Annotated in this window: 54 protein-coding genes (1 of these 54 running past the window's edge); 41 read left to right on the forward strand and 13 right to left on the reverse strand. The window is 68.3% G+C overall.

The annotated features are described in order from the left end of the window. Window positions 1-227 precede the first annotated feature (227 nt). Window positions 228-710, reverse strand: coding sequence for a molybdenum cofactor biosynthesis protein MoaE (locus ACPZVR_RS15355; protein ID WP_436700475.1), 483 nt, complete (start codon window positions 708-710; stop codon window positions 228-230). Between the two features lie 4 nt (window positions 711-714). Then, window positions 715-1,050 (reverse strand): MoaD/ThiS family protein, encoded by a 336-nt coding sequence (locus tag ACPZVR_RS15360; RefSeq protein WP_436700476.1) that lies wholly within the window; start codon window positions 1,048-1,050, stop codon window positions 715-717. 65 nt (window positions 1,051-1,115) lie between these two features. On the opposite strand from ACPZVR_RS15360, the gene ACPZVR_RS15365 reads away from it, so the two are divergent. The 3 genes from ACPZVR_RS15365 (at window position 1,116) to ACPZVR_RS15375 (ending at window position 2,927) form a co-directional block, all read left to right on the forward strand. After that, a complete protein-coding gene (locus tag ACPZVR_RS15365) occupies window positions 1,116-1,586 on the forward strand; it encodes a lipocalin-like domain-containing protein (RefSeq protein ID WP_436700477.1) in 471 nt (156 codons plus the stop codon). 26 nt (window positions 1,587-1,612) lie between these two features. Next, complete coding sequence (locus ACPZVR_RS15370) at window positions 1,613-2,068, forward strand: hypothetical protein (protein ID WP_436700478.1); 456 nt, start codon at window positions 1,613-1,615, stop codon at window positions 2,066-2,068. Between the two features lie 196 nt (window positions 2,069-2,264). Then, entirely contained in the window at window positions 2,265-2,927 is a 663-nt protein-coding gene (locus tag ACPZVR_RS15375) for a GntR family transcriptional regulator (protein ID WP_436700479.1), read from the forward strand. On the opposite strand, the gene ACPZVR_RS15380 is transcribed toward ACPZVR_RS15375, so the two are convergent. Both ACPZVR_RS15380 and ACPZVR_RS15385 read right to left on the reverse strand, forming a co-directional pair. Beyond that, window positions 2,924-3,667 (reverse strand): HpcH/HpaI aldolase family protein, encoded by a 744-nt coding sequence (locus ACPZVR_RS15380; protein ID WP_436700480.1) that lies wholly within the window; start codon window positions 3,665-3,667, stop codon window positions 2,924-2,926. The genes ACPZVR_RS15375 and ACPZVR_RS15380 overlap by 4 nt on opposite strands. Beyond that, complete coding sequence (locus ACPZVR_RS15385; protein ID WP_436700481.1) at window positions 3,664-4,884, reverse strand: M24 family metallopeptidase; 1,221 nt, start codon at window positions 4,882-4,884, stop codon at window positions 3,664-3,666. Before ACPZVR_RS15385 ends, ACPZVR_RS15380 begins: the two co-directional genes overlap by 4 nt. Before the next feature lie 123 nt (window positions 4,885-5,007). Here ACPZVR_RS15385 and ACPZVR_RS15390 point away from each other — a divergent pair, with 123 nt between their 5' ends. From ACPZVR_RS15390 to ACPZVR_RS15460, 15 genes are all read left to right on the forward strand, one after another. Then, window positions 5,008-5,931 (forward strand): FAD binding domain-containing protein, encoded by a 924-nt coding sequence (locus ACPZVR_RS15390; RefSeq protein WP_436700482.1) that lies wholly within the window; start codon window positions 5,008-5,010, stop codon window positions 5,929-5,931. Then, window positions 5,928-6,473, forward strand: coding sequence for a (2Fe-2S)-binding protein (locus tag ACPZVR_RS15395; protein WP_436700483.1), 546 nt, complete (start codon window positions 5,928-5,930; stop codon window positions 6,471-6,473). The genes ACPZVR_RS15390 and ACPZVR_RS15395 overlap by 4 nt, the downstream gene beginning before the upstream one ends. Beyond that, window positions 6,470-8,917 carry a xanthine dehydrogenase family protein molybdopterin-binding subunit gene (locus ACPZVR_RS15400; protein ID WP_436700484.1) on the forward strand — a complete coding sequence of 816 codons (2,448 nt, stop codon included), beginning with the start codon at window positions 6,470-6,472 and terminating at the stop codon, window positions 8,915-8,917. The genes ACPZVR_RS15395 and ACPZVR_RS15400 overlap by 4 nt, the downstream gene beginning before the upstream one ends. Further along, entirely contained in the window at window positions 8,914-9,747 is an 834-nt protein-coding gene (locus ACPZVR_RS15405) for a mycofactocin-coupled SDR family oxidoreductase (RefSeq protein WP_436700485.1), read from the forward strand. Before ACPZVR_RS15400 ends, ACPZVR_RS15405 begins: the two co-directional genes overlap by 4 nt. Beyond that, a complete protein-coding gene (locus ACPZVR_RS15410) occupies window positions 9,744-10,907 on the forward strand; it encodes an epoxide hydrolase family protein (RefSeq protein ID WP_436700486.1) in 1,164 nt (387 codons plus the stop codon). The genes ACPZVR_RS15405 and ACPZVR_RS15410 overlap by 4 nt, the downstream gene beginning before the upstream one ends. Window positions 10,908-11,321: 414 nt before the next feature. Beyond that, window positions 11,322-12,341: a sugar ABC transporter substrate-binding protein gene (locus tag ACPZVR_RS15415; RefSeq protein ID WP_436700487.1), complete on the forward strand. Its 1,020-nt coding sequence runs from the start codon at window positions 11,322-11,324 to the stop codon at window positions 12,339-12,341. 8 nt (window positions 12,342-12,349) lie between these two features. Further along, window positions 12,350-13,378, forward strand: coding sequence for an ABC transporter permease (locus tag ACPZVR_RS15420; RefSeq protein WP_436700488.1), 1,029 nt, complete (start codon window positions 12,350-12,352; stop codon window positions 13,376-13,378). Window position 13,379: 1 nt separating this feature from the next. Next, complete coding sequence (locus tag ACPZVR_RS15425; protein ID WP_436700489.1) at window positions 13,380-14,918, forward strand: sugar ABC transporter ATP-binding protein; 1,539 nt, start codon at window positions 13,380-13,382, stop codon at window positions 14,916-14,918. Window positions 14,919-15,054: 136 nt separating this feature from the next. Continuing rightward, on the forward strand, window positions 15,055-16,815 hold the full coding sequence (locus tag ACPZVR_RS15430) for a helix-turn-helix domain-containing protein (protein ID WP_436700490.1): 1,761 nt from the start codon (window positions 15,055-15,057) through the stop codon (window positions 16,813-16,815). Window positions 16,816-16,832: 17 nt separating this feature from the next. Then, window positions 16,833-17,867, forward strand: a complete 1,035-nt coding sequence (locus ACPZVR_RS15435; RefSeq protein ID WP_436700491.1) for an NADPH:quinone reductase — start codon at window positions 16,833-16,835, stop codon at window positions 17,865-17,867. Between the two features lie 58 nt (window positions 17,868-17,925). Beyond that, window positions 17,926-18,837: a sugar phosphate isomerase/epimerase family protein gene (locus tag ACPZVR_RS15440; protein ID WP_436700492.1), complete on the forward strand. Its 912-nt coding sequence runs from the start codon at window positions 17,926-17,928 to the stop codon at window positions 18,835-18,837. An 81-nt stretch (window positions 18,838-18,918) separates the two neighbouring features. Next, a complete protein-coding gene (locus ACPZVR_RS15445) occupies window positions 18,919-19,749 on the forward strand; it encodes an LLM class F420-dependent oxidoreductase (RefSeq protein WP_436700493.1) in 831 nt (276 codons plus the stop codon). 245 nt (window positions 19,750-19,994) lie between these two features. Continuing rightward, entirely contained in the window at window positions 19,995-20,396 is a 402-nt protein-coding gene (locus ACPZVR_RS15450; protein ID WP_436700494.1) for a nuclear transport factor 2 family protein, read from the forward strand. Between the two features lie 5 nt (window positions 20,397-20,401). Further along, window positions 20,402-21,235, forward strand: coding sequence for a mycofactocin-coupled SDR family oxidoreductase (locus ACPZVR_RS15455; RefSeq protein ID WP_436700495.1), 834 nt, complete (start codon window positions 20,402-20,404; stop codon window positions 21,233-21,235). A gap of 62 nt (window positions 21,236-21,297) precedes the next feature. Then, window positions 21,298-21,681: a hypothetical protein gene (locus tag ACPZVR_RS15460; RefSeq protein WP_436700496.1), complete on the forward strand. Its 384-nt coding sequence runs from the start codon at window positions 21,298-21,300 to the stop codon at window positions 21,679-21,681. A gap of 256 nt (window positions 21,682-21,937) precedes the next feature. On the opposite strand, the gene ACPZVR_RS15465 is transcribed toward ACPZVR_RS15460, so the two are convergent. Together ACPZVR_RS15465 and ACPZVR_RS15470 are read right to left on the reverse strand one after the other, a co-directional pair. Beyond that, window positions 21,938-22,777, reverse strand: a complete 840-nt coding sequence (locus ACPZVR_RS15465; protein WP_436700497.1) for a mycofactocin-coupled SDR family oxidoreductase — start codon at window positions 22,775-22,777, stop codon at window positions 21,938-21,940. Between the two features lie 131 nt (window positions 22,778-22,908). Beyond that, window positions 22,909-23,451 (reverse strand): VOC family protein, encoded by a 543-nt coding sequence (locus tag ACPZVR_RS15470; RefSeq protein ID WP_436700498.1) that lies wholly within the window; start codon window positions 23,449-23,451, stop codon window positions 22,909-22,911. A gap of 86 nt (window positions 23,452-23,537) precedes the next feature. On the opposite strand from ACPZVR_RS15470, the gene ACPZVR_RS15475 reads away from it, so the two are divergent. Further along, window positions 23,538-24,692 (forward strand): XdhC family protein, encoded by a 1,155-nt coding sequence (locus ACPZVR_RS15475; RefSeq protein ID WP_436700499.1) that lies wholly within the window; start codon window positions 23,538-23,540, stop codon window positions 24,690-24,692. A 16-nt stretch (window positions 24,693-24,708) separates the two neighbouring features. Here ACPZVR_RS15475 and ACPZVR_RS15480 read toward each other — a convergent pair whose 3' ends face one another. Next, window positions 24,709-25,341, reverse strand: coding sequence for a 3-oxoacid CoA-transferase subunit B (locus ACPZVR_RS15480; protein ID WP_436700500.1), 633 nt, complete (start codon window positions 25,339-25,341; stop codon window positions 24,709-24,711). Continuing rightward, window positions 25,341-26,045 (reverse strand): CoA transferase subunit A, encoded by a 705-nt coding sequence (locus ACPZVR_RS15485; RefSeq protein ID WP_436700501.1) that lies wholly within the window; start codon window positions 26,043-26,045, stop codon window positions 25,341-25,343. Before ACPZVR_RS15485 ends, ACPZVR_RS15480 begins: the two co-directional genes overlap by 1 nt. Window positions 26,046-26,205: 160 nt before the next feature. On the opposite strand from ACPZVR_RS15485, the gene ACPZVR_RS15490 reads away from it, so the two are divergent. The 14 genes from ACPZVR_RS15490 (at window position 26,206) to mftF (ending at window position 40,566) form a co-directional block, all read left to right on the forward strand. Beyond that, window positions 26,206-27,321: a substrate-binding domain-containing protein gene (locus tag ACPZVR_RS15490; RefSeq protein ID WP_436700502.1), complete on the forward strand. Its 1,116-nt coding sequence runs from the start codon at window positions 26,206-26,208 to the stop codon at window positions 27,319-27,321. A 35-nt stretch (window positions 27,322-27,356) separates the two neighbouring features. Next, on the forward strand, window positions 27,357-29,834 hold the full coding sequence (locus tag ACPZVR_RS15495) for an ATP-binding cassette domain-containing protein (protein WP_436700503.1): 2,478 nt from the start codon (window positions 27,357-27,359) through the stop codon (window positions 29,832-29,834). 13 nt (window positions 29,835-29,847) lie between these two features. Further along, on the forward strand, window positions 29,848-30,903 hold the full coding sequence (locus ACPZVR_RS15500; protein ID WP_436700504.1) for an ABC transporter permease: 1,056 nt from the start codon (window positions 29,848-29,850) through the stop codon (window positions 30,901-30,903). Further along, window positions 30,900-31,874 carry an AAA family ATPase gene (locus ACPZVR_RS15505; protein WP_436700505.1) on the forward strand — a complete coding sequence of 325 codons (975 nt, stop codon included), beginning with the start codon at window positions 30,900-30,902 and terminating at the stop codon, window positions 31,872-31,874. Before ACPZVR_RS15500 ends, ACPZVR_RS15505 begins: the two co-directional genes overlap by 4 nt. A gap of 228 nt (window positions 31,875-32,102) precedes the next feature. After that, window positions 32,103-32,879 (forward strand): vWA domain-containing protein, encoded by a 777-nt coding sequence (locus tag ACPZVR_RS15510; protein WP_436700506.1) that lies wholly within the window; start codon window positions 32,103-32,105, stop codon window positions 32,877-32,879. A gap of 82 nt (window positions 32,880-32,961) precedes the next feature. Next, complete coding sequence (gene mftA / locus ACPZVR_RS15515; RefSeq protein WP_436700507.1) at window positions 32,962-33,057, forward strand: mycofactocin precursor MftA; 96 nt, start codon at window positions 32,962-32,964, stop codon at window positions 33,055-33,057. A 1-nt stretch (window position 33,058) separates the two neighbouring features. Further along, window positions 33,059-33,340 (forward strand): mycofactocin biosynthesis chaperone MftB, encoded by a 282-nt coding sequence (gene mftB / locus ACPZVR_RS15520; protein ID WP_436700508.1) that lies wholly within the window; start codon window positions 33,059-33,061, stop codon window positions 33,338-33,340. Next, window positions 33,337-34,617, forward strand: a complete 1,281-nt coding sequence (gene mftC / locus ACPZVR_RS15525; protein WP_436700509.1) for a mycofactocin radical SAM maturase — start codon at window positions 33,337-33,339, stop codon at window positions 34,615-34,617. The genes mftB and mftC overlap by 4 nt, the downstream gene beginning before the upstream one ends. Window positions 34,618-34,682: 65 nt before the next feature. Next, the gene (mftD, locus tag ACPZVR_RS15530) at window positions 34,683-35,930 is read left to right on the forward strand and encodes a pre-mycofactocin synthase MftD (RefSeq protein ID WP_436700510.1); all 1,248 of its coding nucleotides are present in this window, start codon (window positions 34,683-34,685) and stop codon (window positions 35,928-35,930) included. A 9-nt stretch (window positions 35,931-35,939) separates the two neighbouring features. Beyond that, on the forward strand, window positions 35,940-36,635 hold the full coding sequence (mftE, locus tag ACPZVR_RS15535) for a mycofactocin biosynthesis peptidyl-dipeptidase MftE (protein WP_436700511.1): 696 nt from the start codon (window positions 35,940-35,942) through the stop codon (window positions 36,633-36,635). A 68-nt stretch (window positions 36,636-36,703) separates the two neighbouring features. Continuing rightward, entirely contained in the window at window positions 36,704-37,408 is a 705-nt protein-coding gene (gene npdG, locus ACPZVR_RS15540; RefSeq protein ID WP_436700512.1) for an NADPH-dependent F420 reductase, read from the forward strand. 160 nt (window positions 37,409-37,568) lie between these two features. Next, window positions 37,569-38,393 carry an NAD(P)-binding domain-containing protein gene (locus ACPZVR_RS15545; RefSeq protein WP_436700513.1) on the forward strand — a complete coding sequence of 275 codons (825 nt, stop codon included), beginning with the start codon at window positions 37,569-37,571 and terminating at the stop codon, window positions 38,391-38,393. Window positions 38,394-38,440: 47 nt separating this feature from the next. Beyond that, complete coding sequence (locus ACPZVR_RS15550) at window positions 38,441-39,175, forward strand: mycofactocin-coupled SDR family oxidoreductase (RefSeq protein WP_436700514.1); 735 nt, start codon at window positions 38,441-38,443, stop codon at window positions 39,173-39,175. Further along, window positions 39,172-40,566 carry a mycofactocin biosynthesis glycosyltransferase MftF gene (gene mftF, locus ACPZVR_RS15555; RefSeq protein ID WP_436700515.1) on the forward strand — a complete coding sequence of 465 codons (1,395 nt, stop codon included), beginning with the start codon at window positions 39,172-39,174 and terminating at the stop codon, window positions 40,564-40,566. Before ACPZVR_RS15550 ends, mftF begins: the two co-directional genes overlap by 4 nt. A 126-nt stretch (window positions 40,567-40,692) precedes the next feature. Here mftF and ACPZVR_RS15560 read toward each other — a convergent pair whose 3' ends face one another. Continuing rightward, window positions 40,693-41,553: a sugar phosphate isomerase/epimerase family protein gene (locus ACPZVR_RS15560; RefSeq protein ID WP_436700516.1), complete on the reverse strand. Its 861-nt coding sequence runs from the start codon at window positions 41,551-41,553 to the stop codon at window positions 40,693-40,695. Window positions 41,554-42,023: 470 nt separating this feature from the next. Between ACPZVR_RS15560 and ACPZVR_RS15565 the strand changes: the two genes are divergently transcribed. The 5 genes from ACPZVR_RS15565 to ACPZVR_RS15585 all read left to right on the forward strand — a co-directional run bounded on the left by ACPZVR_RS15565 (window position 42,024) and on the right by ACPZVR_RS15585 (window position 49,392). Next, entirely contained in the window at window positions 42,024-42,878 is an 855-nt protein-coding gene (locus ACPZVR_RS15565; RefSeq protein WP_436700517.1) for a mycofactocin-coupled SDR family oxidoreductase, read from the forward strand. A gap of 168 nt (window positions 42,879-43,046) precedes the next feature. After that, entirely contained in the window at window positions 43,047-44,156 is a 1,110-nt protein-coding gene (locus tag ACPZVR_RS15570) for a substrate-binding domain-containing protein (RefSeq protein WP_436700518.1), read from the forward strand. Further along, entirely contained in the window at window positions 44,146-46,665 is a 2,520-nt protein-coding gene (locus ACPZVR_RS15575) for an ATP-binding cassette domain-containing protein (RefSeq protein WP_436700519.1), read from the forward strand. The genes ACPZVR_RS15570 and ACPZVR_RS15575 overlap by 11 nt, the downstream gene beginning before the upstream one ends. Window positions 46,666-46,748: 83 nt before the next feature. After that, window positions 46,749-47,663, forward strand: a complete 915-nt coding sequence (locus tag ACPZVR_RS15580; protein WP_436700520.1) for an ABC transporter permease — start codon at window positions 46,749-46,751, stop codon at window positions 47,661-47,663. A gap of 1,096 nt (window positions 47,664-48,759) precedes the next feature. Next, window positions 48,760-49,392 (forward strand): PAS and ANTAR domain-containing protein, encoded by a 633-nt coding sequence (locus ACPZVR_RS15585; protein ID WP_436700521.1) that lies wholly within the window; start codon window positions 48,760-48,762, stop codon window positions 49,390-49,392. A 321-nt stretch (window positions 49,393-49,713) separates the two neighbouring features. Here the strand turns inward: ACPZVR_RS15585 and ACPZVR_RS15590 are convergent, their stop codons facing one another. From ACPZVR_RS15590 to ACPZVR_RS15605, 4 genes are read right to left on the reverse strand one after another with little or no spacing between them, the layout of a single operon-like run. Then, a complete protein-coding gene (locus tag ACPZVR_RS15590) occupies window positions 49,714-50,535 on the reverse strand; it encodes a FadR/GntR family transcriptional regulator (protein ID WP_436700522.1) in 822 nt (273 codons plus the stop codon). 29 nt (window positions 50,536-50,564) lie between these two features. After that, window positions 50,565-51,374: an SDR family NAD(P)-dependent oxidoreductase gene (locus ACPZVR_RS15595; RefSeq protein ID WP_436700523.1), complete on the reverse strand. Its 810-nt coding sequence runs from the start codon at window positions 51,372-51,374 to the stop codon at window positions 50,565-50,567. Further along, entirely contained in the window at window positions 51,371-52,993 is a 1,623-nt protein-coding gene (locus tag ACPZVR_RS15600; RefSeq protein ID WP_436700524.1) for a class I adenylate-forming enzyme family protein, read from the reverse strand. The genes ACPZVR_RS15595 and ACPZVR_RS15600 overlap by 4 nt, the downstream gene beginning before the upstream one ends. Beyond that, entirely contained in the window at window positions 52,990-53,799 is an 810-nt protein-coding gene (locus ACPZVR_RS15605; protein WP_436700525.1) for an enoyl-CoA hydratase/isomerase family protein, read from the reverse strand. Before ACPZVR_RS15605 ends, ACPZVR_RS15600 begins: the two co-directional genes overlap by 4 nt. Before the next feature lie 87 nt (window positions 53,800-53,886). Between ACPZVR_RS15605 and ACPZVR_RS15610 the strand changes: the two genes are divergently transcribed. The 3 genes in view from ACPZVR_RS15610 to ACPZVR_RS15620 are tightly spaced (at most 2 nt apart) and all read left to right on the forward strand, a layout consistent with a single transcriptional unit that may run on beyond the window. After that, the gene (locus tag ACPZVR_RS15610) at window positions 53,887-54,765 is read left to right on the forward strand and encodes a branched-chain amino acid ABC transporter permease (RefSeq protein WP_436700526.1); all 879 of its coding nucleotides are present in this window, start codon (window positions 53,887-53,889) and stop codon (window positions 54,763-54,765) included. 2 nt (window positions 54,766-54,767) lie between these two features. Then, window positions 54,768-56,564: a branched-chain amino acid ABC transporter ATP-binding protein/permease gene (locus ACPZVR_RS15615; RefSeq protein WP_436700527.1), complete on the forward strand. Its 1,797-nt coding sequence runs from the start codon at window positions 54,768-54,770 to the stop codon at window positions 56,562-56,564. Then, window positions 56,561-57,104, forward strand: partial view of an ABC transporter ATP-binding protein gene (locus ACPZVR_RS15620; RefSeq protein WP_436700528.1) — the 5' portion only. It continues 149 nt past the right edge of the window; the window shows 544 of its 693 coding nt (coding positions 1-544); its start codon is at window positions 56,561-56,563; its stop codon lies beyond the right edge, outside the window. The genes ACPZVR_RS15615 and ACPZVR_RS15620 overlap by 4 nt, the downstream gene beginning before the upstream one ends.

Here is a 57,104-nt window from a genome sequence, read left to right on the forward strand (position 1 = left end):
TTCGGCACAGTGCACATCCTTCCAGCGGCACCTCTCGGCACCACAGATCAGATGTCACCTATCCGTGCAGCAGTCCCGGCATGCAGTAGGTGCACCGCAGATTGCACTTGTCGGTGAGCGAAACGCGCAGGTCAGTGGCCGTCCGACCGTATTTGTCCGTCAGCATGTTCGTTCTCCTCGAAGTGGGTGAAGGTCGTCACGGGCCGTGTGACACCGGCGGGGATGGTTCAGGGACTTCCGACCCACTCGCCACGGCCATCGACGAACGCTTGGTGCTTCCAGATCGGCACCGTCTCCTTCAGGCGGTCGATCAGCGCGCGAGTTGCCTCGAACGCATCCCCGCGGTGCGGCGCAGTGCTCGCGACGATCACCGCGGCCTCACCGACCTGGAGGTGTCCGACCCGGTGCACCGCGGCGACGCCGGTGATCTCGAACTCGTCGACCACGCGTGCGCACACCTCGCGTAGGCGCTGGAGGGCGCTGGGATGCGCGACGTACTCCAGGCCGACGACCTGGCGCCCGAGATCGTGGTTGCGGACGCGACCCACGAAGACCGCAAGACCGCCCGAGGTGGAGTCGTCGAGCTGGTCGACAACGCTTTGTAGGTCGAGCGCGGTCGCGGACAGTTCGCAATGTCTCACCGCCCCGGTCCGCGGAACACTCATCCCGGTTGCCGAGCAGTATGCAGGTACCTCCCACTTCGATGTCACCGGCTCACCCTCCTGCGAAGGGGGGAAGGAACTCCACGTGCGCGCCCGATGCGACAAGGACGGTTGCCGGGTCGCTCGACGCGACGGGCAGGCCGTCGATGATCACGGAACAGATCGGCAGGATCTGCGCGAGGTCGGCTCGGTCTCGCCAGAGAAGAGATGTCAGGGCCGCCAGCGTGATCGGTTGATCGGCAAGCACTCGCTCGCCTGCTACACCAGCGGCCGACTTCGCGGCCGCCCAGTAACTGATGACGACACAGTCGTTGCCGTCGCTGATTCGCTCAATGAGCGCAGAAGACTCCATGTCGGGTGCGTCCGACAGTTGAGAGAGCATCTTCATGAGACTAGTCTGTCGACAGTCGACCAATACTGCAAGACTGGGCACTCGAGAGGACTGGAGGACGCATGAGTGGAGCCCTGAGGCGGTTGGTAGGCGCGTGGACCCTCGTCGACTATTCGACGACGGATCTCGACGGTTGCCATGTCGAGCACCCTCTGGGGGAGGGGGCCCGGGGAGTTCTCGTCTATGCCGCTGATGGATACATGTCGGTTCAGATCGCGTCCGCCGACCGACCGCACTTCGCAGCCGAGGAGCTTCATGGTGGATCGGAGCCGGAGCGCGCCGCGGCAGCGGCCGGCTATCTCGCCTACGCGGGTCGGTACGACGTCGGTGCGGACGGGATCGTGACCCACGTCGCCGATGTCTCCCTCTTCCCCAACTGGTCAGGTCGTCCGATCCTGCGACGCATGAGCTTCCGTGGAGACGGCCTGCTCGTGTTGGGGATCGTGGATCCGATCACGGTCCACGGGGTGATGCGGACAGGGCGCCTGACCTGGAGGCGAGCCGCCCCTCAGCCGGGGTCGGACTCGGTGTGATCCCCGGCGGAACAGTGCGGGCGTCGGTGGCCGTCGCATCGGTCGCCTGCATCCCGATACTCGCCCTGAGTACCGTGCTGCCCCGCCCGATTGCTCTGTCTGCCTGGTTGGGGACCACGGCCATCGCGCTTCACTGGCCCGAGCGCTACTGCGGCGACAGCAGCCGGATTCTTGCTGCCTACGCCCAAGGCTTCGCGCTGATGTCTGTCGCGACCTTCCTGGCCTCGTTGTTCGCGATGCCTGGTTGGGCCGTGGTGGCGGTCGGCCTCCTGATCCTGATCAGTTCGCCTGCCGCCGGCTGGCATCCACCCGTCGCTTGCCTGCCGCTGTCGGTCACGATGACCACTCCCGCGGCCACTCTTCTCGACTGGGCTCTGCTGGGAGTCCTCACCGCGGTCCACCTCTGGTGCCTGCGGCGGCTCGCCGCCGTTTTGTCACGGCAACGTTCCGCGGCCCACCAGGGCGACAGTGACCCAAAATGAAGCAGCCTCGCCGTGGGTCGGTCCTGAGACAATCACGACCGGGACCCCGGGCTCTCACTGGAGAGCGCCGGGTGCCACCGCCGCACGAGCAGGGATACTGTTCGGAATCTCGTGCCTCCGACAGTCGGTGGGCAGTTGCAACTCGGGAGAGGGTCTGATCATGGTTCAAGATTCCCCGCGCTGGGGATCGATCTCCGTGGAGGAGAATGCTCCCCAGAGGGCGCCCTCTTTGGCGGAACAGACCTACCAGACGCTCAAGCGTTGGATCGTCGAGGGCGACCTCGAACCGGGCGTGGCACTGAGCGAGAACGACCTGTCGCGCCGCTTCTCGATCAGCCGCTCGCCCCTGCGCGAAGCAATCCGCCGCCTCCAGGAGGACGGACTGCTCAACGCGTCAGGGCCGCGGGGATTCACCGTGCCGGACCTCAGTGTGGACCTCATCCGCCAGGTCTACGGCGTGCGACTGGCTCTGGAGTCGGCGGCCGCCGCTTCGGCCTCGATCCCGGAGTCCGAGGTCAAGGCAGCGGGAGCCAAGTTGCGTGAGCTCGGCAAGGAGGTCAAGGCGGGCAAGTTCGACAACTTCACTCGCTCGGACTTCGAGTTCCACGACCTGTTCGTGCAGAACTGCGGCAACCCCATGCTGGTCGACCACGTCGACCGAATCCGAGGTCATGTCCGGCGGATCGCCAACTTCGCCGGACAGCTCGCGGAGCACTCGCGGGCGTCCTATGCCGAACACGTCATCATCCACGAAGCGATGAAGACCGGCGACAACCTCGCCCTCCGTGACGCAGTCGAGGGCCACATCAAGGGCGTCACCGAGCGTCTCGTCCTGCAGCTCGAGGCACGCGCCAGCTAAGGCGTCGACGTCACGACGCCGGCCAGCGCGGTGCGTGCCTCGGCGACGAGCGCTCGTGACGCATGCATCAACAGGCTCGAGTCTGAATCGACGGCGATCATCGTGAAGCCGATACGGCTCCAATCGGCTGCGGCAGAGGCGCCGCCGGCGAAGACGCCTGCCAGGATGCCGGCGTCCTGGCAGGCGCGTGCGACCTCGGCCCCGATCTCGAGCAGGGACTCATCGTGGGTTCGTCGCGGGTCACCCCAGAGCGAGAGCCCCAGGTCGGCTGGACCAAGGAAGATTCCCGAGACTCCGGGAGCTGCCGCGATGGCACTGAGGTTCTCCAAGCCGGCCCGGTCCTCGATCATCACGTAGCAGCGGGGGGCCAGTCGGTCGTCCGCCGAGTCGGCGGGCGCAGCCAGCTTGGCTCGCAGGGGCCCGAAGCTGCGAACGCCGCGCGGCGGATAGTGGCAATGAGATGCAGCTTCACGAGCGCGGTCCGCCGAGGTGACCATCGGCACGATCACCCCATGGGCGCCAGCGTCCAGCGCGTGTCCGATCGCCGCGTCGCACGACTCGGGGACCCGGACCAACACCGGACACCCGCGCAGCTCCAGCGCTTGAACCATTGGCACCAAGGAGGCACGATCAGCGAGGCCGTGCTGCATGTCGATGCAGCACCAGTCGAAACCGGCACTGCCCATCACCTCGGCCACGTAGGGGCTGTCGACATGGCACCACCCGCCGAGACCGTTCATCCCGCGACGTTCCAGCCTCGTGCAACGTCACCGAACGCGCGGAAGCCCGAGGCGGTCACCGCCACCGTGTCCTCAAGCTTGATGAATCCCCGGCGGGAGTGACACAGCGTCGTCTCGATCGACAGGACCATCCCCTCCTCGAGGGGGCGGCCACCATCGGCGTTCGGATAGGGCACCGGTCCGGTGTCCGTCAGTCGCGGGGCCTCGTGACTGATGAGGCCCATGCCGTGGGCGAGGAACGTGGTTTCGCGGCGGATGGAGGAGGCGGCCAATGCCTCGTCGGCCGCCATGTAGATCTCGTGACCGAGCGCTCCCGCGTGAATGGGCTGGCGAGCGGCGAGCTGGATCAGGTCGATCTCGGCCAGGAGGTCCTCGAGCTCCGCGTCGGGCTCGCCGAGGACCGCCATCCTGGCCACGTCCCCGATGTAGCCGCCGAAGTTGCCCCCGGAGTCGAGACATACGGGGTCGCCAGGTGTCCAGCGATCCTCCGAGGCTCCTCGGTTGAAGCTGGTCCCCATGTTGACGAGGCAGTACTCGAAGGTCAGCCCGCGGTCGGTCTGCTCGCGGCGAAGAGCCTCGACCAGCTCCCGCTTGGTGGTGCCCTCGCCGTGCTTCCCGAAGACCGCCTGCATAGAGTCCACGACCTTGGCCGAAGCCTGCTCCACCAGTTCCAGCTCGGCCGCCGACTTCCGTGCGCGCAGGCGCTCCAGCACGTACAGGCAGTCCTCAATGCGGTACCTGCCAGCCAAGGAGAGCCGGGTGAATGCGTCCGCCGGCATGAACGCGGACTCGATGCCGATCGCCGCGCCGGTGGGCAGCACCCGGTCGAGGTGCTGAAGCGCCTCCTCGATGGGGTCGACGGAGCCCCAGCTGACCAGCGAGACCTCGGGTACCCACACGGGGTCGTTGTCGAGCTGCCACGCCTCGTTGGAGTTGGCGATGTACCTGGTGAGGTCCGGGCGATCGCGCACATAGATGACGACGGGCAGGTACCGACTGACGCCGATCGCGTCCATGTAGTCGAAGAAGAAGAAGCGGTGGCCGCCGAGCAGGTACTGCGCATTGTGCTTCGACGTCACCAGCACGGCGTCGAGGCCCGCTGCGTCCATCAGCTCGTCGAGGCGTCGGTGATCGAAGGGGGGCTCCATGAGATTCTCCTTAGGCTGGCGACGGTCGCCTGTCGACAGAAAGGTAGGTCGGGGGGCACACTGTGTCAACGCTTGACGGCGATGCCGTCCTGAACGAGGAGGAATCGTGAGCCTGACTTCGCGCTCCGACTGCCATGGGTGTCCCAGAGTCGAACACTCACGACCCGCCCAGGTCGGCCTAGGTTCGCGGTCATGAAGCCCGCACCGTTCGCCTATCACCGCGCCGCGTCCGCGGAGCATGCAGCCGCGCTGCTCGGCCGGCTCGGTCCCGATGCCCGGGTCCTCGCAGGAGGGCAGAGCCTCGTTCCCTCGATGAACCTGCGCCTGTCGGCGCCCCCCGATGTAATCGACATCGGGGGTGTCCGCGAGCTCGACTTCATCCGCAGGGACGGGGGCCAGCTCGTCGTCGGTGCCATGACCCGCCAGTCCACGGTGGAGAACTCGCCGGTCGTCGCGGAGCTCGTGCCGCTCCTTGCGGAGGCCGTCTCCCATGTTGCCCACCCGCCGATCCGGCACCGAGGGACGGTCGTCGGCAGCATCGCGCACGCCTCGGCTGTTGCAGAGCTGCCGGCCGTCGCGCTCGCCCTCGATGCAGAAATCGTCCTCCAGAGTTCATCCGGCCGCCGGTCTGTTCCCGCGGGCGAGTTCTTCACGGGGCCCTTCGCGACGTCCCGACGTCCTGACGAGCTAGTGGTCGAAGTGCGCTTTCCCGTGGCGGGCGCCGGCCACGGCTGGGCCTGGCGCGAGCTCACTCCGCGGAACGGCAACTTCCCCTTTGCCGGCGCGGGAGTCGCATTCACCGTTTCGGACGGGGTCATCGAGACCGCCGCGGTCGCCCTGTGCGGCATCAGTGATCGTCCGGTCCGTGCTCGCGTCGCCGAGCAGGCACTCGTGGGAAAGCGCTGGACGGTTGACCTCCTCGCCGAGGCAGCGGCCCTCGTCGCAGAGGGCATCGAACCTCGTCCGGACGGCGACGTGGCAGCCCACATCGTGCCTGTGCGGGCGAACTCGATCGCCTCGTGGTCGTACCGCACGAAGGTCGCCCGCACCCAAGCCCGCCTCGCCATGACGGCCGCCATGGATCGAGCGTCACAAACCGAAGGAGATGCCCGATGACCGAACTCGTTGAACCGCTGACGCCCGTCGAGGGTGAGCTGAGCACGCCCGACACCCGTTATCCCGTCACCTTGACGGTCAACGGCCAGCGGCGGGAGGTGGAAGTCGAGGGCCGGCGGATGCTGGTCGACGTCCTGCGTCAGGACCTTCGGCTCACCGGCACTCACGCCGCCTGCGACCAGGGCGTCTGTGGCGCGTGCACGGTCCGCGTCGACGGACAGACCCTTCGCTCCTGCATCACGCTCGCCGTCCAGGTCGATGGCGCGGACGTGCGGACGATCGAGGGCATGGCTGCGTCGCCCGAGCAGCTCGGACCCGTTCAGCAGGCGTTCTGGGAGAAGCAGGGCCTGCAGTGCGGCTTCTGCACTCCGGGAATGATGCTCCGGGTCGAAGAGATCCTCGACGAGAACCCCACGCCGACTCGCGAAGAGGTGCGGGAAGGGATCTCGAGCAACCTATGCCGCTGCACGGGTTACCAGTTCATCGTCGACGCTGCCATGCGTGCAGCGGAGATCCGATCCGCGCGTGGGGGGCAGGCATGAGTGCCGCACAGGTGTCGCCGGACGACCTCAAGGGCACCGCCGTACCTCCCGAGCAGCGGAAGGTGATCGGGACGTCGATCAAACGGGTCGAGGACCCCAAGCTCCTCCGGGGGCGCGGCCGTTACATCGATGACGTCGTGCTGGACGGCATGCTCCACGCGGTGGTGCTGCGCAGCCCGCACCCCCACGCCAGGATCGTCGCGATCGACGCCGAGCGCGCGCGCAGGGCACCGGGAGTCGTCGCGGTGATGACCGGGCCCGAGGCCGCGTCCTACATCGCCCCCATCCCGGAGGCGGGACCTCACCCGGACAAGCACGTGTGGCGCGTCCTCGCCGCGGACAAGGTCCGTTACGTCGGCGAGGGTGTCGCGGTCGTGGTCGCCGAGAACCGGTACCTTGCCGAGGATGCGCGCGAGCTGATCGACGTCACCTACGAGGTGCTGGAGCCGATCGTCGATCCACTCGCCGCGGCCGAGGACACCAGCAACCTGGTCCACGACCTGTTGGAGACCAACGTTGCGCTCGAGCACACGTTCGAGTTCGGGGACCCCGAGCAGACCTTCGCCGATGCCGACATCGTGGTGAAGGACCGGCTCCGGTGGCGCCGCTCTGCCGGTACGCCCCTTGACACCACAGGTGCCATCGCGGAGTACGACGAGGGAACCGGTGAGCTGACGATCCACTCCAACAGCCTGAGTGGAACGACGGGACACTTTGCGCTGGCTGCCGCGCTGGGCATCCCCGGCAACAAGTTCGACATGAAGCCCTACTACGCCGGCGGGAGCTTCGGCGCCAAGCAACTGTGCTGGCGGGCCGCGCTGACCGCAGCGATGATGGCCAAGTACACCGGCCGGCCGGTGAAGTATGTCGAGGACCGGCTCGACCACACCTTCAACGGTGACCAGATCGGGTCGGACCGCTACTACGAGGTCGAGCTCGCCGTCATGCGCACGGGCGAGCTCAAGGGCTTGAAGATCGACGTGGTCGACGACTACGGCGCCTACATCCAGTTCGGCGTGGCGTCGCACGGCAACGCGATGGCTCAGCCCACGGGCCCGTACCGGATGCGTGCCCTCAAGTACCACGTCCGCGCCGTGCTCACCAACAAGACCCAACAGGGTGCCTACCGCGGCTTCGGGACGGATGCTGGCAACTGGGTCCTGGAGCGGATGGTCGACAAGGCGGCTGCCGAGCTAGGGATGGATCCCACCGAGCTGCGCCGCATGAACTTCATTCAGCCTGATCAGTTCCCCTACCGCGCGCCCGGCGGCAACATGTACGACTCCGGTGACTACGAGCCGGTGCTGGACCACGCGCTCCGGCTGCTCGACTACGACGGGTGGCGGGAGAAGCAGGCGGAGCTGCGCGCTTCCGGTCGCCACATCGGGATCGGTGTCGCGACGTGCAACGAACGCAGCGTCTACGGTCCGACTGAGTTCTGGTTCTGGAGCGACAAGGTCCTCGACGGCCCGACCTCGTCACCGGAGGGCGTCCGGATCAGCATCGACGCGCAGGCGAGCTTCACCGTCACGTTGTTCTCCAAGCCGTTCGAGGGCAACAGTCCGGACACCGTCGCCGCGATGCTCCTGGCGGAGGAATTCGACATCGACCCCCACGACGTCGCGGTCCAGCACCACGGCAGCAAGGGCGGTCTGCCCGCCGCCGGTCCCGGCGGTAGTCGTCTGACGGTCATGCTGGCCGGTGCGGTTCAAGGGGCCTCGAAGGTGCTCAAGGACAAGATGCGGCTGATCGCCGCGCACCGCCTGGCTGTCAAGAAGGACGAGCTGGAGTGGGTCGACGGAGGCTTCCAGCTCAAGGACCTGCCGGAGACCCGGTTGTCCCTGGCGCAGCTGGCGGAGATCGCGCACTTCTACAAGATCGACCTCCCCGAGGGCATGGAGTCCGCGCTCGACGCGAGCTTCGTCTACGACCACCCGTTCCTCACCAAGCCGGCTGCGGACCGCAGTGACCTGGGCATCTTCTACCCCTGCGTCGGGCACGCCTGCCACCTCGCGGTGGTAGAGGTCGACCCCGAGACGGGGCAGGTGTCGATCCTCGACTACGCCGCGGTTCACGACTCGGGGGTGCTCGTCAACCCGCGCTCGTACGACGGCCAGATCGTCGGCGGCACGGCCCAGGGGATCGCGACCACCTTGTCCGAGGAGTTCGCGTTCGACGAGAGCGGTCAGCCGCTGACCACGACGTTCTGGGACTACCTGATGCCGACGGCGATGGACGTTCCAGAGATCCGGATCGGGCACGAGGAGACTCCGTCGCCGATCACCGCGAACGGCGTGAAGGGAGGGGGTGAGGCGGGCCGCTTGATGGCGCCTTCCGCGCTCTCCTCGGCCATCGACGATGCGCTCCGGGACTTCGGCGTGCGGGTCCTCGACCTGCCGGCCACCCCGGAGCGGATCACCACCATGATCGAACAGGGAAAGTGAGCAGCACATTGGGACGGTTCGACGACAAGGTCGTCTTCATCAGTGGCGGCGCACGGGGACAGGGCCGAAGTCACGCCGTGCGATTCGCCGAGGAAGGCGCCGACATCATCCTGATGGACGCGTGTACCGACTTCCCCTCGGTGCCCTATGAGCTCGGCACGAGTGTCGACTTGAAGGAGACCGTTGCGATGGTCGAGGCGACGGGTCGTCGGGCGGTGGCGTGCGAGGGCGATGTCCGCCGCCTGGCGGATGTCGAGGCAGCGGTTTCCGCGGGGATCGCTGAGCTCGGCCGGATCGACGTCGTGCTGCCCAACGCAGGAGTCGTTTCCTACGGCACGGTGGCCGAGTTGACCGAGGACCAGTGGCGCGATGTCATCGACATCAACCTCACGGGGGTGTGGCACACGGTGAAGGCGACCATTCCCCATCTGGGTGCAGGGGCCTCGATCATCCTCACGAGCTCGGTCGCCGGTCTGAAGGGAATTCAGAACATTGGGCACTACACCGCTGCGAAGCACGCCGTCGTCGGTCTCATGCGCAGCCTCGTCAACGAACTCGGACCTGCCAGGATCAGGGTGAATGCGGTGGCGCCGACGAGCGTCGACACCGGGATGATCCAGAACGTCGCGAATCGCCGCCTCTTCCGTCCTGACCTCGAGGACCCGACGGTCGAGCAGGTGGCCGAGGTGTCTGCCGGCAACCACCCGTACCCGGAGCCGTGGACAGAGGCGGAGGACATCACGAACGCGATGCTGTTCCTTGCGTCCGAAGACGCTCGCCACATCACCGGTGCCGTCCTGCCGATCGACCTGGGAGAGCTGGCGAAGTGAGCGTCGAACCGTTCAAGATCGCCATCCCCGATGAGGCCCTGCAGGACCTGGCGCGTCGGCTGGAGATGACTCGCTGGCCGCACGACATGGAGAACGACGACTGGCGGTACGGCGTCGACGCCGCGTACCTCAAGGAGGTCGTCGAGTACTGGAAGGACGGCTACGACTGGCGCGCGCAGGAGCGCCGGATGAACACCTACCAGCACTTCAGGACCACGATCGACGACGTGCCGATCCACTTCATCCATGAGCGGGGCAAGGGACCGGACCCGATCCCCCTGATCCTGACCCACGGTTGGCCCTGGACGTTCTGGGATTTCGAGAAGGTCATCGGCCCGCTGACTGACCCTGCCGCGCACGGTCTCGACCCGGCGGTCTCGTTCGATGTCGTGGTGCCATCGTTGCCGGGGTTCGGCTTCTCGACCCCGTTGCGTCGCACCGGCATCAATTTCCAGAAGACAGCAGACCTGTGGGTGCGGTTGATGCGCGACGAGCTCGGCTACGACACCTTCGCCGCTCAGGGCGGTGACTGGGGGCAGCTGGTCACCTCGCAGATGGCACACCGCCATTCCGAGTACCTGCGCGGCATCCATCTCAGCCTCTCGCTTCCCCTGAACTTCTTCGAGGCGGGCATCCCGTCGCTGGACGAGTACGCGGACGACGAGGTCGACTACTTCCACCACACCGCGGCAAAGATGGAGCACTGCGTCAGCCACATCGCGGTGCAGACCAGGGAGCCGCAGACGCTCTCTTACGCCATGCACGACTCGCCTGTCGGCCTGATGGCCTGGCTGATCGAGCGACGGCGGTGGTGGGGGCACACCGAGGGGGACATCGAGAGCAGGTTCTCCAAGGACGACTCGATCACCCTGACGATGCTGTACTGGCTCACGGAGAGCTTCGTCAGCTCTGCCCGGTTCTACTGGGAGGCGGCCAACGACCTCTGGCAGCCTTCGCACGACAGGCGTCCCGTCATCGAGGTGCCCACGGGCATCGCCGTGTTTCCCGACGAGAACTTGATCATGCCGAGGACGTGGATGGAGGACTACTACAACCTCGTCCACCTGACGTACATGAAGTCGGGAGGACACTTCGCTCCGGTCGAGGAACCCGACGCGCTGGTGGAGGACATCCGGGCGTTCTTCGCGCTCGTGCCCTGACCGGCTGGCTCCGCCAGCCGATAGCCACCTAGCAGGCCCGCACCCGATACCAGGTGCGGGCCTGTTGCGCGTCGTTGGGACGGACGGGGCCGACGATGTGGCTTGTGCCACATTGCGACAACCGGCGGACACCACCGGCTCCTAGCCTGCTGGTACGCGGGCAGGCAGCGAGCTCGCCGCCCGCCTCTCGGGTCATTCATCTCCGCCGCCGACGTGCCAGCGTCCTGTGCCTGGACGCGACCGTCGACTCATCCGAAGGACGCCAACATGTTCAAACGTTCCACTTACGCATCCGCGGTGGGGCTGGTGGTCGGGATCGCCCTCGCTACCTCCGCCTGCACCGCCACACCAGTCGAGGATCAAGGATCAAGCCAGGGAGAGCGCCGCACGGGCTCGGTCGGTTCGGAGAGGGGCGTGGGGTCGCAGACTGACGCCGACGCCCCGGCTCCGGCTGACTCGCTGGAGGTTCCGAAGAAGAAGATCGGCCTGCTGATCTACGTCGGCGCCTCCTACATCCAGAAGCAGCTCGCCGACGAGTTCGTTCGCGCCGCCACCGCACTCGGCTGGGAGGTGATCGTCCAGGACGCTCAGGGACAGCCCGGCCTTCTCGGCTCGATCAGCCAGTCCTTCGTCCAGCAGAAGGTCGATGCATTCGTGTCGATCGCTGCGCCGCCGAGCAGCATTCTGCCGGCGCTGCAGTCGTTCAAGAAGTCGGGAACCCCGGTCGTGGGCCTCAGCGGCTACGTTCCGGACGACGACAACCTCATCGCTGCCATCTTCCGACCCAGCGAGGCGGTGCAGAGTGTCATGGCCGCCGACTGGGTGGGCGTCCACGTACCGCCCGGGTCCGACGTGATCATGCAGAACTTCGACCCCCAGCAGGGTGTGCGGATGCGCAGCGACGTCTTCCGCCCGTTGATGGACCTCTACGGCATGAACGTCGTCGCGGAGCACCAGATCGACCCCGCCAACCTCGTCTCGGACACCATCAACTCGGTGCGCGACCAGCTGGCCGCCAATCCCGACGTGAAGGTCATCTTCTCGAGCATCGATGCCCAGCTCGCCCCGATCTGCAACCTCCTCAAGGAGAAGGGCCGCACGGACATCGTGGTGCTCTCGCAGTTCACCTTCCCGGACACCGCGAAGGCGCTGGAGACCTGCAAGAGCGCAGTCGTGCTCGACGCGACCAACTGGTACACCGGGTGGCACGCCGCCGACGCCCTGCTGCACCACTTCGTCAAGGGAACTGAGATCTCTGCCGACGTCGAGGTCGCCAAGTACCCGCACATCTTCAAGGTCGTCACGAGTGCCGACATGCCAGCCGGAGCTGCAAGTTATCCGTTCCCCGACATCGGCAAGAAGATCTACGCCGACTGGGAGACCCAGGGCTACCAGCTCGAGGCGCTCCCTGAGCCCACGACGGCCACGGAGTAGGTGCCACGATGACATCGATCACCCAAGCCGATCCCCCGGTCACCCCGGACCACGAGGTCCTCGAGAGCCCGCCGGTTGCACCGCGTAGCAGCGGCCCGCGTGGCGCGGCTCTGCTGCGGTACGGCACTGCCTTTGCCTGCCTCGCCGTCATCGCCTTCTTCGCCATCAACCTGCCCGGCACGTTCCTGACGTGGGACAACGCCAAGGGCCTGCTCAGCATCGCCGCTCCTCTGCTGCTCATGGCAGCGGTACTTACGGTGCCGCTGCGTGTCGGCGACTTCGACCTCTCTGTCGGCTACCAGGCGCAGTTCTCGTGCGCGCTGGTGGTCGTCCTGCTCGCCCACCATCACCTCACGGTGTCGTCGGCCCTCTTCGTCACGGCGCTCGTCGGTATCGGGGTGGGTGTCGTGCTCGGCGTGGTCATCGCCTGGTCCGGGGTCTCCGCGTTCGTCATCACCCTGGCGGCCGGCAGCATCCTGCTCGGGCTGGAGGTCAAGATCTCGGACAACCAGCAGATCAGCCTGGGAATCCCGGAGGCCTTCACCGACCTGGCGCGCGTAGAGGTGGGACCAGTGCCTCTGGTCATCGTGCTCGAGGTCGTCGTGGTGGGTCTGCTCTGGCTCGCCCAGGATCGAACCCTCTGGGGCCGGCAGGTCTCTGCGGTCGGCGCGAACGTGGAAGCCGCGAGGCTGTCGGGTATCCGCGACAAGATGATCCGCGCATCTTCGTTCGCGCTCGTCGGTCTCGGCTGCTCCCTTGCCGGCATCTTGCTCGCTGCCCAAGCACAGTCGTATTACCCCAATGCCGGCATCGGGCTCCTGCTGCCGGCCTATGCCGCCTGCTTCCTCGGGTCCACCTTCATGAGCAAGGGCTCGTTCCACGTGGTTGGCTCGGCGGTAGGCGTGGTATTCCTCGCCGCTCTCCAGAACGGCATCGTCCAGATGAACTATTCGCCTGCCGTGGCCAACCTGATCCAGGGCGCCGTGCTCGTGCTCGCGGTCATGTCGGCTCAGCTCGGCCGCCGATTGGCGGCCTGAGGTGAGCGGCGAAGTCGCCCCGGTCCTCACTGCGTCCGGGATGCGGCGTTCTTTCGGAGGAGTTCATGCGCTGAAGGAGGCGGCGCTGACGCTGCGTCCAGGAACTGCAACGGCGCTGATCGGTCCCAACGGAGCGGGCAAATCGACGCTGATCGGGATTCTGTCGGGAAGGATCCGGCGCGACGCGGGCATGTTGACGATCGACGGAGTGCCTGTCGACTTTCACGCGCCTCGGGACGCGATCAGTCAGGGGATCCAGGTGATCCCCCAAGAACTGGTGGTCGGCCGTGGGCTGTCGATCGCCGAGAACGTGCTGATGGGCCGCTACCGAAGGTCCGCGGGGGTGTTCGTCGACCGTCGTGCGATGGTTCGAGATGCCCAGGAAATCGTCGACCAGGTCGGATTGGCGGTCGACGTCCGCGATGACGTCGACGGGCTGTCGCCGGCTCAGCTGCGGTTGATGATGATCGCAAAGGCGACCTCGCAGACGTGTCGGGTGCTCGTGATGGACGAGCCGACGGCGTCGCTCTCACCTCGTGAGGTCGAGGGAATCGCGAGCGCGATCGAACGGTTGCGCGCCGATGGCGTGGCGCTGTTGTATGTCTCCCACCGCCTTCAGGAGGTCGTGGACCTCTGCCAGGATGTGAGCGTTCTGCGCGATGGCCGTACGACGCACACTGGTTCGCTTGCTGAGGCGAACGTGCCGCAGCTGGTCAGGCTCATGGGTGACGTCCCAACGGACGCCGGTGTGACCAGCCGGACCGGTGCGAGGCGCTCGGTGGGCGAGGCCGAAGTGCTGCTCAAGGCAGAGCGACTTGCACGAGGTCGCGTCCGGGACGTGGACGTCGAGCTCCGCTCCGGCGAGGTGGTGGGGCTCGCCGGGCTCGTGGGTTCTGGCCGCACCGAGGTGCTGCGGATGTTGGTAGGAGCCGATCGGCCCATGCAGGGTGCCCTGACGTGGCGAGGGCGCGTGGTCACCCGACCGTCGATTCGTTCAGCCGTCGCGTCCGGGATCGCCTTCCTCCCGGAGGATCGTCGGCATCAGGCGGGGTTCCAGGAGCTGACCGTCGCCGAGAACGTGTCGCTTCCTTCGCTTGCCAAGTTCCGGCGACTTCGGCTGGTGGTGCATCGCCGGCGCGAACACCAGGCGGTCGAGCGCGCGATCGCGGACGTGGCCGGGCCCGCCGGCCGCCTGCGGGCGCCCATGCGGGTTCTCTCCGGCGGCAACCAGCAGAAGGCCCTGCTGGCCAAGTGGATGATGACGGGGCCACGCGTGTTCGCTTTCGACGAGCCCACTGCTGGGATCGACGTGGGCGCCAAGGAAGCCATCAGGGTGCAGATCCGGTCGTTGGCGGCCGCCGGTGCCGCCGTCATCGTGGCGTCGTCCGACAACGAAGAGTTGCCTGGTCTGTGCGACCGCGTCCTGGTGATGGCCGAGGGTCGGGTCAGCGGTCAGCTGGTCGGTGACGAGATCACCCAGTCGAATCTGCTCGACCTGTCCTACAGCCATGAGCCGGCCACCGGAGCTGCTGTCGGATAGGCCTGCCGGACCCTCGACTCGATGCCCCCGTGCGACGAAGCACGGGGGCATCGTGCTTGAGGGAGCCCTTGACAATGAGTGTGATCTGGGCCATTGTCGTCTGTCGACAGGCGACTGTGTTCTGGAGGTGGGGATCATGCTCAACGTGAGCGAACGCGTAGACCGGCGGCAGCCTCAGGCGGAGCAGGTTCTGCGTGACATCTCGGTGGCCGAGGCGCGTCGTGTCTTCGCTCGGACGGGCGACCTCACGCCCGAGTTGCGGGCCGCGGTGCGACCTGAGATCGCCATGTCGTGGCTGCGCTCGTGGGCGGCCGGGGTCGACCCCGAGGGGCCGACCCGCACACACGAGCTGGCGGTCTCCGCAGACCGGCTGATGGGCTTGGCCGATCCTGTCATCGGCCGCCTTCGTGACGCCTTGTCCGGTACCGCATCCGAGCTGGTGCTCGCCGACGGAGCCGGTCAGGTCATCGGCGTGTGGCAGCTCGGCGACACCGACCAGGCGGCCGGTGAGCCCACGAGGGTGGGAACGTCGTTGCGCGAAGAGGACGCTGGCACCAACGCCATCGGCACTGCCTTGGCCGACGGATACCCGAAGGTGATCACCGGTCACGAGCACTGGTCGCGACGGTTCACGGGCCGTCTGTGCGCAGCGGTACCGGTCCAGCACCCGATCAGCCGCCGCTCCGCCGCCATCATCGGTCTGGCGCTCCCGGTCGGCGATGACCCTCGAGTGATCCTGGCCCTCCTCAAGTGGGCCGGAACGGAACTTCGCTCGGCACTGCAGTTCCAGGAGGGAGACCGGACGCGTGCCTTGGTCGACCAGTACCTCCGTCGCCGGCGGCCCGATCGTGCCTCCCTCTTGCTGACCAGCGACCTGTGCGTCGCCGACTCGCGCTCGACAGCGCTGCTCTCCAGTGCCGACTTGGCCGTCCTGCGGTCTGAGGTGCGCCGAGAGAGGCGGGCGCAGAGTGCACGGCGGTCCATCGCCCTGGGTGACGGCGCGCTGGTCGAGGCGACCGTGTCGACACTCGGTGATGACGAGAGTCTCTTCGTCGAGTTGGAGGCGCCGGCACGTCGTCCTCGGGCCGCGGGTGAGGATGCCGGGACGAGTACGCTCCACGCGCAGGCGCTCCGTTCGCTGGCGGCCGGCGTCGACGATGGCTCACCGGTTCTCGTCACCGGGGAGCCCGGTTGCGGCAAGCTGACTGCCGCCCAACGCACGCTCGAGACGCGGGGAAAGGTCGTCGTCATCGACGCCTGCCACGACGTCGACGCTGCCGCATGCGTCGCAGAGTTCCGGGCCGCCGTTCTCCGCGGCGACGGTGTCGTCCTCGGTCACGTCGACAAGAGTCGGCGCGAGGTCCTCGCCTCCCTCCAGGAGGTCTGGGCGGCACGAGTGCAAGGCAGCAATGCCCGACTCGTCGCCACAGCCTTTGCCGCGCCGAGCCTTGTCGACGGCCAGCACAGCACCGTCGAACTGTCCTTCTTCGGGCTCTTCGCCGAACGCCACGTCGAGATCCCTCCTCTGCGCGAGCGGATCAATGACATCCCCCGCCTCGTCGCTGCAGTGAGCGAGGCCCGGGGGCGCAGGGTCCGTTGGGCACCTGATGCCTTGGATGCGCTCATGAAGCTCCCGTGGCGCGGAAATCTGCGTGAGCTCCAGCAGGTCGTGCTGCGGACGCTCGCGCGTCACCCTGTGGTCGTGACAAAGGCCGACCTCCCTGCCGATGTCCGCGCTCAGGTCGAGCGCCACCGCCTGAGCTGGATGGAGCGGGTAGAGCGGGACGCGCTGCTGGCCGCACTCGACGCCTCGGGTGGCAACAAGGTCCAAGCCGCCCTGGAACTAGGCATCTCCCGGTCGAGCCTCTATCGAAAAATCAGTCAGTTCGGCCTGTAGTGCCGACCAACCAAGGAGTGATCCACATCAGAGCAGCAGGCTACGCCGCTACTGGCGGTCGAGACGTCCTGGAGATCGTCGATCTTCCGACGCGTGATCCCGGCCCCGGTGAAGTTCGCGTCCGTGTTCGTCACTCGGGTGTCAACCCGACCGACTGGAAGTCGCGCAACGGAGCCATCCACATGCCGATTCCCGAGGGAGCGGTTCAGGTTCCCCACCTCGACGGGGCGGGCATCGTGGACGCGGTCGGTCCCGGAGTCGCCCACCTCGAGCCGGGCGATCGCGTCTGGCTCTGGCTGGTTGCGTTCAAGCGCCTGGAGGGCACCGCCCAGGAGTTCGCCACAATCCCAGCCGAGCTTGTCCGTCGGCTGCCCGACACCGCATCGCTCGAGCTGGGCGCGAGCCTGGGTGTCCCGTTCATCACCGCCCACCACGCACTGACGCTGCGACGCGGTGGTCCGCGACGCCTCGGGCCGGGTGCGCTGACGGGAACGACCGTCCTGATCGCTGGCGGCGCCGGAGCCGTGGGCAATGCCGCAATCCAGCTCGCAACGTGGGCAGGTGCAACGGTCATCACGACTGTGAGCACCGAAGCCAAGGCCCGGCTGGCCAAGGCCGCCGGCGCACGGCACGTGGTCGCGTACCGCGAGCAGGACGCTGCAGAGCAGATCCGCCGAATCGCGCCCGGCGGCGTCGACATCGTCGTCGAGGTCGCATCGGCGGTGAACGTGGATCTCGACCTCAGCGTGATCGGCCAGCACGGAGACATCGTGGTCTACGCGAACAACGGTGGCGACACCGTCACCATGCCGGTTCGAAGCCAGATGGCACAGGCAGTGACGTGGCACTTCGTTCTGCTCTACTCGATGACGGCCGCCGACCTCGACGACGCGGTGAGCTCCATCGACCACGCGCTCGCCGACGGCGCGCTCCGGGTCGGCGAGGAGTTCGGCCTGCCCCTGCACCACTACACGCTGGACCAGATCGGCGACGCACATGCCGCCGTTGAGGCCGGAGTCGTCGGCAAGGTGCTTGTCGACCTCGACGGCTGACCATTCGTGCGATCGCGACTCCGAGCGATCGTGCACCACAGACGAAAGGTGAACGGCGATGGCCGACTACCCCGAGTTCATCCTCGCCCACGGCTGTCTCGGACCCGTCTCCTTCGACGAGCGGGTCCGAGCCGCGGCCGATGCGGGCTTCACTGCGATCGGCTACTCGGTGCTGGAGTTCAGCGCTCTCGCGCCCGAGGGGATGACCCTGGACGAGATCACCACCACCTTGACGTCGAACGGCGTGCGGGTGGCCGAGCTCGAGATCGCGCTCGGCTTCGACGCAGGCTTCAACGAACCGGGTGCCGGTGCGCCACCCCGCTGGGGTCCGCCCTCGTTCCCCTTCGACGTACCGTGCTTCGACGGTCCGACGCAGGAGGTTCTGATCGAGATGGTCGAGCGACTCCGTCCGGATCACCTCAACATCCTGGGGACCTACGGCCCCGGCGGCAGCCGGGCCGCCGAACGCATGGCGGCGCTCTGCGACCGGGTTGCGGACCACGGCACGACCGTGGCCGTCGAGTTCATGGCCGGAACGAGCGTGCCTGACATTCCGACCGCAGTCGACCTGCTCGCAGACGTAGCCCGGGACAATGCCGGAGTCTGCCTGGACACATGGCACTACGAACGCGGCAACCATGCCCCTGGTGCCTTGGACACCCTCGCCCGTGAACACGTCGCGGTCATCCAGATCTCCGACGGCCCGCGCCGACCAAAGGATCCTGACGACTACTTCTCAGAGACGATGCACTCGCGGCTGTTCCCAGGTGAGGGGGAGTGGGACCTGGTCGGCACGCTCCGCGGTCTAGCGGCGCGAGGGGTCCGTGCGCCTTGGTCGGTGGAGGTGATTGCCGACGAGGTCCACGCCATGGATCCGGTCGCAGCAGCGAAGGCTCTGCACGGATCCCTCGAGAAGCTCGCAGGCGACGTGTACGCCGATCTGCCGACGGCTGGAACTGTCGGCAATTGAGACACCTCGGTGTCGAGCGACGCTCCTAGCGTCGTGGGTGATCCGGGTCATCCCGGGAGCACAAGATTCTGGAGAAACCCCATGAAACTGGGCATCGGCGCGTTCGTGACCGATCTGGGCATGCGTCCTGCAGAACTGGCTCGAGCCGTCGAGGAACGCGGATTCGAGTGTCTACTCACCACGGAGCACTCGCACATCCCGGTTCACTACGACTCGGTCTACCCCAACGGCGGGGAGATGCCGGACTACTACCGGCACTGCTTGGACCCGTTCGTCGTGCTCTCCGCGGCTGCTGCGGTCACCACTACGCTGACGCTGGGCACCAGCATCTCGCTGATCATCCAGCGCGACGTCGTCCAGCTCGCGAAGGAAGTGGCATCGCTCGACTACCTGTCCGACGGCCGCTTCTTCTTCGGTGTCGGCGCGGGCTGGCTGCTGGAGGAGATGAGCACGCACGGCACCGATCCGGCGACCCGCGGGGCACTGATGGACGAGCAGCTGCAGGCGCTGAAGGAGATCTGGACCCAGGAGAAGGCCGAGTTCCACGGCGAGCACATCGACTTCGATCCGATCTATGCGTGGCCGAAGCCGGTGCAGAAGCCGTATCCCCCGATCTACGTCGGCGGACAGTCCAAGGCCGGTTTCCGGCGCATCGCTCGCCATGGCGACGGATGGGTCGCCGGTGCAGTCATGGACCCCGCCGATGTTCCGGGTCAGATCGGTCTGGCCAAGGCTGCGGGGCTCGACGCGCCGATCACCGTGTTCGGTGCCGACCACCGCACCCCCGACGTGGTCAGCGCCTACCGTGACCACGGAGTCGAGCGGGTCGGTCTCCTTCTCGAGCCGGCCTCGGAATCCGAGACGCTGGTGCGGCTTGACGAGATGGCCAAGCTCATCGACCTGATGTCCTGAGTGGCGGGGCCAGACCCCGTTCCTCGCCCGGGCCCGGAGGGAAACCGGGCTCCTGTCGAGCCGTCCGCGAAGTTGCGCGGGCGGCTCGATGCATTTGGAGATGACGACGTAATCCCTGTCACAAAGTGGCACACCTTGCGCCGGATCCGGCGGCCTAGTTTCGCAGCAGGTCGGCGATGTCGGCCACATTCCATCGGCCCTTGTTCGTCGGCCGAGACACATCAACGCAAGCGAAAGAGACAACCATGAGCGCAGAGAACGTTGCCGTCGTCCAGGCCTTCGCGGACGCCTTCAACCGCGGAGACCTCCCCGGAGCCCTGGCTCTGCTGGCCGACGACGCGGTCGTCGACGAGGCGGGGGGCATGCAGCACTCCGGCGTCTTCACCGGCGGAGCCAAGGGTTTCGCCTCTCTGGTCGAGATCATGACGATGAACCTCGATGCCCGGATCGACGAGTGTGAGCTGCTCGACGCGGGTGACACCGTTGTCACGAAGATGGTGCTCACCTTCAGCTCGAAGCACACCAGCCGCTCGACCCGCCAGCGGGTGACCGAGCTGTACACGGTGAAGAACGGGAAGATCACCTTCCTCGATTCGTACTACAAGAACCCGGCCGCCGTCCTGGCGGTCCAGACCGAGGCCGAGTAACCGCCATGGCCAGGAGACTGGACGGGCAGGTCGCGCTCGTCACAGGCGCAGCCAGGGGACAGGGCCGGTCGCACGCGCTCCGGCTCGCCCGCGAGGGTGCCGACATCATCGCGGTGGACATCTGTGACCAGATCGCCACGACGCCGTACGCGATGTCGACCAAAGAGGATCTCAACGAGACGGTGCGTCTAGTCGAGGAGCTGGACCGACGCATCGTTCCGCATGTGGCGGACGTCAGGGACTTCGGCGCACTCGAAGCGGCGGTGAGTGACGGCGTGGCCCAGCTGGGCAGGCTCGACATCGTCCTGGCCAACGCCGGTGTCGTCAGTCTCGCCATGGTGGACGACCTGTCGGCCCAGCAGTGGGACGACATGATCGGCGTCAACCTGACGGGCGTCTTCCACACGATGAAGATCGGTGCCGCACATCTGGTCGCCGGCGGGCGGGGTGGGTCGATCATCGCCACCAGCTCGATCGTGGCGGTTCGGCCGGTGGCGGCGGCGTCGCACTACATCGCCGCGAAGGCCGGAGTCATCGGTCTCGTGAAGGCACTCGCGCTCGAGCTGGCCGAGCACCGCATCAGGGTGAACTCGATCCACCCGACCAACTGCGACACCGACATGATCCAGAATCCCGCGCTGCGCAAGGCGTTCCTACCGGACTCGCCGAACCCCACCCGCGAGGAGAGCGAGCCGGTCTACCAGAGCCTCAACGCGCTCCCGCTGCCCTGGATCGAGCCGCGTGACATCTCCGACGCCATCGCCTTCCTCGTCTCCGACGAGGGGCGGTACATCACCGGCATCCAGCTGCCGGTGGACGCTGGCTTCCAGCTCAAGTAGGACCCACCCCTCCCGCGCCCGACACCAGTCCGGCACGAACCCACCACAGAAAGGCACCCATCATGGCCATCGATCCGCAAGAAGCCGAGATCAACAAGCTGCTCGAACTCCCCGAGGACGAGCCGATCATCCTGCTGAACCTGCTCCGCTTCGCGGAGGGTGACGCGGGCGAGCCCCAGTTCAAGAAGTACGTCGCTCACTGCCTCGAGCACGGTCCACGCTTCGGGGTGGAGTTCCTCTACCTCGGGAAGGGCGGGCACGTCATGGTCGCCGAGGACGGTCAGGCCTGGGACGCGGTCTGGCTCGTCCGGTACCCGAACTCGAAGCAGTTCTTCGCCCTCCTGCACGACGCCGAGTTCAAGTCGGGCTTCCACCTGCGCGGCGGCTCGCTCGTCGAGGCCGTGCTCCAGGTGACGACGCCGTGGGATGTCACCGCCGCTGCGTGAGGTCGGCTTACGCGCATCCAACGACAGCCCGGTCACCCCGAGAGGGTGACCGGGCTGTTGCGCTTCGTCAGCGACGCCCGTGCCCAGCAGCCCGCGAATCATGCCCTTGCAGGCGAACGGCTCGAGGGCAGCACAGGCGAGCGGGCTGCGCCTCACCTGCACGTGGATCCACCGACGTCTGACGCGCTGACACAGGACGGCCCGGTCACCGTGGCAGTGACCGGGCCGTCCTGTTGCGCCAGCGACGTCGTCCGCGTCAGGCGGGGTCGTGATTGAAGCCGGGCAGGATCAGGTGTCCCGCGTCAACTGGAAGTGCCACACCGGTGACATCCGCGGCCTCGTCCGATACGAGGAACAGGACCGCGTTGCTCTGGGACTGGGGATCGAGCATCCGGCGACCCTTCAGGGCGGTCCAGTTGCGTGACGCGTCCATCAGCATCTCACCGGTCGCACCCTCGCCGAGGAACCGGTCGTAGAGGCCCTGCCAGTTGGCGATGCGGGTGTTCGTGGCGCCAGGACAGATGCAGTTGCATCGGATGTTGTAGCCACCCAGCTCAAGTGCCACGTTCTTCATGAGCATGAGGACCCCGGCCTTGGCGACGTTGTAGTGCGTGTAGCCGGGACCTGTCTCGATCGCGTTGATCGAAGACGTCAGGCAGATCGCGCCTTGCTGGCGCTCGATCATGTGGGGGGTGACGGCCTTTACCGCTCGCCACATCCCGTTGAGGCAGACGTCGATCATCTCGGTCCACCTCTCCTCGCTCATCGTCCAGAACTCCTCGATGCTGAGGACACCGTGATTGCCCACGAGGATGTCGATCTGGCCGAACTCGGCGAGCCCTTCCGCGACCGCGGCGTCCAAGGCTTCCTGGGAGCGGGCATCGGCCTGGCATGCAATCGCTCGGCGGTCGAGCGCTTCCACCTGTTTCACGGTGTCGGCCAGGTCGGCCTCGCTCGCCAGGTCGTACTCGATCGACGCGAGTGGTTCCGGAGCATCCACTGCGATGATGCTCGCGCCCTCTCGCGCGAGCGTCAGCGCGTGCGAGCGCCCCTGTCCTCGGCCTGCTCCGGTGATGAGCGCGACCTTGCCGTCCAACCTGCCCATGATGTGTTCCCTTCGTCTCGTGTGCTGGAGAGGCTGGAGCCTCCGCCGAACGCGAAGTTACGGACGTCACACTCGAGTCGACTGCCTCATCCTGGGACAGGGATCCCCGGGCAAGCCGCTCCTCAGATGGGGGTGGGCCTCCACCGACGAAGGGATGTCGTCGTCTCGTACGCTTGGGGTGAGGGCGCCGTGACGAGCTCGATCAACCCGCCCCACGGCAGCTCTGCGTACAGCCACCGGTTGCCTTCCCCTGCCTCCATGCCGGGCAGGTCCTCGGGCGCTGCCAGCGGTCGCGCGCCCGCCTCGACCATGGCCGCAAGTGCGGTGTCGAGGTCATCGACGTAGAGCGCGAAGTGCTGGATGCCGTAGTCACAGGCCCGCAGCGGCTCCCGTTGGCTGACGTTGCCGTACTCGAAGAGCTCGAGTGATGGACCGTTGGCAAGGCGGAGCATGCGGACTCGCTGGACGGTTGCACCTGACGGGATGCCGAGCGACTGCTCCAGAAGAGCGCCGGCGGCGGGTCCGTCCAGCGTCTCGTACAGCAGCTGTGCGCCGAAGGCGGAGACGAAGAAGTCGGTCGCCGCGTCGATGTCCGGGACGGTCAAGCCGAGGTGGTCGACGCCGCGGGTGGTCACGGTGGGGCGGTTTTCGCCATGGGAGTTCATGGCGAGATTGTCGGTCCAGCTGCGGGCTGCGCAGGTGTGCCAATGTGCCACACCGCCGGTGCTGGTGATCGATCCACACTGGAAGGATGTACGAACACCTGGAGGCACTGCGGCGGGCGATGGCGGCAGGTACCCCGATCGGCATCGCCAGCGTGGTTTCGGCCTACCGGTCCTCGCCCCGGCCGGTCGGTGCGTCGATGCTGGTCGACTGCGACGGCAGGGTGCATGGCTCGGTCTCGGGGGGATGCGTTGAGGCTGCGGTTTTCGACTCGCTCCAAGGCGTGCTCCACGGTGAGCCGAGTCGAGTCGACCGCTACGGCATCAGCGACGACGACGCCTTCGCTGTAGGACTCACGTGTGGTGGCGTGATCGAGGTGCTTGTCGACGTCCTGCTCCCTACGGACCGAAGCGTGGTGGAGGAGATCAGTCTCGCTGTGTCTTCGGAACAACCGGTCGCAATGCTCACCCTTCTCGGCGCCCCGTCCAGCAGCGATCAGGAACCAGCAACGCGGCGCGCCGTGATCACTCCCGACGACGTGAGAGCGCCGGCTCCATGGCTCACGCCATCGGTCCTGGACAGGGCCCGCGACTTGTTGGCGCGGGGGAGTGGTGGCCTCGTCGATCTCGACAGGTCGGGCGTCGGGATCGCGGGCCGGGTCTTCGTCGACTGCTGGCGTCCGCGACCGCGGATGATCATCTTCGGATCGACCCAGATCGCTGCAGAACTCGCCCGTCAGGGGAAGGGACTCGGATACCGGGTGACGGTGTGCGATGCCCGCAGCACCTTCGCGACGCCGGACCGGTTCCCCGACGCGGACGAGGTCGTGGTCGACTGGCCGCACCGGTATCTGCGCGCCGAGAGTGAAGCGGAACGCACTGGTGCTGACACGGTTGTGTGCGTGCTGACCCACGACGCCAAGTTCGAGGTGCCTCTGCTGAGCTATCTACTCGTCGAGTGCCCCAATCCAACGAAGCCGGGCTTCGTCGGGGTGATGGGATCGCGCAGGACCCACGACGACCGACAGCATCGCCTGGTTGCGGCAGGGGTCTCGTTGGAACGTCAATCAGACATGGCCAGCCCGTTCGGCCTGGACCTCGGTGGCGCGACACCTGCCGAGACGGCGCTGTCGATGGCCGCTGAGATCGTGGCGTGGAGATACAGCGGGTCCGGTCGGCGTCTGTCCACCACGTCGGGTGACATCCACCGGGCTCCGGTTCGGCCGGCGGCCGTCCACAGCTGACCGCCGGCCGACGTGCTCAGGCCGGGCGAACCTCGAACCCGAGGAGCGCCTCGAACTCGTCGTGCGAATGGCCGGGAGCGAGCTCGACGAGTCTCAGGTCGTCGTCGACGACGTCGACGATGGCGTAGTCGGTGACGACCCGGTCGACGACGCGCGTCCCGGTCAGCGGAAGGCTGCAGGCCTGCACGAGCTTGGCGCTGCCATCGCGGGCGATCAGGTCCATGACGACCACGACGCGGCGGCTGCCCGCCACGAGATCCATCGCCCCGCCCATGCCACGAACGAAGCTGCCGGGGACGGCCCAGTTGGCCAGGTCGCCGTTGCGTGCCACCTGCAGCCCGCCCAACACGGCGAGATCCAATTTGCCGGACCGGATCATGGCGAAGGAGGCAGCCGAGTCGAAGACGCTGGCGCCCACGGTCGCCGTCACCGTCTGCTTGCCAGCGTTGATCAGGTCGGCGTCCTCGTCGCCGTCGAACGGGAAGGGTCCCAGCCCGAGCAGGCCGTTCTCGCTGTGCAGGGTTACTCGCACGCCCGGTGGCACGTGGTTCGCAACAAGGGTCGGGATCCCAATTCCGAGGTTGACGTACGCACCGTCGACCAGGTCGCGGGCCACCAGGGCAGCCATCTCATCGCGTGACCACGTCATCAGATCGCTCCCGCCGTCGCACGTACCGTCCGCTTCTCAATCTCCTTGCGTCCTGGCGTACACCTGGCGAAACGGTCGACGTGGATGCCCGGGGTCACGACGTCATCCGGATCGAGCGCGTCGACGAGGTGCTCCACCTCGGCAACGGTGACGCGGCCGGCTGCCGCGACCAACGGGTTGAAGTTGCGCGCGGTCAACCGGTAGCGCAGATTGCCGTGGCTGTCGCCGGTGTGTGCGTGCACCAAGGAGAGGTCGGCAACGATGGCAGCCTCGCGCACGTAGGTGATCCCGTCGAACACCTCCGTCGGCTTGTGGTCGGCCACGACCGTGCCGACGCCGGTGCGTGTGAAAAAGGCGGGGATTCCAGCACCTCCAGCGCGCAGGCGCTCTGCGAGTGTTCCCTGGGGAGTGAACTCGACGTCTACCTGGCCGCGCAGGTAGAGGTCCGCGAAGGCGCGGTTCTCCCCGGCGTACGACGCAATCACCTTGCGTACCTGGCCGGACTCGAGAAGCAGCCCGAGGCCCTTCCCGTCGACGCCCATGTTGTTCGCCACGATGGTGAGATCCTGCACGCCGGACTGACGTACGGCATCGATGAGATCGGCCGGTATGCCGCACAGGCCGAATCCTCCCGCAGCGATCACCATGCCATCGCTGAGTAGTCCGTCGAGTGCCTCGGAGACGTTGTGGACATGGGTGGGCATGAGCCTGCCTTTCGGTCGACAGTCGACAGATGGGGGTCCATCCTGACAGACCCTCAGGGATCCCGGCAGAAGGGAGGGTGTCGCAATTCGGGACACTCTTCGGTCGCCTGTCGACAATAGCGTTGAGCACGATCAACCCGCACCAGACACTGGAGGACCCGTGCTCACAGCGCGCAACCGCTTCGACAGGACCGCCATGGCGGCCAGCACCGCCGCTCTGCTCGCGGTCGTCGCGACCGCATGCTCCAGTACCGACACCGGTGGCGGGCCCGGGACCGGCGCCGAGCTCTCAGAGCTGGACGGTGCCCAGGCGGGCGACATCACCACCTTCTGCCCAGACAAGCCGACCAAGGTGCAGTTCATCAAGTCGCGCGGCGGAGACGTCTACTCGACGATCTCGGGTGCCGAGTTCGAGGCGGAGGCCGCCAAGTGCGACACCGTTGACGCGAGCTGGGTGAACGTGACGTCGGGCGTCCAGGGTGCGATCTCGGCGACGAACGCCGCCATTGCCCAAGGAGTGGAGGTGCTCGTCGTCCAGCCGGACTTCGGCGCTTCGCAGCTCCCGGCGATGCGTGCGGCGATGGACGCCGGGGTGACCGTGATCAGCGTGCTCGCGGGCACGGACGGCGTGAAGGGACAGGACTTCGTCGAGCAGGTCGTTTGGAGCGACCAGTCGATCGTCGAGAAGCAGGCCCGGTGGCTCGCCGAGAACGTCGAGTCGGGCCGGATCGCGTATCTCGGCGGGCCGGCAGGCGTGGTGTCGAGCGAACGCCTCTTCGCCGCATTCAAGAAGGAGCTCGCGGACGTGGCTCCCGACATCGAGATCGTCTCCGGGAACTGGATTGCGACCGACTGGGACCCCGGCAAGAAGCGCCAGGTCACGTCGGGCCTCACTGCCAAGTACGGTCGCATCGACGCGGTCGTGAGTGACTACGCGGCAACGGACACGGGTGCCGTGCAAGGCTTCCTCGACGCTGGTGGGCCGATGCCGGCGTTCCTCAACATCGCTTCGTCCCAGGCGTTCGTGTGTCTCGCCCAGGACAACGACGTTCGGTGGTTCGGACAGGACGGCACCACGGGAATGGCGGCGGTGGCTCTGCGCGTCGGACTTGCCGCCCATGAGGGTCACCGGTCGCCGGAGAAGCTCCCTGTCCCGCTGTCCGTCTACGCCGACACGGTCGCAGGCGTGAATCCGGACTGCGACGCGTCCCTGCCGCCCGACGCCGACCTGTCCTCGGCCCTGTCGGTCGCGGATCTGCAGGAACTCCTGAAGTAGCCGGGATGCCCGCAACGCGTGAGGACGAGGACGACATGACCCACGAGGGAACACCGACGAGCCACGGCGACAGCGTTGCTCTCCGGCTGGAGGGCGTCACGAAGGTCTTTCCTGGCGTCCGGGCTTTGGACGACGTCGAGCTGGAAGTGCCGCGCGGCGAGGTCCACGGGATCGTCGGCGAGAACGGCGCCGGGAAGTCCACGCTCATGGCGGTCGCTTCCGGCGTCCTCGTCCCCGACGCCGGCGCAGTGCAGGTAGACGGACACGTGCTGAAGCCGGGCGCCACCGGCGAAGCCCATGACCGGGGCATCGCCATCGTGCGGCAGGAGCCGGCCCTGCTGCCGGACCTGTCGGTGGCGGAGAACATGTATCTGGCAATGCCCCGTCGGTTGCGCCCGCCGATCGCGACTCTCGCTGCGTGGTCCCGAGACCTTCTCGAGGAGTGGAATCCCGAGCACGGAATCGACCCCAATGCTCGAGCGGGAAACCTGCGCCCGGAGGACCGGTTCGTCGTCGACATCGTCCGAGCCATCGCCCAACAGCCCGTCGTCCTCGTTCTGGACGAGCCGACCGAGCACCTGCGTGGGCCGGACATCGAGAGGTTGTTCACCGCTGTACGACGACAGGTCGATGCCGGAGGCGCGGTCGTCTACATCTCCCACCGCATCGTGGAGGTCAAGCAGGTCGCGAACCGGGTGAGCGTACTGCGCGACGGACAGCTCGTCGGGACCTACGATGCGTTGCTGCTCGACGAAGGCCGCATCGTTGACCTGATCGTCGGCCGTCGGCTGGGTGCGGTCTTCCCCGCCAAGCCTGATGTCTTCGCGACCGGTGGGCGCCGACCGGTGCTGGAGGTCGAGTCACTCGACCTGGAGGTATCGCCGGGCGAGATCATCGGATTCGCGGGCATCGAGGGAAACGGTCAGGAGAAAGCACTGCGCGCGATCGCCGGCTTGAACCCGGCGCGCCGCAGCATTGTGGTGGACGGCCGACCGGTGCAGCGTCATGACCCTCGAGTCGCCTACCTCACCGGTGACCGCCACCGAGAAGGGGTGTTTCCGGGGCTGGGGGTTCGGGAGACCGTCGCCCTGCGCAACCTCCCCGAGCTGTCACATGCCGGTTTCGTCAGGAGAGCCTGTGAGCGCGCCTTCGCCGATCAAGCCGTCCGTGACTTCGACGTCAAGACCCCCGACGTGGACACGCGTCTCGATTCACTCTCGGGCGGCAACCAGCAGAAGGTCCTGATCGCGAGCGCCCTCCGGCGTCAACCCCGGGTGCTCGCCGTTCACGAACCGACGCAGGGCGTCGATGTCGGGGCCAAGGTCGGCATCTACGACGTGCTGCGCGGTGAGGCGACGGAACAGGGGATGGCGGTGATCGTCGCTTCATCCGACGTCCGCGAGTTGGTCGGTCTGTGCGACCGGGTGCTGGTGTTCTCCCGCGGCCGGGTCACAGCCGAGCTCAAGGGAGACCAGTTGACCGAGGTGGCGGTGACCGCGGCGATGCTCACGACGACGACCGAGCGCGCCGACCGTACGGTGTCATCGACTCGTCTGCTCGGGTGGCTGGCGAGCGACTCCGCCCCGCTGGCGACGGTGGCCGTTGCCATCGCAGTGCTCGGTGTCCTGGCGGCCAGGTCCAGCGAGTTCTACCTGACGTCCATCAACTTCTCCCTGACCCTGGCGCTGGTCGCGGTACTCGGCTTCGCGGCGCTCGGACAGACCGTTGCGCTCGTGGCAGGAGTCGTCGACCTGTCGGTGGGTCCGCTCATGGGCTTCGTGGTCGTCGTGCAGTCCTTCTTCCTCGTGTACGGAGCTTCGGGGGGATCCCAGCTCGTGGGCTGGCTCCTCCTGCTGCTGGTGCCGTCAGCCGTGGGTTGGGTGAACTGGGCCCTGGTCGACCTGGTGCAGCTCAACGCAATCGTCGCCACCTTGGTCACCTTCATCGCCCTCCAGGCGCTGTCTCTCCTCCTTCGGCCGCAACCCGGCGGGGTCTTCATGCCGGCTTTGTTGGACGGGCTCCGAGCCAAGATCGGTCCTGTGCCGGTGGCCTTCGTCCTGTTGGTCGCCACGGCGCTCACGCTGCAGTTCCTCCTGCGACGAAGTCGTCCGGGGATCTGTCTGAGGGCCGTCGGCTCCGACGTCGAGGCGGCCCGGATCAACGGCGTCGAGGTACAGAGGGTGCGAGTGGCGGCCTTCGTCGGATGCAGCTGGCTGGGGGCGGTGGCGGCTCTGTTGATGATGGCCCAGGTCGGGACGGGCAATCCCACCTCCGGCGAGGAGTACACGCTGATCAGCATCTCAGCGGCCGTGATCGGCGGTGCCAGCCTCAACGGCGGGCGCGGCTCGTTCATCGGGGCTGCTGCCGCCGCTGTTCTGGTGACACAGGTCGTCGCGGCAGTGCCGTTCCTCGAACTTGGTCCGGCGTGGGCCTCGCTGCTTCCGGGTCTGATGACCTTGGCCGCCGTCGCCTTGTACTCGAAGAGCCGTCATGTCGCGACCCGTGACGAGTGAAGGAGGGACCACGATGACCGACTCCTCCCTGGCAGTGCGGCGCGGCTCGGAACCTGAGCGTGTCGATCGCACCCTGCGCTTCTCAGCTGCGGGTGCGCGGCGAGCCGCTCTGGGGTCGCACGCTGGGATCCTGGCGGCGACGGTGGTTCTGTTCGCAACAAGTGCCATAGTCGCGCCGAGCTCTCTGTCCAACTCGTCGCTCACGACGATGCTGCCGTTCTGGGCTGTCCTCGCGGTGATCGCCGTGGGGCAGACCCTCGTGGTGCAGCAGCGCGGTATCGACATGTCGGTCCCCGGCACCGTGACGCTGTGTGCCATGACTCTGCCCGTCCTCACCGGCCGCCACGACCTCCCGGTCGTCCTGGCCATCGCCGTCGTGGTCGCGGTCGGAGCTGGCATCGGGCTGGTCAACGGGCTTGTCATCATCTGGTTCCAGATCACCCCGCTGATCGCGACATTGGCCGTCAACGCCCTCACGCTCGGTGCAATGTTCGCGGCCACTCAGTCCATCGGCGCGGCCGCTCCGCAGGGCCTGCAACGGTTTGCCAGTGCGCGGCTTGCGGGCGTGCCGATGCTCGCCCTGGTGGCTGTCGCGGTAGTGCTGGGCGTCGCGGTTGTTTGCAACCTGACCACCTTCGGGCGGCGCTTCGTCGCGGTCGGCGCCAACCCCATGGCGGCGTCCGCACTAGGGATCAGGCCGTCGACGTACGTCCTCAGTGCCTACATCATCAGCTCGGCGCTGGCCGCGGTGGGCGCCGTGCTCCTCGTCGGCTATGTGCAGAACCCGAACGCCAACATCGGCGAGCCCTACTTGTTCCAGTCGATCACAGCTGTCGTGATCGGCGGAACCAGCCTGGCCGGTGGACGGGGGAGTCTTCTGGCTACCGCCACCGCCGCGCTCTTCCTCAGTCAGCTCGCCCAAGTGGTGCTGTCCCTCGGCGCCACGCCGTCGACGCAGCTTCTGGTCCAAGCGGCGGCCCTTGTCGTGGCCCTCGCCGGGTCGAACCTGCTTCGGGCGTGGACAGGACGAAGGTCACTTTCAACCCCAGCTGGAAAGAGGAGTCGATGAGCACACGTGAGCTCGGAGAGTCGATCGACGTCGTCGCCGACGTCCGTCAACGAGTTGCAAACCGAGTCGTCGGTCGCGAACGGGAGCTGGACCTCGTGCTTGCGGCGGTCGCGGCGGGCCGGGACCTGATCATTGAGGGACCGCCGGGAACATCGAAGACGACGTTGCTTCGGGCGATCACGGCCGAATGGCATGTGCCGTTCCTACTCGTTGAGGGAAATGCCGATCTCACGCCTTCGAAGCTGGTCGGTCACCACAACCCCGCGCGGGTGCTGACAGAAGACTTCCATGCCGACAATTTCGTCGATGGGCCGTTGCTGACTGCGATGCGTGAGGGCGGCTTCCTCTACGTCGAGGAGTTCAACCGCGCGCCCGATGACACCCTGAACACGCTCCTTGCAGCCATGGCCGATCGGGAGATCGTGGTTCCGAGGGTCGGTCGGGTGGTAGCGAAATCGACCTTCCGAGTCATCGCGTCCATGAACCCGTACGACAACGTGGGGACCACGCGACTGTCCTCGAGCGTCCATGACCGGATGTGCCGCCTTGCCGTCGACTATCAGGACACCCAGGCGGAGATGGAGATCCTCGCCGTTCGAGCCCCCAACACTCATCCTTGTGTGCCGACGGAGCTCGCGGACGCGGTGAGGCGGGACGCGGTGACGCTGACCCGCTCCACCCGCAACCACCCCGACGTGCGTCAGGGCAGCAGTGTTCGCGGTGCGATCGATCTTGCGCTTGTGGCTGGAGAGTTGCTGGCGCTGCGCGGTCTGACAACGGCCGGAGCAGATCTCGGGTCGACGGAGCCGTTGCGGGCGGCGTACATCGAAACCGTCTGGGACGCCGTGATCATCTCGTTGTCGGGGCGGATCCACGTCGATCAAGCAGTGGACGCCACCCCCGAAGCGGTGCTTCGCGAAATTTGGGAAGACCACTTCGTGCTCGAGGCCGCCGCAGCGTCTCCAGGTTGAAGGGCAATGGAAACCGAGTCGGTCCTTGCTCGGCGCACGCGGACACCTGGTGCGCCAGCCGCGCGCCGTGTTCGATCACCCCTCGCTCGCCGTCCGAAGACCCTGACCGATGCGCCGGTCCTTCACGAGCCTCCGCCGACCGGCGACGGTGGCGGCGGTGCCTTCACGCGCTCGCGGCGGGGCCCACGACGGGGATCGGCTGCGGCGCACGGCGGAGGCGCAGCGCTGGTGATCACCGACGATGCCGCTGAACTGCGGCCGACCGAGGCAGCTGCCATGGCTGACGGTGAGGTGAACCGTCGCGCGCGGGAGATTGCGGCCCGCCTTTCGTTGCCGAAGCCACGCCACGGACTCACCGACCGCAGGGGTGCCGGCCGTCTGCGTAGCGTGACCTACTCCGGATCGTCCGACGAGATCGACATCGAAGCGACGCTCGATCGCATGGTCGAGTCCGCGCAGCTGAGCGAGCGAGACATCGTCGTGCGGGAGCGCCGTCAGAATCGAAGGTCGATCGTGCTGGCGGTTGACGTCTCTGGGTCGATGAGTGGCGAGCGCGCCCGCACTGCGGCGGCCACGATCGGCGCGACGGTCGGTCAACTCGGAACCGATGCGGTGGGGGTCATTGCGTTCTGGTCGGACGCCTCTGTGCTCCTTCCGCTCGGTGAGCCCGCCTCCTCGGGTCTCGTACTCGACATGCTGCTACGACTGCCGTCTCGCGGATTGACGAACGTCGAGTTTCCCCTCCGGATTGCACTCTCGCAGCTCGAGCGAGTGCCCTGCCGGGACGCTCGCGTGCTGCTGCTTTCCGACTGTGTGCACAACGCCGGGCCTGACCCGCGCGCCGTCGCAGCTCAACTGCCGCGCCTGGACGTCCTCCTCGACACCTCGGGAGAACACGACGCAGACCTGGCCCGTGACCTTGCGGACTTGGGTCGCGGTCGAATCTCCTCCGCCGCAACGTATCGCGACGTCGGTCCCGCATTGTCACGGATCTTCAGTCAATGATCCGTGCCGCTGGTCAGCACCCCGGATTTCTGCATGCCGGCGTCAGCAAACCTGTCGCCCACCAATGAGAAGGAGAAGGATGATGAACCCTGAGATCGAGCAGGACCAGTCCGTTGAGCTGGCCGCGGAGGACCTCATCGAGGAGGTCTCGATCGACGGCATGTGCGGCGTCTACTGAGATGGACGCCTTGCTGGGGGAGCCGTGGATGCTCTCGCCGTCGGTGGCGTTGCGGCCGGAGCCCTTCGGGGCGCTGGCCTACCACTTCGGCAACCGGAAGCTGACCTTCCTGAAGCGGCCCGAGCTGGTCGCCGTCGTCCGGGCGTTGGGGGATGCCCCGGACGTGCGGACCGCGCTCGAGGTTGCGGGCGTCCCGGCCTCCCAGCACCCCGCCTACGCCGCCGCCCTGCGCGGGCTGGCGGCCACTGACATGATCCGCCCGCGGAAGGACGTCGCAGCATGACCATCGCACCTGAGAGGCCGCAGAACGCGAGCCTGGTCCAGCAGTTCGAGTACGGGCTGGACGCCCCGATCTGCCTGACGTGGGAGCTGACGTATGCGTGCAACCTGGAGTGCGCGCACTGCCTGTCCTCGTCGGGCCGGCGGGACCCGCGCGAGCTGTCGACCGAGCAGTGCAAGGCCGTGATCGACGAGCTGCAGCGGATGCAGGTGTTCTACGTGAACATCGGCGGCGGCGAGCCGACGATCCGCCCGGACTTCTGGGAGCTGCTGGAGTACGCCGTCAACCACCAGGTCGGCGTGAAGTTCTCCACCAACGGCGTGCGGATCACCCCCGAGCGTGCGGCCTTCCTGGCCTCCCCGGCGTGCAACGGGTACGTCGACGTGCAGATCTCGCTGGACGGTGCGACCGCTGAGGTCAACGACTACGTCCGCGGCCCGGGGTCCTACGACACCGCGCTGCGCGCGCTGCAGAACCTCAAGGACGCCGGGTTCGAGGACGCCAAGATCTCGGTGGTCTGCACGCGTGAGAACATCGGCCAGCTCGACGAGTTCAAGGCGCTGGCCGACCGGTTCGGCGCGACCCTGCGGCTGACCCGGCTGCGCCCCTCGGGCCGCGGCGCGGACGTGTGGGACGAGCTGCACCCGCTGCCGGAGCAGCAGCGCGAGCTCTACGACTGGCTGATGAAGCACACGGCCCAAGGAACGGCACAGGGCGAGGAGGTCCTGACGGGTGACTCGTTCTTCCACCTCGCCGCGTTCGGCGAGTCGCTGCCGGGGCTCAACCTCTGCGGTGCCGGCCGCGTCGTGTGCCTGATCGACCCGATCGGCGACGTCTACGCCTGCCCGTTCGCGATCCACGACAACTTCCTCGCCGGCAACCTGCTGGCCGAGGGCGGGTTCCAACGGGTGTGGCAGGACTCGGCGCTGTTCAACGAGCTCCGCTCGCCGCAGACCGGCGGGGCCTGCTCGTCGTGTGCCTTCTTCGACTCGTGCCGCGGTGGCTGCATGGCGGCGAAGTTCTTCACCGGCCTGCCGCTCGACGGCCCGGACCCCGAGTGCGTCCAGGGCTACGGCGAGCAGAGCCTCGATCGTCTGGGGGGCGATCGCGTGATCCCCGCAGCGAGCAAGGATCACTCCAAGGCCAACCCCACCCGCAACCAGCCGGTGATGCTCAAGCTTCTCGCCAGCCGACCGTCCGACGCGACTGGTCCCCTGACCCCGCCAGTGTCGGCGTGTGCCGAGAGTCCCCTCGCCGGGTTCGACCCGACGATCCGCTGACGCCGGGCCGCCGCGTCACCCTCCCGTTCGCGGCGGCCCGGACACCAATCAGGAAGCAGAGTTTGATGACGAAGTTCGAGTACCCCTGGAAGCAGAACCCCTGGTTCGAGTCGGTCGCCGTCGCGCAGGAGCGGGCCCGCAAGCGCCTGCCCCAGCCCGTGTACGGCGCACTGGTGGCCGGTTCCGAGCGGGGGCAGTCGATCGCGGACAACGAGGCGGCGTTCGCCGAGCTCGGGCTGGCGCCGCACGTGGTCGGCCAGCTCCCCGAGCGCAGCCAGGCCACGACGGTGTTCGGGCAGCAGATCGGGCTTCCGGTGATCATCTCCCCGACCGGCGTACAGGCGGTGCACCCGGACGGCGAGGTCGCCGTGGCCCGTGCGGCCGCGGCACGGGGCACGATCATGGGGCTGTCGAACTTCGCGTCCAAGTCCGTCGAGGACGTCACCGCGACCGGGGCGAGCACGTTCTTCCAGATGTACTGGACGGGCGACCGCGACACGATGGTCCAGCGGATGACCCGTGCCCACGCGGCCGGGGTCAAGGGCCTGATCGCCACCCTGGACTGGTCGTTCTCGATGGGCCGGGACTGGGGCAGCCCGGAGATCCCCGAGAAGGTCGACCTCAAGGCGATGGTCCGCCTGGCTCCGAAGGTCGCGACCAAGCCGCGGTGGATGTGGCAGTTCGGCACGGAGTTCAGGGCCACCGGCAAGCTGCCGGACCTGACCGCGCCCAATCTCGCGCCGCCCGGGGAGACCACCGGACCGACCTTCTTCGGTGCCTACTACGAGTGGATGACCACCCCGCCGCCCAGCTGGGACGACGTGGCGTGGATGCGAGAGACCTGGGCGCAGATCTCCGGCACGCCGTTCGTGCTCAAGGGGGTGTGCCGCGTCGACGACGCCCTGCGCGCGGTCGACGCCGGCGTCTCCGGGATCTCGGTGTCCAACCATGGCGGCAACAACCTCGACGGCACCCCGGCCGCGATCCGGATGGTCCGCCCGATCGCCGAGGCGGTGGGCCACGAGATCGATGTCGTCATGGACGGCGGCGTACGCCGCGGCTCCGACGTGGTCAAGGCGCTCGCGATGGGCGCGAAGGCCGTGCTGATCGGCCGTGCGTACCTGTGGGGGCTCGCGGCCAACGGCCAGGCCGGCGTGGAGAACGTCCTCGACGTGCTCTCCGGCGGCATCGACTCCGCCCTGCGCGGGCTCGCCCTGGCCTCGACCGCCGAGCTGCGGCCCGAGCACCTGCTCGTGCCCGAGGGCTTCGACCGCGCGCTCGGCGTGATCGATCGGGCGCAAGCCTCCCGGTGACCACACGTCATGGAAATAGCACTGGCGTCGACGCCTTCGCCGCGGGTTCCGGACCAAGCAACGTTGCTCGTCCCTGTCGGCTCGACGGAGCAGCACGGCCCGCACCTCCCGCTCGACACCGATACCGAAATCGCCGTCGCTGTTGCCGAGCAGGCGGCCAAGCTTCTACGCCGTCGAAGGATCAACGTCGTCGTGGCCCCGCCGATCGCCTACGGTTCCAGCGGCGAGCACCAGGACTTTCCCGGAACGATCTCGATCGGCACTGAGGTACTTCGAGCTGTGCTGGTCGAAGTCGTGCGCTCAGCCTGCACCTGGGCTCGTCGCGTGGTGCTGGTCAACGGCCATGGAGGCAACATCGCTGCTGTCAGGAGCGCAGTTGCTCAGACGCGCGCTGAGGGCCGTGATGTCTCGTGGGTGCCATGCTCGCACCCTGCATCAGACCTGCACGCTGGCCACACAGAAACATCGCTGATGCTCCACCTCAAACCGTGGGAAGTTCGGCAGGAGCGTGCAGAGCTGGGCAACACCGCCCCGCTCGACGTGCTGTACGACGACATGCGGAGGGACGGCGTCAAGGCCGTCTCCCCCAACGGTGTCTTGGGTGATCCGCGGCAAGCGGACGCCGACGCTGGCCACGAGATCTTCGACCAGATGGCGTGGAACGTCGTACGCAACGTCATCCCCTGGCCGATTGCTGCCTCGTGACGCACCAGCCGTGGCTCTTGCAAGAGCACCGCTCAACTTGGACGACGTCAGCCAACAAGGGAGAGAAGATGAGTTCCAACGTGCCTTTCACTGTCGCAGTGATTGGAGGGACCGGACCGCAGGGCAAGGGCCTCGGCTACCGCTTCGCGCGGTCCGGCCATCGAGTGGTGTTCGGATCTCGGTCGGCGGACAGAGCGGAAGCGGTCGCTTCGGAAGTTGCTGATCGGCTGGGCACGGCATCCGGCGTCGGCACCGTTCAAGGCGCCACCAACGCCAAGGCGATCGAAGCCGCCGAGGTTGTCCTGCTAGCGGTTCCCTACGAGGGTCACGATTCCCTTGTCCAGTCGCTCTCAGACCAACTGGTGGGCAAGACGGTGATCTCATGCGTGAACCCGCTGGCATTCGACAAGCGAGGTGCACACGGCCGAGTGATCGACGGAGGCGAAGGATCTGCTGCTGAATCAGCGCAGAGGCTGGCACCGGGAGCCACCGTCGTCGGGGCATTTCACAATGTATCCGCCGTGGGCCTGTGGGGCGATGACGACTTCTTGGATGAAGACGTGATCGTCGTCGGCGACTCAGAGGAGGGCAAGCTAGTCGCTGCCCGGCTGGCCGTCGCCGTCACCGGCCGCCCCGGGATCGACGGGGGGAAGCTTCGTTTGGCCCGGGTTCTCGAGCCGCTCACATCGGTGCTGATTTCGATCAACCGCAAGTACAAGATGCACGCAGGGATTCGTGTCACGGGGCTACCCGACGCGAAGGAACATCGGTGAGCCACGTGTGCGACGGGAGGACCGCAGAGAGTGGGCTGGGAATCGCACGAGGCGGTCGCGCCCGACTCGCGCCCCGCCCCTCGTCCTCCCGAGGCAAGCGTGTGAACCCTGGCCGGTGTCCTCAAAGGTGCTGTCGAGACCCCCGCCGGGGAACCTCACGATGAGCAGACCTGACGCGCGTGTTGTGGCAATTATCGGTACCACAAGACGAAGTGTTGCTTTCGCAAAGGTGCTGGCAGCCGGCGGGACCAAGGTCGTCATCGGAGGCAAGGGAGCAGAGGCGGACGATATTGCGCGAACCCTCCGACAACGTGGACTGCCGGTCGTCGGAGCCCCGCATACGGCCGCTGCCGGCGCGGCTGAGTTGGCGATCGTTGCGCTGTCGTGGGCTGATCATGCCAACGTGTTGAAACTCCTCTCGCGCGAGTTGGCGGGCAAGGTCGTCGTGGACAGCGTGGCGCCCCTCGGGTTCGACGCGAAGGGACCATACGCTCTGCCGGTACTTGACGGATCCGCTACGGAGCAGGCTGCCTTCTTCCTGCCGCAAAGCCGTGTTGTCGGAGCCTTCCATCACCTCAGCGCTTCAATGCTCGACGAAGCCTCGTGGGACAAACCCGTGGACACGTTCGTATTCGGCGATGATGACGACGGCGTCGAAGCCGTTCTCTCGCTGGCGGCGTTGATCCCCGGGGTGCGCGGTTGGCGAGCCGGCCGCTTGCGCGACGCTCAGCAGATCGAGGCGCTGACAGCCAACCTCATCGCCATCAACCACCACCACGGTGTCCGTCCTGGCTTGACGATCAACGACCACTCGGCAGGGTCTTGGCTGCCATTTGCAGCGGCAGACCACTCGGCCGCGCCCCCCTCAGTAGTTCAGCCGACGGAGCCGTCGGGGCTTGCCGACGAAGGCCGGCCTACCGCCCCGGCCTTTCGCGATGTGCTCGGCGGCTCGGATGCCGCATTGCAGGAAGGGGTCGCATCGTGAGCCCTGGGAGGGTCGCTGACCGTGACGCTCCTCGTGACGGTTCGACGATGTACTCGCGCGTAGTCCTGGTCACGGGCGCGGCTCGGGGTATCGGAGCCGCGACGATGCGACGTCTGGTCGCGCAGGGCTCTTGCGTGGTGGCTGTCGATGAGTCGACCCCGACGGATGAGGCATGCGACAACGTGCTTCCGTTCTTGGCCGACGTTCGCGACCGGGCCGCGCTGGCTGCTGCGGTCGCCGCTGCGTTGGACCGGTGGGGCCGGCTGGACGCGGCGGTCGCGGCCGCGGCGGTGGTTGCGGGCGGCGTACCGCTGTGGGAGACGTCGGAGGCCGACCTCGACCTGCTGTGGGATGTGGACGTGAAGGGCGTGTGGAACACCGCTGCCGTCACCGTGCCCGCGATGCTCGCCGGGCCCGACCCCGTGGGTGCACGGTTCGTTGCGATCGCGTCGGCCGCCGGGCACCACGGGTTGCACCACCTCGCTGCGTACAACGTTGCCAAGCATGCCGTCGTCGGACTGGTGAAGGGTCTCGCTGCCGACCTGGTCGGCACCGGCGCGACCGCCTGTGCGGTCTCGCCCGGGTCGACGCGCACCCCGATGCTCGAGGCCACCGCCGCGCTCTACGGGCTCGACGACGTCGAGGTCTTCGCCGGCAACCAGCTGCTGCGGCGGATCCTCGAGCCCGACGAGGTCGCGGCCACCGTCGCCTTCTGCTGCAGCCGGGAGGCCGCGGTTCTCAACGGCTCGGTCGTCCACGCCGACGGCGGCTTCGCGCCATGACCAGCTTGGCAGACGGGTTCCGCGTCCGGCTGCGTGACGACCTCGTCCGCGCCGACGGCGGACGGCTCCTGGTCGGCGGCTCGCCGGTCCGGGCCGTTCGGCTCGGCGACCGCGCCCGCGCCCTGCTCGACAATGGGGAGCTGACTGTCGCCGACGCCGCCACTGCCGGGCTGGCTCGTCGCCTGCTCGACGGCAATTTGGCCGAACCCGTCCTCGATGACATCGAAGTCCCGCTCGCGGACCTGACGGTCGTGGTTCCGGTCCGGGACCGGGCCAACCAGCTCTCCCGCTGCCTTGCCGCGCTCGTGCCGTTGCGCGTGATCGTCGTGGACGACGCCTCCGAGCAACCGCACGCCGTGGCCGAGGTCGCCCGACGACACGGCGCCCGCCTGCTCCCGCTGACCACCAACCTCGGTCCGGCCGGTGCCCGCAACGCCGGCCTCCGTCTCGTCCGGACGCCGCTGGTCGCCTTCGTCGACTCCGACGTGACCGTTGACGCCGCGGCCCTGCGCGACCTCGGCCGCCACTGCGCGGATCCTCGGGTCGCCCTCGTCGGCCCCCGGGTGGTCGGTCTGGCGCGGAGCGCCCCGACCGGCCGGCGGGCCCGCTGGTTCGAGCGGTACGACGCCGTTGCTTCGTCGCTCGACCTCGGCCGCACCGGCGGCCGGGTCCTGCCCGGTGCGGCGATCGGGTGGCTCCCGTCCGCGTGCCTCGTCGGACGCACCGAGCTCCTCGGGGAGGGCTTTGAGCACGCTTGGCGGGTCGCGGAGGACGTCGATCTCGTGTGGCGGCTGACCGACGCTGGACACGTGGTCCGCTACGACCCGACGGTCGAGGCCCACCATGACGTCCGTGGCAGCGTTCGCGCCTGGCTGGGCCGCAAGTTCGTCTACGGCACCGGTGGAGCCGACCTCGCCGCCCGGCACGGCGACAAGGTCGCCCCCGCGGTGCTGTCGCCCACGATGGCCCTCGCTGCGGCCGTCGTCCTGCAGCGCCGCTGGTGGTCCCTGCCCGTCGCCTCGCTCGCGACGTGGCGTACCGCGCGCCGGCTTTCCCCCGGCCTCCCCGCCACCACGGACCGCCCTGCCGTCGCCCGCGGCCTCGCCGTCCGCGGACTCGGCTGGGCCGTGCGCCAGGAGTCCGGCCTCCTGCTCCGTCACTGGTGGCCGTTCGCAGCGCTCGCCGCCCCAGTCAGCGGTCCGGTCCGACGGGCGCTCGCCACCGCCGTGCTCGTCGACCTTGCCGTCTTCCTCCACGAACGCCCCGGCGTCGATCCGCTGACTGCGGTCGCCGCCCGCCGGCTCGACGACCTTGCCTACGGCAGTGGCCTGTGGTGGGGAGCCCTCAGGCGACGCTGCTTCCGCTGCCTTGCGGTCCGTTGGTTGAGGTGATGCGCCGGGCACCGCCTTGTGATGTGAGCGTCTCGCCCGTTGACTGATGCTGGCTCTTCAGCTCAGATCGATGGCTCTTCCTAGTCGAGGTGGGTGAGCGCGCCGCCCGAGTCGGGCGATCTCGGGTCACCCGTTCGCCAAGAACGGAAGGGTGGTGTCCCGGGCGCGGCACATGGCCTCCGCCAGCGGCAGCTTGCGGTGTTCGTCGGAGAGGATCTCCACCCCCCACGGTCCGGAAAATCCGAGGGTGCGCATCGCCTCGACCAGGCACCCGATGTCGATCGCACCCTCGCCTGGATACCGGCGATTGTGGACAGTGTCGGTGAACAGGTCTTCGCCAGCAGCCGCTGCGTCCGCGTCGGTGATCTCGACTGCCCACACCTGACCCGCGGGCACGGTGGCGAGGAGTTCCTCCACCGTGGTGCCGGCACGCAGCACATGCCAGAAGTCCACCAGCAGACCGATGTTGTCCATACCTGCGAGGCTGACCAGCTCCGACCCGCGCGGAACGGACTCGACCATCGCGACGGCGGCGGGTTCGAGAACGATCCGGTGGCCACGGGCTGCGGCAGTCTTGCCCAGCTGCCGCAGGGGCTCGACAAGTGGCGCCAAGTCGGGAATCGGCTCCTGGAATGCGGTGCCGACCTTGATGAAGGCGGCGCCGAGCTCGTCAGCGGCATCCAGCAGCACATCGAGGGTCCGGCGCGAAGCCGCGCCTGCCTCGCCGTCGCACCACCAGTCGGTCAGGAACTCCACCTCGACATGGGTGATCCCGGCGGCGTCGAGCAGTCGCCGCATCTGGGGGAGTGAGCCAGCTTCGCGCGCGATGGCCAATTCGTCCTGTGTGAAGCCCATGCCCGTCCACCCCTGCCCGGCGAGGATCTCGATCCGGTCGGCATGCGAATAGGGGCTCACCCAGAGGGGATCGACTGGTGTCACGTCGCCCAGGATCGTCCAGGACGTGGCGACGAGCGGATGTGTGGTCACAGAAACTCCAATCACGGATCTTCGGCCGGGCCAGCCGGTCGGCGAGAAGTGCGCCGACACCGGTCTTCCTCAGGCCTCCGCCGGAGTCGAGGGGAAAGCGGATGTCCCCTGATGATCAGTACGGCCCCGTGCGCTGCAGTTGTCCCACGTTGAGACAGGCGTTCTTGTCGACACGAGCACTGCTGGCACCCGTGGGGACCGCGGGATGTCTAGAACACGGTGGCACGCTCCTCGCCTCCGGTGAGCCCCGGTACCTCACCTCTTCCGCCAGGTGCGCCAATGCCGGAGCCATCGGCAATGGCCGCCCAGTGTCCGGAAATGGAACAACCCGTCGCAACGATTCCGCCTCACATTCGATGCGGCTCGTCTCGGACGAAGCCGCCGATGTCGCCGGCGTCGTACGGCCGCTCGACGCCGGCCACCTTGATTCTTCCCAGCTACAGCGGCAACCCGACGGAGGTTCGACCACGATGACAGACCAGCAGTGGCCACGCAGATTCGAAGGCAAGGTCGTGTTCATCACCGGCCTCGGCAGGGGACAGGGACGTCAGCACGCCGTCGACTTCGCCCGCGAGGGCGCAAGAATCGTGGGCCTGGATGTGCTCGACGACATCGCTTCGTCGAACCAGCCCGCCGCCACCCGCGCGGACCTCGACCAGACCGTCAAGCTGGTTGAAGCGGCTGGGAGCGAGATCGTCGCGCTCAAGGGCGACGTCCGGGACTTCGATGCCGTGCGGGAGACCGTCGCCGCCGGTGTCGAAGCCTTCGGTCGCCTGGATGTGGTCGTGGGCAACGCCGGCATCACGCCGGGCGACCTGCGGCCGTTCTGGGAGCTGAGCCGGGAGAGCTGGCGCGAGACAGTCGATGTCAACCTGACTGGTCTCTTCCACACGGTGCAGGCCGCGGCCCCGGCGATGATCGAAGCGGGCAACGGTGGCGCGATGGTGCTCACCGGTTCCATCTCCGGGGGCAAGGGATGGGCGAACATGGCGCACTACTGCTCCACGAAGTTCGGGCTGATCGGGCTGATGCGGGTCATGGCGATCGAGCTCGCCCCTCACGGGATCAGGGCGAACGTCGTATCACCGACCAACGTGGACACCCAGATGTTCATGAACCCGGTGATCCAGAAGTTGTTCGCTCCTCACCTCGAGGCACCGAGCAGGGATGAATGGCGCGCCGTGACCCGGGACATGCACCTGCTCGACATCGGCTGGGTGGAGCCAGAGGACATCAGTGCGGCGGTGCGCTGGATCACCTCCGACGAAGCCCGCTACGTCACCGGCACGACACTGCCGGTCGACGGTGGCGCACTGGCGAAGTAGGTCACCCATGACGCCCTCACCGTGCACAGTGCTGGTCCCGGACGCCGTCTTGGACGATCTCGTGCACCGGCTGTCACTCGTTCGCTGCCCTGTTCGCGAACTCTTCCGTCCGCTCCGCGGCTGACTCCTATCCCTGCCCAACCCACTTCCCGAAATGGAGGGGCGACGATGCCTCCCGTCTCCACACTGTCGCGATGCCTCATCGCGATCTTCTCGATCACCGCATTGTTCCTGGCGGCCTGTTCACCGGCAGCGCCAGGCACTGGTGGCACCGCGGAGCAAGACCTGGAAAAGGCCGACACCGAGCCTGGGGACATCACCCCGTTCTGCCCTGACGAACCGACGAAGGTCGTGTACATCAAGTCGGCCGGCGGACAGGTCTGGTCCGCGATCTCACATGCGGAGTTCGCTGCGGACGCTGCGAAGTGCCCGACCCTGCAGGAGTCCTGGTACAACGGGACATCCGGGCAGCTGGGCGCCATCGCCGCGACCAACGCCGCCGTGGCACAGGGGGCCAAGGTCATCGTGATCAGCCCCGATTTCGGTCCGTCGCAACTCCCGTCGATGCGCAAGGCCATGCAGGCCGGGGTCCGAGTGGTGTCCACCATCAACGACGTCGACGGGCAGAAGGGTGTCGATTACACCGAATCGCTGGTCTGGGACACCGACGCGATCGCCACCAAGCAGGCGCAGTGGCTCGCCGACAACGTCAAGACCGGCAAGGTGGCCTTCCTCGGCGGGCAGCCGGGGGCTCCGTCCACGCAGAAGACGTTCGACGCATTCAAGGACGCTCTCGCCCGGCTCGCCCCGGAGGTCCAGCTCGTGCCGGACACGTGGGTGCCGACGAACTGGGACGCCGGGGAGAAGCGCCGCGCGGTGGCCGGCCTGCTGGCCCAGAACGGTGACTACGCCGCCTTCGTCAGTGACTACGGCGCATCCGACGTCGGCGCGGTACAGGCGATTCTGGAGGCAAAGGCGCAGATGCCGGCGTTCCTCAACGTCGGTTCGTCCCAGGCTTGGGTCTGCACCGTGGGTCAGCACGGCATCCAGTGGCACGGACAGGACGGCACCACCCGGCTCTCTGCGGCGTCGCTGCGCATCGGTCTGGCTGCCTTGGCCGGTAAGGGCAGCCCCGAACCGGTGCCCTACGAGCTCTTCGTCTACGCCGACACCGCGGCCGGGAAGATGCCTTCCTGCGATCCGGACATCTCGCCCGATGCCGACCTGTCGTCGAGCCTCTCGGTCAACGCCCTGAAGGCGGTGCTCAGTGGCCAGTGAGACTGGAAAGCACGCGGCGCTGCGAACGGTGAAGACGGCCGACCCGGCAGTCGCGCTGGGCCTGCACCACGTGACGAAGGTCTTCCCCGGCGTGACCGCACTGGACGACGTCGACCTGGTGGTCCGCGCCGGTGAGGTACACGGGATCGTCGGCGAGAACGGTGCCGGGAAGTCGACCCTCATGGCGGTCGCCTCCGGTGCCCTCGTCCCCGAGGAGGGCACCGTCACTCTCGCTGGCGTACCGCTGCGGCCCGGCTCGACGCATACGGCGCGCGATCTCGGCATCAGCATCGTCCGGCAGGAACCAGCACTGCTGCCGGACCTCTCGGTCGCCGAGAACATGTATCTCGCGCTTTCGGCAGACAAACGCCCCGCCCTCAAGCAGCTACGGGCCTGGGCCCGCGAGCGCCTGGCCGCGTGGAGCCCTTCCATTGGCATCGACCCGGACGCGAGAGTGGAGGAGTTGAGTGCCGAACAGCGGTTCATCGTCGATATCGTCCGGGCGCTGGCGCAGGAGCCAGCCGTCCTGGTCCTCGATGAGCCGACCGAACACCTCGCGGCCGAGGACGTCGAGAGGTTGTACCGCGCCATTCGGGAGCGGGTCTCCGTGGGCGGTGCGGTCGTGTACATCTCCCACCGGATCCGCGAAGTCAGGCAGATCGCGGATCGGATCAGTGTCCTTCGCGACGGCGCTCACTTGGGGACGTACGAGGCGGCCGGGCTGACCGAGTCCGGAATCGTCGACCTGATTGTCGGACGAAGGCTGGAGACCGTCTTCCCGGAAAAGCTCGGGCCGGTGGGCGCGGAACCCGTGCTGACCACCCGCGAGCTGGCCGGGCCAGGTTTCAGCGGCCTGTCGATTGAGGTCCGGCCCGGTGAGATCGTCGGTTTCGCCGGTATCGAGGGGAATGGCCAGCGCGAGACTCTTCGCGCACTCGCCGGCCTCTCGCCGCGCACGGGTGCGATCGAGGTGGATGGTCGCTCTGTCGCCAAGCGAAACGGTGCGATCGCCTATCTCAGCGGTGACCGGCAGCGCGAGGGCATCTTTCCGGAACTCACCGTGCGCGAAACGGTCGCGCTACGGAACTTGAAGCCTCTCTCGCTGGCGGGTGTCATCCGGCCCGAGCGGGAGCGGGAGTTCGCGCGCTCGGCTGTCGATGAGCTGGGCGTCAAGACGCCGGGCATCGAGACCGCGACGACGACGCTGTCCGGCGGCAACCAGCAGAAGGTGCTCCTCGCCGGGGTATTGCGGCGGGACCCACGCGTGTTGCTCGTCGATGAACCGACGCAGGGTGTCGACGTGGGCGCGAAGTCCGAGATCTACAAGCTGCTTCGCGCGAATGCCCACGGCCGGGGAATGGGAGTCGTGGTTGTCTCGTCCGACGGCCTCGAGCTCGCGGGCCTGTGCGACCGCGTTCTCATCTTCTCGCGCGGGCACGTCGTCGAAGAGCTGGACGGCGATCATGTCAGCGAAGCCAGGATCACCCAGGCCGCGCTGACCGCCACCACGCAACGCGAAACCCGGCCGCGCAGGTCCGTGGCGAGCGTGGTCAGGTGGCTTGCCGGAGACACCGCGCCACTGGCGATGGTCGCGCTCGCGGTCGGCGTCCTCGGCCTGGCCGCCGCGACTGTGAGCCCGTACTACCTCACGTCCATCAACGTGACCGGAACGCTCGCGCTCGTCGCTGTGCTCGGCTTGGTCGCGCTGGGACAGACGGTGGCGCTCATGGCGGGCATCGTTGACCTGTCCGTTGGGCCGCTGATGGGATTCGTGGTCGTTGTCGGGTCGTTCTTCCTCACTGCGGAGTCCAGTAGTGCGGCCCGCCTGCTGGGGTGGGCGCTGGTGATCGCCGTACCGGTCGCGGTCGGCGTGGCCAACTGGATGCTCGTCGATCTGGTACGGATGAACTCCATCGTTGCCACACTGATCACGTTCATCGCGCTGCAGGCGTTGTCCTTGGTGCTTCGTCCGCAACCGGGCGGCTTGTTCGACATCCGGATCACCAACGCACTCGGTGGTGGGCTGGGAGTGATCCCGTACGGGTTCGTGTTCCTCGTCGTGGTCGCGATCTGTCTTCAGGTGGTCTTGCGCAGGACGAGCATTGGCCTCGCGTTGCGTGCTGCTGGTTCGGATCCCACGACCGCCGGGTGGAACGGTCTCGCACCGCGGCGGCTGCGCTTGCTCGCCTTCGTCGCCTGCGCAGCCCTTGCCGGGCTCGCCGGTGCACTGTTGATGGCCCAGGTCGGCTCCGGTGACCCCACGTCGGGTGCCGATTACACCCTGACCAGCGTCTCTGCCGCCGTCATCGGTGGCGCCAGCGTCTTCGGCGGCCGAGGGTCCTTCGTCGCGACGGTCGCCGGGGCGCTGCTGGTGACCCAGGCCATCGCGGCGGTCCCGTTCCTCGGCCTGGATCCCGCGTGGGCGTCCTATCTGCCGGGTGCGATGACGCTCAGCGCAGTCGCGGTCTACGCCGTGAGCCGGCATGCCGTGGCTGGGGGATCCCGATGAACAGACTCCGGATGCCCGTCGCCATGCCCGTCAGTTCCGCGGCGAGGCGGTCATGGCTGTCGAGCGGCCCTCACACAGGCATCGTGCTCGCGACCGTAGCGCTGTTCGCGTTGAGCGCGGTGCTCGTGCCGAAGTCACTGTCCACGGTCTCGCTCGGCGCGATGCTGCCGTTCTGGGGCGTTCTGGCAATCATGTCCGCCGGACAGACTCTGGTGATCCAGCAGCGTGGGATCGACCTGTCCGTGCCGGGAACGGTGAGTCTGGTCGGGATGAGCGTCACGGTCTTCATCGACCGCACGGATGCTCCGGTCTTGGCCGGGGTGGTGAGCGCCCTGATCCTGGGCGGCGTCATCGGCTTCGTGAACGGGATGATCACAACCCGGATCCACGTGACCCCGTTGATCACGACCTTGGCAGTCAGCGCCCTGCTCATAGGAGCGATGTTCAGCTACACCGGTGGCGTCGGGACTGCGGCTCCCAGCAGCCTCCAGGCTTTCGCGGCCGCGAGTCCGCTGGGCATATCCAGCTTGGCCTGGGTCGCTCTGGCCGTCGTATTGCTGGTCGCCGGGATCTCCACCAGGACCGTGGTCGGGCGCCGGTTCGTTGCTGTCGGTGCGAATCCGGCGGCTGCGCAGGCTTTGGGATTGCGGGCGGACAACTACATCGTGGGTGCCTACGTGGCGGCCGGGGTGTTGTTCGCATTCGCCAGTGTGCTCCTGGCTGGCTTCACCCAGAATCCGTCACCGACCATGGGAAATCCCTACCTGTTCCAGACGGTGATGGCTGTGGTCATCGGCGGCACCAGTGTGACGGGCGGACGTGGCAGCGTTGTCGCGAGTGCCGTTGCGGCGCTGTTCCTGACCCAGCTCGACCAGGTAGTCCTCACCTTCGGCGCGGGGCCGGCACTGCAGTCGCTCACTCAGGCCGGCGCGATGGCATTGGCGGTTGCCGGTGCCGCTTTGATCCAGCGAAAGGGAACCCGGGGCGCCTATGGCTGATGCCAAGCCACCGGGCCAGTACAGGCCGTTCTCAGGGTGAGAGGCGGCCGAACTTGACGGTCGTGACGTGCAGGCCGTGCGGTCAGACCGGCAGGTTGCAACGACGGCAGTGGCTGGTGCGGATCGCAGCGCGCAGCGGAAGGTGCATGGCTTCGCACAACCGCCCCGCGAGAAGGTCCGCTGCATCTCCAGGCGTTGCGGATGTGTGACGCGCGGCGCAACGACCAGAAGCTGTCGTGCAGAGGCGAACGAGTTCGGATCTGGATGTGAAACTTGCCTCCGCTTGAATCGCTTACCCCCGGCGTACCCCCGCGCTGCAATCCGTGCGATTCCATGCGTTGAATCCACGTCTGCGCAAGCGTGAATCCAGCCGTCCAGGACCCGGAAGGCCATTCGCAATGAGAAGGTCAGGGGTTCGAATCCCCTCACCTCCACCAGCAAGCAAGAACCGGCAGGTCGCCTCTGACCTGCCGGTTCTCGCGTTTCGGATGTGTCTCGCGTGGACTTCCGCGGACGGGATTCACCGAGATGGGCCGCTGCGCTCACCCCCGGTGCGGCGTGCGCGCCGCGAACGGCCTCCATGGTGCTGCGGCACAGTCGATCCGGTTGGGCTCGGCCGGTCTCGGACAACCTGCGCCGGGTCATGCGGTGGTACTTTCCCGAGCGCGAGCGCTGCGGACTGGCACGAGGCCCCGCGCCGTCGGGTGATTGACGAGGGCCGCAGGGGGTACCGCAGATCCGACCAGCGGACCCGCCACGCGCAGGTTCTCTGATTTCGGCCGGGGCGCCCTGCGTCCTGACCGACGGGTGTCCCATCGGCCCTCGCCGGTGGGACGCCCGGCCGTTGCGGCCCTGTGGCGCGGCTGAGGTTCTCGACCCGTGCGACGCCGGCGGATCTCCTCGCGCCGGGGATCGGTCTGGTGCGACGCGCCGTCCGGAGGGCCCGCCGTCGATGACGTCGGGGGGGCGAGGATGCCGTGGACGAACTGCTCAGGCGTCCTTCCGGAAGATGGCGGCGAGTGGTTCCATGATCCTGGCAGGTCAGGGCTTTCTCGGGCGCGGGCCGCAGCTACGGGCGAAGCGAGGGAAGTTGGTCGTGCAGCTGGGAACTCCGCGCGTCGGTCGGTTCACCTACGACGTGACGACCCAGGTGTGGAAGTGGGACGACGAGGTGTTCCGCATCCACGGTGTCGAGCCGGGTGGCCTCGAGCCGACGACGGACTACGTGCTGGGGTGCAAGCATCCCGAGGACCGTGAGCGCGTCGCGCAGGTCCTGTCCCAGGCGACGAACACCGGCGATCCCTTCAGCGTCTGCTATCGCCTCAATGCCGAGGACGGCGTGGAGCGTCGAGTAGTGCTGGTGTGCGAGGGCGGCGTGTGCGACGCCAGCACCGAGACCCCGGTGAGGCAGCTCGACGGCTACTACATCGACCTCACCGACGACTTCGCCCAGGCCGCCAGCGACGAAGCGCGCGAGGCCGTCGCGGCGTCGGCGGAGCATCGGGCAACCATCGAGCAGGCCAAGGGCAGCCTGATGCTGGCCTACGGTCTCGACGCGGACCAGGCATTCGCGATGCTGCGCTGGTGGTCGCGCAACAAGAACATGAAGGTCCGCGACATCGCCGAGCACCTCACCGACCTCTCCAGTGCCGGCGAGCTCACCGACAGCAGCCTGCGGCGCACTGTCGACAATCTGCTCCACGACGCGCCCAGCAACGCCGCCGAGTGACGCCGGGCGCCGTTCGTCGTCGTGGAAGGGCCCGAGGGCCCATGCGCGGCACCGGCGTCGGCGCGGACCTCATGGCGTCCATGGCGGTGCGGTGGTCACCACGACGCGCGGCGCCCCGGGTGCGGAGCCCGAGGATGCGGACAGCGACCCCGGACGGCTGGTAGCCCACCGACCGTCCGGAGCCTCTGGGACGCCGCCCGTTGGCAGACCTGCCTCGTTGGCGTCTGCCTGTCGTCGTACCCGCCACGACTCGAGGCACTCGGGAAGTCGTCTGCTCCGACCTCCGCGGCCGCGGCGCGGGCCGGGCCGGGCCGGGCCGGGTCAGCGGCGGAACGGCATGCGGGAGCTTCCGTACTCGTCGAGCGCCCGGACGGCGCGGTCGGGGTCGGAGGCGACGTAGAGCTGGGACGCCTCGAGGTGGGCGCGGATGAGGGAGACGCTCTTGGTGACGTGGCCGGCCATGATCGCCGAGGCGATCGCACCGTGCGCCTTGATCACGGCGCGGCGGAGCTCGAGCTCGGGGTAGCTCTGCTCCTGGGTGGCCTCGCGCGCCCAGTTGCGCTCCTGGGAGCTCCAGACGCTCTCGAGCATGCCGGCCACGACCCGCATGGTCTGGTTGCCGGCGGCGTCGACGAGGGCCTCGTGGAAGCGGGTCGACGCCTCGGTGAAGGCGCTGCCGTCCTCGACCTGTGCGGCCGCCTCGGCGTTGAGTGCCTTCAGCGCGGCGCCGACCTCGGCGTGATCGGAGCGCTGGGCCGCCTGCTCGACGCACAAGGGCTCGATGAGGTTGCGAGCGGCGGCCAGGTCGGTCATCGGCACCGACTGCGAGTGCAGCAGCAGGCCCATGTGGTAGGCCGCCGTGTCCGGGGTCGGGCTCGTGATGACCGTGCCGCCGCGCTTCCCCCGCCGGACGGTCAGGAGGCCCTCGGTCTCGAGGATCCGGAACGCCTCGCGCAGACTGGGGCGGCTGGCCGGGAACTCGTTGAGGAGGACCGTCTCCGGGGGGAGCTCGGAGCCGTCGACCAGGTCTCCCTCGATGATCCGCAGGCGGAGCCGCGCCGCGATGGCCTCGGCCACGCGGGGCGTGCGCAGCGGGAGTGGCCCGCCGCCGCGCCCGGACGACTGTCCAGCCTCGACACCCATCACAGCGCTCCGTTCTTGGTGTGAATCATTTAGACGGATCCTAGTGGTCGGTCGCCGCGTTGTCCGGCACCCGCGCCCAGGCCGAGCGCCGCGGCGTCCACGGCGCGAAGCCCCGGCTGGTCGTACCTGCTGAGCAGCCGGCCGTCGTAGCGGAAGGTCTCCCCGGTCACCTCGCCCGCAGAGTCGGAGAGCAGGGCGACGATCAGTGGCGCCACCTCGTCGGGGTCGCCGAGGCGAGGGCGGTCGGCGCGGACGTCGGCCGCCGCCATGGGCGTCTCGGCCAGAGGGGACACGGCGTTGACGCGGATGTTGGCGGCGCGGCCCTCGAGGGCCCAGGCGGCGGTCATCGCGGCGACCGCGCCCTTGGTAGCGCCGTACGCGCTCTGGCCGGGGATGCCGAAGCGGGCGCCGGAGACGACGGTGACCAGGGACCCGCCACCGGTCCGCGCCATGGCGGCCATGGCGTGGCGAGCCGTGAACATCACGCCCAGGACGTTGACCTCGACGATGCGGCGCAGGTCGGCCTCCCGCTCCTCCCAGGGCAGGGCCTCGTGCTTCACGCCGGCGTTCGCGACGCAACCGTCCAGGCGGCCGAAGGCGTCGAGAGCACGGCGCGACGTCCGCTCGGCGACGGACCAGTCGCCGACCGAGCCCGCGACCGGCTCGGCCCGGCCCCCGAGCTCCCTGACCTTCTCCGCCGTCCGCTCGACCGCGGCGGCGTCGATGTCGTTGACGACCAGCGTGGCACCTTCGCGCGCGCAGGCCAGGGCGTAGGCCAGGCCCAAGCCGCCGCCCGCCCCCGTGACGAGCACGACGCGGCCCTCGAGGAGGCCGGTCACGATCGTGCCTCGCCCGTCGCCTCGACCAGCCGGCGCACCGCGGCCCGATCGACCTTGCCGGTGGCGTTGGTCGGGATCGAGTCGACGAGCGCCACGATCTCCGGCTGCTTCTGCCGGGCGAGGCCGGCTCCCGTGACGCTCCCGCCGATCTCCTCGATGGTGAGGTCGGCACGCCGTGACACGACGGCGGCGCCGATCCGCTCGCCGAGGCGACCCCCGGGTACGGCGACCACCGCGACCGCTGCCACGTCGGGGTGGGTGGCCACGGCCTCCTCGATCTCGCGGACGCTGAACTTCTCGCCCCCGCGATTGACGATGTCCTTCGCCCGCCCCGTCACCGTCAGGTAGCCGTCGGGGTCCAGCCGGCCGAGGTCGCCGGTCCGCAGCCAGCCGTCCGGGGTGAACGCGGCGGCGTCCGCGTCGTCGCGGACGTAGCCCAGCATCATCTCCGGCCCGCGGAGCAGGAGGTGGCCCTCGGTGCCGGGCGGCACCTCGGCGCCGGCATCGTCGACGACGCGGAGCTCCACGCCGGGCGCCAGCGGGCCGTCGGTGCCGGCGCGCCGGGTGAGGTCGTCGAGCTCGCTCGCCAGGGTGGCCGTGGGCAGTTCCGTCATGCCCCAGCACCGGTACGCCGCGACACCCAGCGCGTCGGCGCGTCGGACGAGCTCGGGCGGCACGGAGGCGCCTCCGCAGCAGTACTGCACCAGCGACGAGGAGGCGAGACCTTGTCGCTCGTAGGCGTCGAGGAGCTCGCGCAGGAAGGGGGTGGCGCCCGCCATGTAGGTCGCGGCGTGCTCCTCGATGAGGGCGACCCCCTGCTCGGGGTCCCAGCGGTCCATGAGCAGCGCCGCCGCGCCCACCTTGGCCGGGATGAGGAAGCCCTGCAGCAGCCCGGTGATGTGCGTCATCGGCGAGGCCATGACCATCGTGTCGCGGAACGTCAGGCCCCAGGCGGCGATCGTCGACCGGAGCTCGTGGCCCACCCCGGCCACGGAGTGCAGGACCCCCTTCGGCAGCGACTCGGTGCCCGACGTGAACAGCACCAGGCACGGGTCGTCGGGCCGGGTCTCGACCGACGGCAGTACGCCGCGCGGCGCGTCGTCCAGTCGCGTCCACCCGGGGTGCCGGCCCGTGGTCAGAAGCCGGACGGCCGGCGACACGCCGGTCTCGCGACACGCGGTGTCGAGCTCGTCGGCGTGGTCGCGGCGGCTGTCCGGGCCGTGCCAGGTGACCAGCGCGGCGGGGCCGACCTGGTCGAGGACGGCCGCGATCTCGCGTGGACCGTAGACGGGAACGATCGGACTGCTGACCGCTCCGATGCGCCAGACGGCAGCGGCCACGGCGATCGCGTCGGGGCCGGTGGGGAGCATCCACGACACGACGTCGCCGGGTCGGACGCCGCCGCCGGTGAGTGCTCGGGCGACCTCGTCGGACCGTGCGGCGAGCCGGGCGAAGGTCCAGGCGCCCTCGGCGGTGATGACGGCGGGCCGGTGCGGCCAGCGGCGCGCGCCCCCCTCGAGCATGTCGCCGAGGCCCTCGCCGGTCCGCAGGCCGCGGCGACTCCAGTCGGCGAGGACGTCCTCCGGGACGCGGGGGGCCCGGTGGGGGAGCCGGGTCACGACGGGTCCTGCCAGACAGCGGGCCGCTTGGCGGCGAAGGCCCGGGGACCCTCCAGCGCGTCGGGATGCGCCCGGTGGCGCCGGATGAGCTCCCAGCCGAGGTCCAGGTCGGTGGCCAGGAGACGCTCCTCGAACCTGCGGAGCACCCGGCGGCTCAGACGCACGGCCTCCGGCGAGCCGCGACGCACGGAGGCGGCCAGCTCCTCGCCGCGGTGCGCCAGACGCTCGGCGCCCACGACCTCGGACACCAGACCCGCCGCCCGGGCGGCCTCCGCGTCCAGCACCTCGTCGCGACCGAGGAGCACCATGCGCATCAGGACGTCGGGACGCATCCGGAAGCGCAGCAGCAGCGGCTCGAGAGCCGAGACCTGGCCGATCGAGACGTGGGGGTCGAGGAAGCGCGCCGTCTCGGAGGCGACGCAGATGTCGGCGTCGGCCACGAAGTGGAGGCCCCCGCCGGCGCACACGCCGTTCACGAGCACGATCACCGGCACGTCGACCCGGTGCCCGGGCACGAACCGCAGCTCGGCGGCGGCGTCGTCGCCCACGCGCTCGCGGGGCGCGCCCAGCATGCTCGTGTCGGCGCCCGCACAGAAGGCGCGGCCGGCGCCGGAGATCACGATGCACCGCAGGGCGGCAGCGACGGCCGCGTCGGCCCAGAGCCGGTCCAGCGCATCCATCATCGCGAGGTCGAGCGCATTGGCGGCGTCCGGACGGTTCAGCGTCACCACCAGCGTCCCCCCGTCGACCCGGGCGAGCACGGGTCCCTCGGTGCGGACCAGTGCGGAGAGGTCGGCTGCCGTCATGTCGGAGACCCTACTTGACGAGTGATTGGAATCATATATATGTTTTAGCACATCCAAATGTTGCTGACGCAAGGAGATCACCCGCCCATGCACGACTTCATCCAGTCGGCGCTGATCCCGGGCCTGTCCCAGGGCGCTGCCTACGGGCTCATGGCGATCGGCTTCGCCGTGCTCTTCGCGACGACCGGGGTGATCAACTTCGCCCACGGCCAGCTCGTGATGCTCATGCCGGTGCTCGTCCTCGTGGTCGTCGACGCGGGGCTCCCCGTGTGGCTCGCCTTCGTCGCCGCCGTCGTGGCGCTGGTCGTCGTCGGCCTCGCGGAGGAGTGGGTCGCGGTGCGTCCCTTCGTCCAGTCGGGATCGTCGGTGTCGTGGATCCTGTCGACGCTGGGCGTCAGCGTGATCCTCGCCGAGCTGGTCTCGGTGCCGTTCGCCGGCGAGTCGCGGGCGTTCGGGCACGGGATCAGCTCGACGAGCTTCGATCTCCTGGGCTTCCGCGTCTCCTGGGCCGACCTCGCCTCGGTGCTCGTCCTGGCCGGAGCGGCGCTCGCGCTGATCCTCTTCTTCGGTCGCACCCGGACGGGACTGGAGCTCCGGGCCGTCGCCGAGGACCTCGACGGTGCCCAGGCCATCGGGATCTCCAAGGCCCGCGCCTCGCAGATCGCGATGACGCTGTCCGTCCTGATCGCCGCCGTCACCGGCATCCTGGTCGCCTCGACGCAACTGGTGGGTCCCGCCCTCGGCATCAACTACACGTTCTACGGTTTCGTGGCCGCGGCGATGGGAGGCATGGGCAGCATCGGCGGCGCTCTCGTCGGCGGTCTGACCGTCGGCGTGGTGAGCCAGGTGGCCGGCGTCTACCTCGACGGCCTCTCCGTGAATCTCGCCGTGTTCGGCCTGCTGATCCTGGTCTACCTCGTGCGGCCGCACGGCCTGTTCGGCGTCGCGCCGGTCCGGGAGGTCTGACGGTGCTCACCGACATCCGCGACTCCCTCGCCGGCACGACCCGGCGCGCGCTCGACCGCGTCCCCCTCCCGGTCCGCCGGATCGCCGCCTTCCCACCCGCCCACGGGCTCGTCGTCGTCGCCGTGGCGGCCGCCCTGCTCTCCTCGTGGGGGCCGCTGTCCTACAACGGCTACGTCCTCCAACTGATCGCCGTGTACGTCGTCGCGACACTCGGCCTCAACGTCATGACCGGGTTCGCCGGTGTGCTCTCCCTCGGTCAGGGCGCGGCCTTCGCCATCGGCGCCTATGTGACGGGCATGCTGGCGGGGACCCAGGGCTGGGCGTTCTGGGTCGCGCTGCCGATCGCCCTGGTCGCCGGCATCGCAGTCGGCATCGTGGTCGGCGCGCCGGCGGGACGCCTGGGCGAGCTCGGACTGGCGATGGTGTCGCTGGGCGCCGTGCTCGTGGTCAACGACATGATCGTCACCTTCCGGTCCGCGACCGGTGGCAACGACGGCATCGCCGGCATCACCGCGCGGTGGGGCTTCGATCTCGACGATCCCGGCTCACCCACGACCACCGCGATCCTCATCCTCCTGGTGGCCTACCTCGCGTACTGCCTGCACGCCTTCTACCGCCGCTCACGCCTCGGCCGCGCCACGGCCGCCGTGCGCGACGAGCCGATCGGCGCGTCGGCCCTCGGCGTCCAGGGGTACGTCGCGAAGGTGCTCGCCTTCGCCCTCGGCTCGGGCCTGGGGGCGCTCAGCGGCGGGCTCTTCGCCTACCTGTCCGCATACATCGCACCGGACGCCTTCTCGCCCAACCTCTCCATCCTGTTCCTGGTGATGGTGGTGCTCGGCGGAGCCGGCTCGATCATCGGACCCGTCGTGGGCACCGTGATCCTCGTGCTCGTCCCGCTGCAGCTCGACGAGTACCCGCACGTCAACGTGCTCGTCTACGGCGCGCTGCTCGTCGTCCTCACGAGGGTCCGGCCGCGCGGCATCGTCAGCCGGACCGCCAGCGCGGCGCCGGGAGCGACGAAGGCGCTGCTCGCGTCGCCGTCCGTCGAGATCCCCGAGCGGAGCAGGGGAGACGTCGTGCTGGAGGTCCGGGATCTCGCGCGGTCCTTCGGCGGCGTCCGGGCGCTGGGCGGGATCGATCTCGACGTGCGCCGGGGAGAGGTCCTGGGCCTCGTCGGACCGAACGGATCCGGCAAGACCACGGCGCTCAACGTCATCTGCGGCCACTACGCGCCGACGGCCGGGACCGTGACGTGGCGAGGGCGCTCCATCGGCGGGCTCCGGCCCGCCGAGATCGCCCGACTGGGCGTCGCCCGCACCTTCCAGACGCCGAAGACCTTCGACGGGATGAGTGTCGAGGAGCATCTCGCGATCGCCCCGGCCTCGACCGACCCGGAGCTCGAGCTCGCGTGCCGGCAGGCCGCGCGCGAGCTGCTGCGCCTCGGCGGGCTCGACCCCTCCGACCCGCGGGCGATGAGCCGCGAGAGCCGGACGATGAGCCACGGCCAGCTCCGCTTCCTCGAGGCGGCCACCGCGGTCAGCGCCTGTCCGGGCCTGCTGCTGCTCGACGAGCCCGCCGCCGGCCTGTCGGCGTCCGAGATCGCGGGCTTCGAGGCCGTCGTCGGCGACCTCGCGGCCGCGGGCGTGGCGGTGGTCATCGTGGAGCACCACCTCGACCTGATCAGCCGTCTCTCGGACCGGATCGTCGTCCTCGACCTCGGCACCGTGCTGTGGCAGGGCGATCCGGACGGACTTCACGACGACGCGGCCGTCCGGGCCGCCTACCTGGGGGTGTCATGACCGAGCGACTCGCCATCGAGGACCTGACGGTCCGCTACGGCGGCGTCAGCGCCGTCACCGGACTGACGCTCACGGTGGAGCCCGCGACCTGCACGGCGCTGCTCGGCGCCAACGGCGCCGGGAAGACCTCCACCCTGCGGGGCATCACCGCGTTGGAGCCCGCGCAGGGCCGCGTGCTCCTCGGCGAGCAGGACGTGTCCTCGTGGAGCGCCAGCCGGCGCGCCCGGACGGGGATCGGTCACGTGCTCGAGGGACGGCACGTCTTCCCCGGCCTCACCGTCGCGGACAACCTCCGGGTCGCCGCCGGCCGGGCGAAGGCGGCGCCGATCGTCGACCCGCTCGAGCTGCTGCCCGAGCTGGTGCCCCATCTGGACCGCCGCGCGGGTGGGCTCAGCGGCGGACAGCAGCAGATGCTGGCGATCGCCCGGGCCGTCGCGGCGGCACCGCGCGCGATCCTGCTCGACGAGCCCACCAACGGCCTGTCGCCCAAGCTGGTCGACCGGATCATCGAGATCGTCGCCCTCCTGCGCGACGCCGGCT

It is taken from the genome of Nocardioides segetis (genome assembly GCF_051390595.1).
Taxonomy (GTDB): Bacteria; Actinomycetota; Actinomycetes; order Propionibacteriales; family Nocardioidaceae; genus Nocardioides.

Coding starts and splice junctions, on each gene's coding strand:
- ACPZVR_RS15360 (WP_436700476.1), bottom strand. CDS start 1,050: ATGAAGATGCTCTCTCAACTGTCGGACGCACCCGACATGGAGTCTTCT.
- ACPZVR_RS15365 (WP_436700477.1), top strand. CDS start 1,116: ATGAGTGGAGCCCTGAGGCGGTTGGTAGGCGCGTGGACCCTCGTCGAC.
- ACPZVR_RS15570 (WP_436700518.1), top strand. CDS start 43,047: ATGCCTCCCGTCTCCACACTGTCGCGATGCCTCATCGCGATCTTCTCG.
- mftE (WP_436700511.1), top strand. CDS start 35,940: ATGGAAATAGCACTGGCGTCGACGCCTTCGCCGCGGGTTCCGGACCAA.
- mftA (WP_436700507.1), top strand. CDS start 32,962: ATGAACCCTGAGATCGAGCAGGACCAGTCCGTTGAGCTGGCCGCGGAG.
- ACPZVR_RS15610 (WP_436700526.1), top strand. CDS start 53,887: ATGCACGACTTCATCCAGTCGGCGCTGATCCCGGGCCTGTCCCAGGGC.
- ACPZVR_RS15550 (WP_436700514.1), top strand. CDS start 38,441: ATGTACTCGCGCGTAGTCCTGGTCACGGGCGCGGCTCGGGGTATCGGA.
- mftB (WP_436700508.1), top strand. CDS start 33,059: ATGGACGCCTTGCTGGGGGAGCCGTGGATGCTCTCGCCGTCGGTGGCG.
- ACPZVR_RS15475 (WP_436700499.1), top strand. CDS start 23,538: ATGTACGAACACCTGGAGGCACTGCGGCGGGCGATGGCGGCAGGTACC.
- ACPZVR_RS15390 (WP_436700482.1), top strand. CDS start 5,008: ATGAAGCCCGCACCGTTCGCCTATCACCGCGCCGCGTCCGCGGAGCAT.
- npdG (WP_436700512.1), top strand. CDS start 36,704: ATGAGTTCCAACGTGCCTTTCACTGTCGCAGTGATTGGAGGGACCGGA.
- ACPZVR_RS15450 (WP_436700494.1), top strand. CDS start 19,995: ATGAGCGCAGAGAACGTTGCCGTCGTCCAGGCCTTCGCGGACGCCTTC.
- ACPZVR_RS15440 (WP_436700492.1), top strand. CDS start 17,926: ATGGCCGACTACCCCGAGTTCATCCTCGCCCACGGCTGTCTCGGACCC.
- ACPZVR_RS15470 (WP_436700498.1), bottom strand. CDS start 23,451: ATGAACTCCCATGGCGAAAACCGCCCCACCGTGACCACCCGCGGCGTC.
- ACPZVR_RS15565 (WP_436700517.1), top strand. CDS start 42,024: ATGACAGACCAGCAGTGGCCACGCAGATTCGAAGGCAAGGTCGTGTTC.
- ACPZVR_RS15590 (WP_436700522.1), bottom strand. CDS start 50,535: ATGGGTGTCGAGGCTGGACAGTCGTCCGGGCGCGGCGGCGGGCCACTC.
- ACPZVR_RS15485 (WP_436700501.1), bottom strand. CDS start 26,045: ATGCCCACCCATGTCCACAACGTCTCCGAGGCACTCGACGGACTACTC.
- ACPZVR_RS15500 (WP_436700504.1), top strand. CDS start 29,848: ATGACCGACTCCTCCCTGGCAGTGCGGCGCGGCTCGGAACCTGAGCGT.
- mftD (WP_436700510.1), top strand. CDS start 34,683: ATGACGAAGTTCGAGTACCCCTGGAAGCAGAACCCCTGGTTCGAGTCG.
- ACPZVR_RS15445 (WP_436700493.1), top strand. CDS start 18,919: ATGAAACTGGGCATCGGCGCGTTCGTGACCGATCTGGGCATGCGTCCT.
- ACPZVR_RS15505 (WP_436700505.1), top strand. CDS start 30,900: ATGAGCACACGTGAGCTCGGAGAGTCGATCGACGTCGTCGCCGACGTC.
- ACPZVR_RS15420 (WP_436700488.1), top strand. CDS start 12,350: ATGACATCGATCACCCAAGCCGATCCCCCGGTCACCCCGGACCACGAG.
- ACPZVR_RS15605 (WP_436700525.1), bottom strand. CDS start 53,799: ATGACGGCAGCCGACCTCTCCGCACTGGTCCGCACCGAGGGACCCGTG.
- mftF (WP_436700515.1), top strand. CDS start 39,172: ATGACCAGCTTGGCAGACGGGTTCCGCGTCCGGCTGCGTGACGACCTC.
- ACPZVR_RS15455 (WP_436700495.1), top strand. CDS start 20,402: ATGGCCAGGAGACTGGACGGGCAGGTCGCGCTCGTCACAGGCGCAGCC.
- ACPZVR_RS15495 (WP_436700503.1), top strand. CDS start 27,357: ATGACCCACGAGGGAACACCGACGAGCCACGGCGACAGCGTTGCTCTC.
- ACPZVR_RS15430 (WP_436700490.1), top strand. CDS start 15,055: ATGCTCAACGTGAGCGAACGCGTAGACCGGCGGCAGCCTCAGGCGGAG.
- ACPZVR_RS15460 (WP_436700496.1), top strand. CDS start 21,298: ATGGCCATCGATCCGCAAGAAGCCGAGATCAACAAGCTGCTCGAACTC.
- ACPZVR_RS15395 (WP_436700483.1), top strand. CDS start 5,928: ATGACCGAACTCGTTGAACCGCTGACGCCCGTCGAGGGTGAGCTGAGC.
- ACPZVR_RS15545 (WP_436700513.1), top strand. CDS start 37,569: ATGAGCAGACCTGACGCGCGTGTTGTGGCAATTATCGGTACCACAAGA.
- mftC (WP_436700509.1), top strand. CDS start 33,337: ATGACCATCGCACCTGAGAGGCCGCAGAACGCGAGCCTGGTCCAGCAG.
- ACPZVR_RS15380 (WP_436700480.1), bottom strand. CDS start 3,667: ATGAACGGTCTCGGCGGGTGGTGCCATGTCGACAGCCCCTACGTGGCC.
- ACPZVR_RS15480 (WP_436700500.1), bottom strand. CDS start 25,341: ATGACGTGGTCACGCGATGAGATGGCTGCCCTGGTGGCCCGCGACCTG.
- ACPZVR_RS15400 (WP_436700484.1), top strand. CDS start 6,470: ATGAGTGCCGCACAGGTGTCGCCGGACGACCTCAAGGGCACCGCCGTA.